Genomic DNA, 56,457 nt, shown 5'->3' with positions numbered 1-56,457 from the left:
TACGCGATCGACGACAACGAGCAGGAGATCGGCGTCCGCTGCCTGGCCGTCTCGGTGCCGGACTCCCCCACCGCCGCGGCCATCTCGATCTCCGGCCCCGCGGGCCGCGTCACCGAGGCCGCGACCGACCGGATCGTGCCCCTGCTCCAGCAGGTGGCGGCGGAGCTGTCCCAGTCCCTGCTGAACTCGAACGGCTCCAACGGCACCCCCGCCGCCTGAGGCATTTTGCCGGGCAGGGGACTCAGCGGCGCGGCGGGTCCCCGAACAGTTCCACCGCGTGCCGGACCTCCGTCAGCCCCGGCCCCAGGGCGCTGACGGAGCCGATCGCGCCGGCTATCAGCAGCAGGGAGCGGCGCAGCCGTGGCGCCTCGGGCACGCCGTGGCCCGCCATGGCGGCGAGATCGGCCAGCTCGTCCTCCGCGATCGCGCGGTCCGGGAAGTCGGCGGGCAGCAGGGCGAGTTGACGGCGCAGCCGGGACACGGCGGTCCGCAGTGCCACCACCCTGACGTCCTCGTCGCCGACGGTCACGTGCCTTTGCCCCAAGCTCCGCAACACAGCCCCTCCCCCTCGCACCCCGTTGTGCGCGGGCCAGTAAACGCCACCCCGCGCCACGCGCGCCACCGCACAGACCGAAATTCAGTCTTCGGAAAGTGTCCGGAAACCCCGCGCACGCCCAAGTGTTTGGCGGGCGGTCAGGTATGCAGGGGGCATGAGAGACCACGAGGGACCGGCAGAAGACCAGGTGGGCGGCCGGGTGGCGGGGCTGCTGCTGGCCGCCGGGGGCGGCCGACGGCTCGGCGGCCGCCCCAAGGCGCTGCTCGAAAATCACGGACACCCACTCGTCGAACACGCGGTCGACACATTGCGCGCGGCCGGCTGCACCCGCGTACACGTCGTCCTGGGGGCGCGCGCCGACGACGTACGCGCGCGAGCGGCACTCGACGGCTGCGTTCTCGTGGACAACCCCGACTGGGAGCAGGGCATGGGGTCGTCGCTGCGGGCCGGGCTCGGCTCACTGGCGGGGACCGGGGCCCGGGCCGCGCTGGTCTGCCTGGTGGACCAGCCCGGCATCGGCGCGGAGGCGGTGGCCCGGGTGCGCGCCGGATACCGGGACGAGACGTCACTGGCCTCGGCGGCGTACGCGGGCGTGCGCGGGCATCCCGTGCTGCTCGGCGCCGCGCATTGGGCGGGGATCACGGCGACCGCCACCGGCGACCGGGGTGCCCGCGCCTATCTGAGGGAACACGAGACGCAGATCGCGCTCGTCGAGTGCGGGGACGTGGCGCGGCCGTACGACATCGACACCCCGGCGGACCTGGTCCACCTTGAGTGAGGGAGGTGGCACCGAGCGCCACCTTCCCTCGACCCGGAGAATCTCGACATCAACAAACCATTGAAGTTCCACGATGAGGAAACTACTATCCACTGACCAGAAGCACTCCGCTGCACGGCGAGTGCGTAATGCCCCCTACGCACCCTCTGGCACCCGGTGCCACCGCTGAAGGAAGTGACAGCTCATGTCCGCACCAGCGCCGTCCACGCTGGCCATCGTCGACGCCGAGCCCCTGCCCCGGCAGGAGGAGGTCCTCACCGATGCGGCGCTCGCCTTCGTGGCCGAGCTGCACCGGCGGTTCACGCCCCGGCGTGACGAGCTCCTCGCCCGCCGTGCGGAGCGCCGCGCCGAGATCGCCCGCACCTCCACGCTCGACTTCCTCCCCGAGACCGCCGCGATCCGCGCGGACGACTCCTGGAAGGTGGCTCCCGCTCCGGCCGCGCTGAACGACCGCCGCGTCGAGATCACCGGGCCCACCGACCGCAAGATGACCATCAACGCGCTCAACTCGGGCGCGAAGGTGTGGCTCGCGGACTTCGAGGACGCCTCCGCGCCGACCTGGGAGAACGTGGTCCTCGGCCAGCTCAACCTGACCTCGGCCTACACCCGCACCATCGACTTCACGGACGAGCGCACGGGCAAGTCCTACGCCCTGCGTCCGGACGGCGAACTGGCGACGGTCGTCATGCGCCCGCGCGGCTGGCACCTCGACGAGCGCCACCTCCAGGTGGACGGCCGTCCGGTCCCCGGCGCCCTGGTCGACTTCGGCCTGTACTTCTTCCACAACGCGCAGCGCCTCGTCGACCTCGGCAAGGGCCCGTACTTCTACCTCCCGAAGACAGAGTCCCACCTGGAGGCCCGCCTCTGGAACGAGGTGTTCGTCTTCGCGCAGGACTACGTCGGCATCCCGCAGGGCACGGTGCGCGCCACCGTCCTGATCGAGACGATCACCGCCGCGTACGAGATGGAGGAGATCCTCTACGAGCTGCGCGACCACGCCTCCGGGCTGAACGCCGGGCGCTGGGACTACCTGTTCTCCATCGTCAAGAACTTCCGTGACGGCGGCGCCAAGTTCGTCCTGCCCGACCGCAACGCGGTGACGATGACCGCCCCGTTCATGCGGGCGTACACCGAACTCCTCGTGCGCACCTGCCACAAGCGGGGCGCGCACGCGATCGGCGGCATGGCGGCCTTCATCCCCTCGCGCCGGGACGCCGAGGTCAACAAGGTCGCCTTCGAGAAGGTCCGGGCCGACAAGGACCGCGAGGCCGGCGACGGCTTCGACGGCTCCTGGGTCGCCCACCCGGACCTGGTCCCGATCGCCATGGAGTCCTTCGACAAGGTCCTCGGCGACAGGCCCAACCAGAAGGACCGCCTGCGCGAGGACGTCGACGTCAAGGCGGCCGACCTGATCGCGATCGACTCCCTGGACGCCAAGCCGACGTACGCCGGCCTCGTCAACGCCGTGCAGGTCGGCATCCGTTACATCGAGGCGTGGCTGCGGGGCCTGGGCGCCGTCGCCATCTTCAACCTGATGGAGGACGCGGCCACCGCCGAGATCTCCCGCTCGCAGATCTGGCAGTGGATCAACGCGGAGGTCGTCCTCGACAACGGCGAGCAGGTCACCGCCGACCTGGCCCGCAAGGTCGCCGCCGAGGAGCTGGCCAGCATCCGCGCCGAGATCGGCGACGAGGCCTTCGCGGCCGGCAACTGGCAGCAGGCGCACGACCTGCTGCTCACGGTGTCGCTCGACGAGGACTACGCCGACTTCCTGACGCTGCCGGCGTACGAGCAGTTGAAGGGCTGACGCCGCACCCGCTCGACGAGTCCGCGCCCCCGGAGCCGAAGCACGGCACCGGGGGCGCGGGCGTGGGTCAGCCCAGGTGCACGGACCAGTCCTGCTCGGCGGGCGGCTTGCCGTGCAGGTCCGGGACCCGCTTGAGCCAGTCGGGGCGGCCCCGCTGCGTGCGCGCCGCGCGGGCGGCGTTCTCGGCGGCCAGCTCCTCGCGGCTCGGGAAGCCGGTGGGCAGCCACTGCCGGGAGGCCCGTACGCGCGCGTGGAGGTAGTCCACGTAGGCGGCGCGCACCTTCTCCGCCGTGTCGAGGTCGCCCTCGCAGGTCAGCCACGCCTCGGGCACCCGGCCCACCACCTCGCGCAGCAGCTCCTCCGTCACCTTCGGCGCCAGCTCGGCGTCGGCGGCCGGGACGTCGGGCGTGTAATGGCCGAGGGCGTGGTGGCGGAAGTCGTACGCCTTCTCGGGCGGGGAGGCGCCCCAGCGGTGGTGGAAGACGAGGGCCGCGCCGTGGTCGATCAGCCACAGGCGCGGGGGTGCGGTGCCCAGGGTGGGCCAGACCATGAGGTTGGAGCTGTGCACCGTCCGGTCGACGTTCACCGTGAGGGCGTCCAGCCACACCACGCGCCCCGCCTCCCGCGCGTCCACCGGGAACACCTCGGCCAGCTCGGGCGTGAAGTCGGCGCCGCCCGACAGGTAGTCCATGCCGAGGTTGAGCCCCGCGCTGGCGTGCAGCAGGTCCCGCACCTCCTGGTGCGGCTCGGCTTCGGCGATCGCCGGATCGAAGTGCGCGAGCACCAGCTCCGGCACCCGCAGCCCCAGCTCCCGGGCCAGCTCCCCGACGACCACCTCGGCTACCAGCGCCTTGCGGCCCTGCGCGGAGCCGGTGAACTTCAGGACGTAGGTGCCGAGATCGTCGGCCTCGACCACGGCGGGCACGGAGCCGCCGGAGCGCAGGGGCTCGACGTAGCGGGTGGCGGTGACTTCGGTGAGCATGGGACGAGCATATGGACGCGCCCGAGCGTGGAGAAACGACGGCGCCTCGGCCGGCCCGGCGGACCTCACGCCGTCCCGCAGCGGCCGCGGAGAGTTTCCACCCCGTCCCCTTCCAGATCGTCGCAGTACGTCGCGCGTCCGGTCATGGCCATCACCAGGGCCACGGTGGGGCCTGACACCAGGGGCCCGGAACCGGTCGCGAAGGGGCCGTCGTCCGCGACGAGCCTCAGTCCCACGATGCGCTTCCTGGCGACGACCACGAGGTCCGAGCCCTGGTAGTACTCGGCCACCCGTGTGACGACGTCGACCGGGTAGTCGTGCCGGATGCCCAGCGGACGCCGTATGTCCTCGCCGTGCACCAGGGTCTCGCCCAGCACGGCGACGACGGGCAGGGCCGGCTTGGTCGTGCTCGGCACGACGCCCCTGAATCGCGCGAGGGTCTCGGCCGGGTCCGTGCCCAGCTGCTCGGCCAGCCGTACGGCGACCTGCTTGTCGAAGTCGAACCGGCAGCGGATCACCCCCGCCAGCCAGCGCACGGTGTTGAGACTCGCCCCCGCGGTGAGGTGCGCCAGTACCTCGCGCACCGTCAGCCCGGCGCACAGCGACGGCGTCGCCCACTGCTCGTCGGTCAGATCCGCGAGGTCGGAAGCCAGCGCCGCTCGCTCCGTACGGATCAGGGGCCAGACGCCTGCCTGGCGGCGGCGTTCCGCGGTCAACTCCGGATCAGTCATGCGGGAAGGTCTCCTGTCGTCGGCGTAGGGCGGGAAGGTTCGTGAAGGAGACTCTCATCCCCGCGCGAAGTCATCGCCCGCGAGCGATCTTTTTCCACGCGGCGGCAGAGCCGGTTCCGCGCGGACCGTTGTGCCGACGGGTACGCGGCCGAACACGCCCCACCGGTCCGCCGGCGCGTCCACGAGCGGCAGTCCGCGTCCGTGCTCGGCCTCCGAAGCCCCCGTGACCGTCGGACGGCGCTCACCCCCGGCTGTCGGAGACGTCGGTCCGCAGCGTGTACGCGTCCAGCCGCAGCAGCACCTCGCACCCCGCGCCACTGTTTCGGATCTCCCCGGCTCGTCGGCCGGGGGCCGGCTCAGCTCGACGCGTCGCCCCGTCGCCGCTCGTCGCCGGCCGCGGCGGGGACGGCGTTGTCGATGAGGACCGCGGCGATGGCGGCGGCGGTGGGGAAGGCGTCGGCGTCGAGGACCCGGGTGCGGGCCGCGGCGCCGTCGAGGAGCAGCGCGAGCTGCTCGCCGAGCTGTTCGGGGTCGGCGGCGCCGGCTTCGCGGGCGGTGTCGGCGAGCCGCGCGGCGACGGCCCTCTTGTACTCGCGTGCGTACCGGGATGCGGGATGCTCGGGGTCGTGCAGTTCGACCGCGGCGCCGATGTAGGGGCACAGCGGGGTGGTGGGGGGGACGTCGAAGGCGGCGAGGAGCCGTTCGCGGGGTGTGAGGTCGGTGCGGTCGAACACGCCGGACAGAACGGTGGGGTCGAACCGGCGCAGGTACTCGGCGACGAGCTCGTCCTTGCCGGCGAAGTGCTGGTAGGCCGTGCGCTTGGACACCTCTGCCGCCGCGCAGAGCTGATCCATGCCCGTGCGGTTGATGCCCTGCTCGCGGAACAGCCGCTGGGACGCGCCGAGGATGCGCTCGCGAGCGCCCCGGCCGCGGCGGCGGCCCGTGGGGCCCTTCTCCAACTCCGTCATGGGAGTCATCGTACCCGAATCCGGTAACGACCGGTGTACATAACTTGCGCCCCGGCCACCCGCCCCGTACGTTAAGGACACGGGTCGGTGTACTTAACGCTGCCGCCCCGGCCACACTCGGCACCACCGACCCAAGGGAACGACCATGGGAAAGCTCGACGGCAAGGTCGCGGTCATCACCGGCGGCACCACCGGCATGGCGCTGGCAGGCGCGAAGCTGTTCGTCGAAGAGGGAGCGCACGTCTTCATCACGGGCCGCCGCCAGGACGCCCTGGACGAGGCCGTGAAGCAGATCGGCCGCAACGTCACCGGCGTCCAGGGCGACGCCGCCGACCTGGACGACCTCGACCGCCTCTACGACACCGTCAAGCGGGAGAAGGGCAGCCTCGACGTACTGTGGGCCAGTGCGGGCGGCGGCGAACCCGCCCCGCTCGGCGAGATCACCGAGGCACAGTTCGACACCTGGTTCGGACTCAATGCCCGCGGCACCCTGTTCACCGTCCAGAAGGCGCTCCCGCTGTTCAACGACGGCGGCTCCATCCTCATGACCGGCTCCAACGCCTCTCTCGGCGCCTTCCCCGGCTGGAGCGTCTACGCCGGCAGCAAGGCCGTCCAGCAGGCCTGGGCCCGCGTCTGGCTCAACGAACTCAAGGACCGCCGCATCCGCGTCAACGTCCTCACCCCCGGCCAGGTCGCCACCGCCAAGCAGGCGGAACTCTTCGACGAGGCCACCAAGCGCCAGTTCGAGTCCCTCATCCCCCGCGGCCGGATGGGCCACCCCGACGAAATCGCCACCGCCGCCCTCTTCCTCGCCTCCGACGACTCCAGCTACGTCAACGGCATGGAACTCGTCGCCGACGGCGGCACCACCGCCGTCTGAACCGGACAACACACGACCAGGGCAGGACATCTCATGAGCAGCATCAGCATCATCGGCACCGGGAACATGGCCCGTACCCTCGGCGCGCGGGCGACAGCGGGCGGCAACACCGTCGAGGTCATGGGCCGCGACCGGGCCAAGGCCGCCGCCCTGGCCAGGAGTCTCGGCGGCGGCGCCACGACCGGAGAGTGGGGCACCGCCCCGGCCGGGGACATCGTCGTCCTGGCCCTGCTGCACAACGGCGTCGTGCCGGCCGTCACCCAGTACGGAGACGCCCTCGCGGGCAAGATCGTCGTCGACATCAGCAACCCCTTCAACTCCACCTTCGACGGACTGGCCCACCACGAGGAGACCTCGATCGCGCAGGAAGTCGCCAGGGCGGCCCCGGCGGGCACCAGCGTGGTGAAGGCGTTCAACACCGTCTTCCGCCACGTCCTGGAGAAGGGCCGGCCCGACGTGTTCATCGCCGGCGACGACGTTCCGGCCAAGGCAACCGTGGCGGCGTTCGTCGAGAGCCTCGGGCTGCGCCCGCTGGACGTCGGCGGCCTGAAGATGGCGCACTGGCTGGAAGGAGTGGGCGTGGTCACGGTGGGCCTCGCCAACCACGGGGTGGGGAACCTGGACTTCTCCCTCGGCATCACCGCACTTCCCGCCTGACGAGACGGGGTGGTGCCACCGCACGACGGAACGCTCCGCCTCGGAGGTCCTCCCGGGCGGAGCGTTCCGTCGTGCTCCCCGGTCAGCCGTCCGCCGCGCTGCCCCGGACGACACAGGACCGGCTGTTCTCCCAGCCCCACCCGTCACCGTCGGGGTCCGAGGCGCTGCCGTTCACGCAGTACGGGTACCCGTTGGGCGCCGTACCCCCAGTGCTGCCACCGTCGCCGCCGCCGTAGACCGTCGCCCTCTTGGACGTGGCCGCGATGCCGTTGCTGCCGTTGAAGAAGCGGTCGCCCCAGCTGGTCAGCGCGTTCGGGTCGAAGCCGTTGACCATGTCGAGGTACTCGACACCGCCGCCGTTGCCGCTCCAGGACCAGCCGATGTAGCCGACGCCGAGGGACTGGGCGGTCGCCATGATGGCGTCCTCGTCGGGGTTGCCGTCGCTGTGCTGGTTGCCGAACTCGCCCACGACGATGGGCAGTTTGTTGCCGACGAAGGCGTCGAGGTAGTCCCGCACCTCGGCGGCGGTGTCGTAGACCCCGTACATGTGGATGGAGAAGACGGTGTTGCGGTCGGGGTCGGAGGCGAAGACCGAGGCGGCGTTGGAGCGCATCGTGCCGGACCAGTCCTGACCCCAGTTGGGCGCGTCGACCATCAGGGCGTGGTCGATGCCGGCACCCCGGATCCTGGCGATGGCCGACTTGGTCGCGTCGGTCCACGCGGCGTAGTTCGTGTTGCCGAAGGGCTCGTTGCCGATGTTGACGACGACGTAGTCCTCCTGGCCCGCCAGCGCGCTCTTCACGCTGATCCAGTAGTCGGCCGCCTGGTCCAGGCTGGTCGCGGCGCCGTCCTCGCCGTACCCGGTGGTGTCGTGCACCTCCAGGACGCAGATGACCTTGTTGGCCTTGCACTGGCCGATGAGCGCGGAGACCTGGGTCGCGCTCGTCTTCGTCCAGCGGCCGCCGCTGCCGAGTACGACGCGGACGGTGTTGGCGCCCTTGGCCGCGATGTCGGCGATGGAGCTGGTGCGGTCGGGGTACCAGGTGTACGCGTGGTTGACCCCGCGCATGACGAACGCGTTGCCGTTGCCCTCGACGACGCGTCCGTCGCTGACGTGGATTCCGCCGGCCGCGGCCTGCGCCCTGCCGGTGGAAGGACCGGCGAGGGACAGGAGCAGTCCGAGGACGGCGGCGAACGCCAGCCCCGCGGTCGTGATCAGCGTGCTTCTCGACTGCCGCATGAGTCTCCTTCTGCGATGGATATAGGCATGAACCTGACAACGTTGTCCCGCTGCAAGCCGCCTTGACCGGTTAACCGATACGGAACGTAGAGGGGGCCGAGACACCTGTCAATTGTCTCGTCAGGGTGAACTGCACAGGTGGACGCCGTGAATGGAAGGCTTGTCTGTGCTGGTCAGCCAGTTTAGCGGTTTAGTGAACGAGGGGGCGCGGCATCACGCCGCGCCCCCTCGACCGACCGCGTCCCGCCGCCCCTACGCCGGAGGCGGGGCGGTCGACGCCCGCGGCACCAGGGACGGCGTCGCGACGGGCTGGGACGTCACTTCGTGGCCCGCCAGCACCTCGAACAGCACCCGCGCGACCTGTGCGCCGAAGCCGTGCACGTCGTGGCTCATCGCCGACAGGGTCGGATGCGTCAGGCGGCACAACTGGGAGTCGTCCCACGCCAGCAGCGACAGGTCGTCCGGCACGGAGACGCCCATCTCGGCGGCGACACCGAGACCGGCGACCGCCATGATGTCGTTGTCGTAGAGGATCGCCGTGGGCCGCTCGGCGGACAGCAGCAGGGAGCGGGTGGCGCGCGCGCCGTCCTCGCCGGAGAACCCCGTCTCGACGTGCGGCCCGCGCTCCAGGCCGACCGCGGCCATGGTCTGCTCGAACGCGGTCGTCCGGATGGCGCTGTGACCGAGCCCCCGGGGGCCGCCCACGTGGGCGATGCGCCGGTGCCCCAGCACCGCCAGGTACCGCACCGCCTCGGCGACTGCGGCGGCGTCGTCGGTCCACACCGACGGGAACCCGCCGGTGAGGGACGGGTGACCGACCGCCACGGCCGGGAGGCCGATGCGCCGCAGCGGGGCGATCCGCGGATCCTCGCGATGGAAGTCGACCAGGATCGAACCCCCTATCTGCCGCTCCCGCCACCAGCGTTCCTGCAACCCGATCTCCTCGTCCAGCGAACCGACGAGGCGCAGCAGCAGGGAGCAGTCGCGCTCGGCCAGCACACTCTCGATGCCGGAGACGAACTCCATGTAGAACGGCTCCAGGCCCAGCAGCCTGGCCGGCCTGCAGATCGCCAGCCCCACGGTGTCGACGGACCGGCGCGACAGGCTGCGCGCCGAGGAGTTCGGGGCCCAGCCCAGTTGCCGGGCCGCCGCGAAGATCCGCTCACGGGTGGCGTCGGAGACCCCGGGTTTGTCGTTGAAGGCGAGGGACACCGCGCCCTTGGACACACCGGCGGCCGCGGCGACGTCCTTGATGGTGACCCGCACGGAGGGTGCGCTCACGCCGGTTCCACGCAGAACAGTGCCGCGCGCACGGCGTTGGCCCCGGTCTCTGCCGCGCCCGTGACCCGCAGCCGGAGCTGCTCGCCGGGCAGCAGGGTGCGCAGTCCGGTGTCGCAGACAGCGTCCGGTCCGAGCCGGTCGGCCTGCAGGAGGAGGTCACGGACGAGGGTGTGTGCGGTTACCACGACCTCGACATTACCCGTCCCGGCACCCACCGGGGACTCCACGGCCACGTCGTAGCGCGGTACCGGGTAGGCGAAGTCCCGGTCCGTGACGGAGAAGTGCACGCTCCGCAGGTCCTCGCTGTCGGCGACGAGGAACTCCTTGGCCGACCGCGGTGCGGGGGCCAGGTCCTGCGGCACGGCCCGCCGGTGCACGGAGCGGGCGGCGACGGTCACGTCGAGCACGTGCTCGGCCACCTCGACGCCGTCCGCCCGCAGCCGCCGCAGGGTCACGCGCGTCTGCCAGGGCTCGGCCGCCTGGTTGACGACGGCGAGTACGGGGCCGTCGTCGCCGTCGCCCGGCTGGAGCGTGAGGAGCCGGTCGGCGTAGACCCGGCGCAGCTCGTGGTAGAGCGGCTTGAGCCGGCCGTCGCCGTCGATGGCCGCCCAGGAGCTGACCGGCCAGCAGTCGTTGATCTGCCAGACGACGGTGCCGGCGCACACGGGCCAGTGGGAGCGCCAGTGCTCGATCCCGGTGGCGATCGCGCGGGCCTGCACGACCTGGGTGAGGTAGTGCCAGCGGTCGAAGTCGTCCTCGGGCAGCACGAAGTGGCGTTCCAGGCCCCGGTTCAGCTTGCCGTTGCCGTCTTCGGCCTTCTGGTGGTGCAGCATGCCGGGCGAGTCGGGCGCGAGACGCTCGCCGGGCAGCGCACGTCGCAGGGTCGCCATCGCGGGCGGTGCCTGCCAGCCGAACTCCGACACGAAGCGGGGCACCGAGTCGCGGTACTCGGCGTAGTCCCGGCGGTTCCAGACCTCCCAGGAGTGATACGTGCCGTGGGCCGGGTCGTTGGGGTGGTGGTCCCAGGAGCCGGACCAGGGACTGCCCGCGCTGTAGGGGCGGGTGGGGTCGAGTTCGGCGACGATCCGCGGGAGCAGGTCCAGGTAGTAGCCGCCGCCCCAGGAGTCGCCGCCGAGTTCGGGCTCCCAGTCCCAGTCACGGAAGCCCCAGAGGTTCTCGTTGTTGCCGTTCCACAGGACGAGCGAGGGGTGCGGCATGAGCCGGACAACGTTGTCGCGAGCCTCGGCCTCCACCTCGCCGCGCAGCGGCTGCTCCTCGGGGTAGGCGGCGCAGGCGAAGAGGAAGTCCTGCCAGACCATGAGGCCCAGCTCGTCGCACGCGTCGTAGAAGGCGTCGTCCTCGTAGATGCCGCCGCCCCAGATCCGCACCAGGTCCACGCCCGCGTCGGCGGTCTGGCGCAGCCGGGTGCGGTAGCGCTCCGGGGTGATCCGGGACGGGAAGACGTCGTCGGGGATCCAGTTGACCCCGCGCGCGAAGATCCGTTCGCCGTTGACGACGAGGGTGAAGCCGGTGCCGTGCCGGTCCGCCGAGCGGTCCAGTTCCACGGTCCGGAAGCCGATGCGCCGGTGCCAGGAGTCCAGGGGCCGCTCCTCGGAACCGGGGCCGGCCTCGACGAGTGCGAGTTCCAGGTCGTACAGAGGCTGGTCGCCGTAGCCGCGGGGCCACCACAGGGCGGCGTCCGGCACCTCCAGCGTCAGTACGGCGTGCGTCCCCTCCACCTCGCCGCGCGCCACGGCGAGGCCGTCCCCGACGGTGGCCCGCACGGCGAGCGAGCGGGCCGTCCCCTGCGCGGTCCGCTCGACCTCCACGCGTACCTCGACGCGGCCGGTGCCGCGGTGGACCGTCACCAGCGGGCGTACGTCCGCCAGCCGGGCCGTCGACCACCGCTCCAGCCGGACCGGGCGCCAGATGCCCGCGGTCACCAGGGTCGGTCCCCAGTCCCAGCCGAAGCTGCACGCCATCTTGCGGATGTACTGGAACGGCTCCGGGTAGACGTTGGGGCGCTCCCCCGTCAGTGCCCGCACCGAGGCCGCCTCGTCGTAGGCGGAGGCGAAGTCCACCGCCAGGAGCCCGTGGTGGCCGGTGACGTCGAAGCGGTGGCGCCGGTGCATGTTCCGGGTGCGGCCCAGCTCCCGCCCGTCCAGGGTGATGGTCGCGGCGGTGTCCAGGCCGTCGAAGACCAGGTCGGTCCGCTCGAACCGCTCACCGGCGGTGTCGGCGGCCCCCAGGTCGCGGACGTAGGTCCAGGCCCGCCGCCCCACCCAGGCCACGTCGGGTTCGTTGACGCCGAGGAAGGGGTCCGGGATCAGCCCGGCCGCGAGCAGATCGGTGTGGACGCAGCCCGGGACCTGGGCGGGCAACAGGTTCTCGCTGTGGCAAAGGCTCCAGCCCTCGGCGAGCGGGACGACTTCCTTCATGTACGGCTCCTTCGGCGGGACGGGCCCGGTGTCGTAGGCAACGCGGCTCAACCTAACCCCACAGAAGTGAACCGGTCTAGCCCTCTTTGATCGACAGAAGCCCTCGCGCGGGCGCAGTCACCGCACGGATATCTTCGCGCCACCTCTCACCTCAGGTAACGATTGAGTATCGCGGAGGATGAGGAAGCTTTACCGGTTCACGAGCGGCTGACATAGTCGCCGTCAGCCACCACCGGAGCCCGAGCCGTAATCCTTGGAAAGGAGCTGGGCACATGGGGAAGAGGACGCTGAGCGTCGCACTGCTCGCCACCGCGATGCTGACCGTCGCGGGGTGCAGCGGAGGGGGAAGCGCGGACGCCGGCGAGACCGCCGCCGCGCCGGTGAACCCGGACGGCGTCTCGGGGGACATCACCGTGCTCACCAATCGCACCGACCTCGTCGAGGACGGGACGATGAAGAAGTACGCCGCCGAGTTCAACAAGACCTACCCCGAGGTGAAGGTGAAGTTCGAGGGCCTCACCGACTACGAGGGGGAGGTGAAGATCCGCATGAACACGGAGGACTACGGCGACGTCCTGCTGATCCCGTCGGCGGTCGCCAAGGGTGACTACCCCAAGTTCTTCGCTCCGCTGGGCGAGACCTCGTCGATGAAGAGCACCTACCGCTTCACCGACAAGACCGAGGTCGCGGGCAAGACGTACGGCATCGCCACCTTCGGTACCGCCAACGGCCTGGTCTACAACAAGGCACTGTTCAAGAAGGCCGGCATCACCGACTGGCCGACGACGAGCGAGCAGTTCCTCGACGACCTCCAGGCCGTCGAGGACAAGACCGGGGCGACCCCGTACTACACCAACTTCAAGGACGGCTGGCCGCTCGAAAGCCCCTGGACCAACGGCGTCGGCTCGATCAGCTGCGACACCCAGGCCTCCGACAAGCTGGCCTCGATGGACAAGCCCTGGGCCGAGGGCAACGACCTCAGCACCCTCGACACCCTGCTCTACGACATCGTCCACCACAAGCTGTCGGAGAAGGACCCGGCCACCACCAACTGGGAGAGCTCGAAGACCCTCCTGGCCAAGGGCAAGGTGGGCAGCATGATGCTCGGCTCCTGGGCCGTCAACCAGATGCGGGACGCGGCCGAGACGGCCGGGCGGAACCCCGACGACATCGGCTTCATGCCGGTCCCGTCACAGAAGGACGGCGCCTTCTGCGCCACCCTGGTCTCCGACTACCAGCAGGCCGTCAACATCCACTCGGACCACAAGGAGGCCGCCCGGGCGTGGATCGACTGGTTCACCGAGAAGTCCGGCTACGCGGCCAAGGAGGGCGCCGTCTCCGCCCTGAAGGCCGAGGGCATGCCGGCGACACTCAAGGATTACGTTGACAACGATGTCAAGCTGATCGAGCGTTCCGAGGCGAAGACGGCCGACGTCAACGCCATCGACAACGCCTCGGAGATCGGACTCAACAAGCCCGACTACCGCAAGAAGCTCATCGACATCGCCCGCGGCGCCACGGACGGATCACTCGAGGACTACTTCGACGACCTGAACAAGCGCTGGTCCGAGGCCAGGCAGACCGTCGGCTCCTGACCCGGCACCCGTCTGAACCCAGCACCCGCCGGGTCCCCTCCCCCGCCTCCGCGGCGAACGGGACCCGGCACCCAGTGCCCTCAGCGGACGACGAAAGGCCCTGGCTCCGCAATGACCCGAACCGCATCCACCGCTTCACCACCCGCTCCGGCCGCCGGGCCGGAGGGGGTCGGCGAACGACCCTCCCGGCACCGCGCACGGACCGGCTCCTCCTGGCACGACCGGCCGCTGCGCAAGCTCACCCCGTGGCTGTTCCTGCTGGCGCCCCTGGCCCTGCTGATCACGTTCACGTACGTGCCGGTGGGCAACATGATCTACTACAGCTTCACCGACTGGGACGGTGTCAGCCCCGCCCGCAACTACGTCGGCACGGAGAACTACACCGAGATCTTCACCCGCCCCGAGCTGCTCCGGGTGTTCGCGGTGAGCTTCTACTACCTGGCGGCGTCCGTCGTACAGATCGTCATCGCCCTGTACTTCGCCGCCGTCCTCAGCTTCGACCTGCGCTTCAGGAACCTGTTCAAGGGCATCCTGTTCTTCCCGTACCTGATCAACGGCGTCGCGATCGGCTTCGTCTTCCTCTACTTCTTCCAGGACGGCGGCACGCTCGACTCGGTCCTGTCCTGGTTCGGCGTCGGCACCGACCACGCCTGGCTGGGGACTCCGGAGTCGGCCAACGCCTCCATGGCGGGGGTGTCCGTGTGGCGCTTCACCGGTCTGAACTTCGTGCTGTTCCTCGGCGCGATCCAGTCGATCCCCGGCGAGCTGTACGAGGCCGCCCAGCTGGACGGCGCCGGCCGCTGGAAGCAGTTCCGGCACATCATCGCGCCGAGCATCCGGCCGGTGCTGAGCCTGAGCGTCATCCTGGCGATCTCCGGCTCCCTCTCCGTGTTCGAAATCCCGTACATCATGACCGGCGGCGCGACGGAGACCTCGACGTTCGTCATCCAGACGGTGAAGTTCGCCTTCCAGTTCAACAAGACCGGCCTGGCCTCGGCCTGCGCGGTGGTGCTGCTGGCGATCATCCTGCTGATCACCTGGATCCAGCGCCGCCTCGTGCCCGACGAGAAGGTGGATCTCGTATGACCCTCACGGCCCCCGCCCGCCCGCAGGAACGGCCGCGCCGCCGTCCGCGCGTCAGCACGGCGCTGACGTACGTGTCACTGGTCGTCGCCTCCGCCGTGGTGCTGCTGCCGCTGCTCGTGATCTTCCTGACCTCGCTGAAGTCCTACGGGGAGATCTCCGACGGCCAGGGCGCCCTGGCGCTGCCCGACGACTGGCTCAACTTCTCCAACTACGCCACGGCCTTCACCGACGGCCACCTGCTCCAGGCCTTCGGCAACACGGCCTTCATCCTGCTGTTCTCCATCACCGGCACCGTGATCATCGGCTCGATGACGGCGTACGCCATCGACCGCTTCGACTTCCGCTTCAAGAAGCTCGTCATGGCGCTGTTCCTGATCGCCACGCTGGTGCCGGCCGTGACGACGCAGGTCGCCACCTTCCAGGTCGTCAACAGCTTCGGGCTGTTCAACACCCGCTGGGCCCCGGTCCTGCTGTACATGGGCACCGACATCGTGGCCATCTACATCTTCCTTCAGTTCATCCGCGGCATCCCGAGGTCCCTCGACGAGGCCGCGCGGCTCGACGGCGCCAACTCCTTCACCATCTACCGGAAGATCATCTTTCCGCTGCTGAAGCCCGCCGTCGCGACCGTGGTCATCATCAAGGGCATCACGACGTACAACGACTTCTACATCCCCTTCCTCTACATGCCCTCCGAGGACCTCGGGACCATGTCGACGGCCCTGTTCCGGTTCAAGGGGCCCTTCGGCGCGCACTGGGAGAACATCTCCGCCGGGGCCGTCCTCGTCATCGTGCCGACCCTGGTGATCTTCCTGTTCCTCCAGCGCTACATCTACAACGGCTTCGCCCAGGGGGCCACGAAGTAGCCCGCCGGTCACAGCCCCGCGAGGAGGTCCGCGAGCGGGGCCGGTGGCCGTCCGGTGCCGAGGGCCTCCACCAGGAGGCCGCCGTAGCGGATCTTGCGGCCCTTCTTGGTGCTGAGGAAGCGGCGCAACTGCTGCTGCCGGGTGCGGTCGTGCTGCGCGGGCTGGCCCAGGAAGGTCTGCCAGGGGCGCAGTTCGCCCTCGGCCCGTATGACCTCCTCGACCCGCGCCGTGCCGAGGGCGCGGATCATCTCGTCCTCCAGGTCGGCCACGCAGACGTGGAAGTCCCGCGGGGCACCGGCCCGCTGCCAGCCCCGGTCGTAGAAGGGCTCCTCGCGGGCGTCGCAGAGGCCGGTCAGGCGCAGGCCGAGGCCGGGCGGGCCGAGCAGACCGGCGAAGCGGCCGACGCTCATCGCGCCGCCCATCGACACCACGGCCACGCCTTCGGCGGTCAGGTCGCGGTCCTCGCGGGCCGCCAGCGCCTCGACGGCGGCGAGGTCGCTGGGGCCCTCCAGCAGCACCGCCGTCCGCAGTCCGAGGTCCGCCGCCAGCTGTGCCGCCGTGTCCCCGGCGCCGCCCGCCGCCCAGCGGGCCAGCTCGTCCCGGAACGCGTCCATGTCCGCCATGCGGTGAGTGTGCACCACCGGGGTGCGCTGCGGCACGGGATTTCCGGGCGTCGTGAAGGGCCGCCGCTCACGCCCCGCGCAGCGGGTTGGGCAGGGGGCGGTAGCGGGCGTCGGCGCCGTCCGCGCCGGTCCAGCGCAGCAGGAGGTTGGTCTTGGCGGGGAGGGTGGGAGCGGTGAGCAGGGCGGGGATCTCGGGGAGGTCGTGGCGGGCCAGTTCGCGGCGGACGGCGGGCCAGGGGTCGAGGCCGGGGTGGTGTTCGGCGAGGGCGGCGGCGATCTCGTACAGGTGGTTGACGACCAGGCAGTAGACCAGGCGCTCCCAGCCGGCCGCCCGTGGGGTGTCCGGCAGGAGCTTGACGCCCTCCGCGTCCCGGAACAGGGCCTGCACGGGGGTGCCGGCCGGGTCCACGGCGACCAGGGTGTTCTGCAGGTGCGCCTCCAGGACGACGCCGTCGTCGGCGAAGGCGGTCAGGACCGGCGGGACGACGACGGCGAGGTACGCCTGCCACCAGGCCGCCGGGTCCGCGGTGGCCGTGAGCGGGCTGCCGGGAAAGCCCTCCACGAGCGCGGCGGCCAGGAGCGGGGTCGCGCCGGGCAGGAGGTGGTCCCGCACGCCGTCGCGGACGACGACGGCCAGTTCCTCGAAGGCGAAGTCGGCGGTGCGGTGGCCGCGGTCGCCGAGCCAGGCGGCGGGGGGCCCGACGGAGGCGAAGGCCTCGCTGACCGCCGTGTCGGTGCGGCGCAGTCTCATCAGGTCGTGGCGCCACAGACGGCGGATGTCGTTGGTGACCCGCACGTCGAGGCTGAACTTCAGGAACAGGTCCCGTCCGGGCAGGTACTCGGGCGCGTAGACCGTGCGGATCGCGGCCGTCGGCCAGGCGAAGAAGCCGGTCGTGCCCACCCGGACGAGCCGGCCGTCGGCGAAGGCGGGGGCGAGGGCCGGTGCCGTCAGCTCCAGCTGCCAGGGGTGGGCGGGCAGCAGCCGGTAGCCGGGCGGGGCCTTGCCGAGGGCGTCCAGAGCGGCGGTGTCGCCCTCGTCGACGACGGTGTCCTCGCGCGCGGCGAGCAGTGTCAGCGGGAAGCGGGCGTGCGCCTCGGGCGCGTACGGCAGCCACCCGGCGTGCGGACCGCCGCCGCGGGCCTTGGGGGCGGGGTGGTGGGTGTGGCCGGTGAGCAGGCCCTGCTCGGAGCGGAGGTACGGGTCCGCGGGCGGGGTGGCACGCGCGCGTGCCGTCAGCAGCGCGGCCACCGCGTCCCGGCTGTCGGTCATCTCGGTGGGCAGTTCGTGATTGCTCACACCGGTGTGCCGGCGCAGGGCCTCGGCGACCAGCTTCACCAGCTCGGCGTGGTCGACGCGGTGCCACCCGTGCGCCGTGCGGACCTCGGGTTCGGCGGGCCGGCGGCCCCCGCGCACCCGCAGCAGCCTGCCGCCGGGCAGCCGGTAGACGGGGCGGGCGCCGGGGCCCGGCAGGGGTTCGGCCACCTCGCGCAGCAGGCAGTTCAGCAGCGGTACGGCCGCGTGGGCGTCGGCGCGGCGCGCGATGTCGTCCCGGGAGTCGGCGCCGGTGGGCGGGGGCAGGAGATCCACGCGTTCCACTCGTTCCCTACGGTCGGTCCATGGCGGAGAGGACGGAGACGATCAGTATGTCTCTCGTCGGGTGCGTCGTACGTCGCTCGTCATGCCCCTGTCGGCCCTGAGCCGTGCCGCCGTGCCCGCACTCGTACCCGTACCCGAGGAGCCAGCCCGTGCATCGTCCCCCCAGCGCAGCGGCCGCGGTCGCCGACGAGGTGGCGGCCGTCCGTCCCGCTCTGGCCGCCCGGTTCTCTGCCGAGCGGCCGGGGGCCCGCGCGGCCGTGCTGTCCCGGCTCTGGCGTGCGCTCGCCTTCGAACCGCTGCCGTGGATCGAGGGGCGCGAGCGGTCCGGGGACGGACTCGTCCTGCGGCTGCGGGACGGCCGCCGGCTGACCGGACCGGCCGCAGACCCGTACCGCACGGACGCGTACGTCACGGTCGTCCGGCTGGACGAGGCCGCTTACGAGGACCCGGAGCGGCTGATGACCGACCTCGCCGTACCGCGGTCGGCGGAGTTCGCCGCCGAACTCGGGCACAGCGCCGCGTCGTTGGCGCTGTCACGGGCGGCGCAGTCCCGGACCGTGCGGGAGGGGGCGCGGGAGAATCACCCGGACGAGTGGCCGGACAGCGACTGGGGCTGGGAGCGCCGGGTGGTCGACGGTCACCCGTACCACCCGGGCTGCCGTGCGCGGCCGGGTTTCTCCGTCGCGGAGCAGCTGGCGTACGGGCCCGAGCACGGGCCGGTGGTGGAGCTGGGGCTCGTGCCGGTCCCGGCGGCGGAGTGCCTGGTGACGGGGGTGTGGCCGCGGGAACTGCGGGACGGGGCGCGGCTGCTGGTCCCGGTGCATCCGTGGCAGGCCGCGCATGTGCTCAAGCGCTCGTGCGAGGCCGGGCCCGCCGCCCGTCCGCTGATGTCCCTGCGGACCCTCGCCGTGCCCGGCTCACTGCACGTGAAGACCGCGCTGAGTGCCCGGCTGACGTCCTCGGTGCGGGACATCTCGGTGGCCTCGGTCGCCGCCTCGGCGGACCTGTCGGCGTTCGGGGAGCGGCTGGCGGCGCGCCTGGACGGCCTGCTCCACGTGACCCGCACACCGGGTGCGGCCACCGCCCACTCCCCCGACCTGGCCGCCGTACTGCGCGAGTCGCCCCGGGTGTACGCCGCGCCCGGCGAGCACGTCGTCCCGGTGGCGGCGCTGGCGACCACCGGGCTGCCGCGCTCCGCCGCGTGGCTCGCCGCCTTCGCCCGTCTCGCGCTCACCGTCGGGCTGCGCGCGCTGGAGCTGGGCGTGGCGCTGGAGGCCCACGGCCAGAACCTCCTGGTCGTGCTGTCCGCGACGGGCGACCCGCTGCGCCTGGTCTACCGCGACCTGGCCGACATCCGCGTCTCCCCGGCCCGCCTGGCCCGGCACGGGATCGCCGCCGCCGGTCTGCCCGCCCGGATCCTCACCGACGAACCGGTCGCGCTGCGGCGGAAGTCGTTCGGTTCGCTGGTGGGCGGCGCGCTGGCCGCGACGGCCGGTTCGGGCCCGGCGCTGCGCGAGGCCCTGGAGACGGTGGCAGCCGAACTGCCCCGCACGCAGGACACCGTGGCCCTGCGCGAGGAGCCACTGCCGGTGAAGGCGCTGACGGCGATGCGGACTTCGCCGGCAAGGACCGGGGATCTGTGGACGGAGCTGCCCAATCCGCTGCGGTGGGGGTGAAGTCGGGGCGTCGGCGCGGTTCGTCGGCGCGGTCTCGTTTTGGAGCCCGGCACCACTGATCAATAAGATCCGCCGATGATCACAAGAACACGGCTGGCGGCGGGTGCCTGTGCCCTGCTCGCCGCGCTGGCGGCCGGGACGGCGTTCCCGGCCGGGGCGAGCGCCGGTGAACCCACGGGTGAGGACGCGCCGAAGGTCGACCTCGTGCTCGACGTCAGCGGTTCGATGCGGACGCGGGACATCGACGGCGGTACGCGCATGGCGGCGGCGAAGCAGGCGTTCAACGAGGTGCTCGACGCGACGCCGGAAGAGGTGCAGTTGGGCATCCGGACGCTCGGCGCGGACTACCCGGGCGACGACCGCAAGACCGGCTGCAAGGACACCGCGCAGCTCTACCCGGTCGGCCCGCTGGACCGCACCGAGGCGAAGACGGCGGTGGCGACCCTGTCGCCGACGGGCTGGACGCCGATCGGGCCCGCGCTGCTCAAGGCGGCCGACGACCTCGACGGCGGCGACGGTTCCAAGCGGATCGTGCTGATCAGCGACGGCGAGGACACCTGCGCCCCGCTGGACCCGTGCGAGGTGGCCCGCGAGATCGCGGCCAAGGGCATCGGGCTGACCATCGACACGCTGGGCCTGGTCCCCAACACCAAGATGCGGCAGCAGCTCAGCTGCATCGCCGAGGCGACCGGCGGCACGTACACCTCGGTCGAGCACACCGAGGAACTGACCGACAAGGTCAACCAGTTGGTGGACCGGGCGGCCGACCCGGTGGTGACGCCGGTGGCCACCGAGGGCGCGGACGCGTGCGCGAAGGCGCCGACGCTCGAGTCGGGGCTGTACACCGACCGCGAGGAGTTCGGACAGCAGCGCTGGTACCGGGTGGACGTCGAGCCGGGGCAGGAGCTGCGCGCCTCGGTGAGCGTGGGCGCCGACCGGGCCGTGAACCCGTCCTACGGGGTGCTGCTGCGGGCGGTGACCGTGCACGGCCGGGAGATCGTGCGCGGTGAGGCGGCGGGCAACGGCCGCACCGACGTGCTCTCGACAGGCCTGCGGTACCCGAAGGCGGAGAGCGACGACGACGATGACGCGACGGCCGAGGCCGTGTGTCTTCAGGTGACCAACTCCTTCTCCGTCGCCTCCGGTGTGAAGACCACGCCCGGTCTGCCGCTGGAGCTGACCGTCGACGTCGTGGACGGTCCGGGCGACTCCGACGACGTGGCCGCCTTCGGCCTCGGCCGCGGCTGGTGGCTGCTCGGACTGCTGGTGCTGGTCGGCTTCGTCGCCGGTCTGCTGTGGGGCTGGCTCTCGCGCTGGCGGTTCGCGATCTGGAGGACCAACTGATGCGATTCACCCGAGCGTTGAGCGCGGCCGTGGTGCTGCTCGGCCTCGCCGCGGCTCCCGCGGCGGCCGACTCCTCGCCCTCCGCGAGCCCTTCGGGGGACGGTGACGCGCCGACCGCGGCGGGCACGTCCTTCCGTACGGCGGCCGAGTTCGAGCAGGGGGAGGTGGCCACGGCGCACGGCGCCGCGGGCGACTACCTGTACTGGTCGTTCCCGGCCGACGCCGGGCAGCGGCCCACCGTGAAGGCCACGGTGAAGCTGCCCGAGACGCACGCCGCCCAGACCTGGCGGGTGGACGTGTACGACGGTCTGCGCCGCCGCCAGGCCTGCCAGTGGGGCGCCCAGGCCCGCACCGCGCGGTCCGGCACCTCCTCCGTCGAGCTGGCCTGCGTCCTGCGCACCGTGCGCGCCTGGACCGAGCCGTGGGCCAACGACCCGCTGCCGGGCACCTATTACGTCCGGCTGACGGCGGTGAACGTGCCGACCTCCGACCTCGGCGTGCCGGTCTCCGCCGAGGTCCGGGTGGACTCCAAGGACATCGGCGGCGCCGCGGCGGTGGACGGTTCGCTGGCCGAGCCGCTGGTGCCGGGCATCGCGGTGACGTCCGGCGCGGGCGAGGACGGCGAGGAGGAGCGCGGTGCCGTGCTGTCGGCCATCGAGCCGGACGACGGCTGGTCGTCGGGCTGGTGGTCGGACCGCTGGGTGTGGAGCGGGATCGGGGCCGTGCTGGCCGCGCTCGCGGGCATCGGCGGTTACGCGCTGACCCGGGGTTCGGGACGGCCGTCCCGGGTGCCGCCGGGCGCCTGACCGGTTCCCGCGGGGCCCGCCCGTCCCGCCGGGCGGGCCCCGCGGCGTTTCAGCCCTCCCGCAGCGCCTTGGCCGCCGTGCCGTCACCGGTCACCTCGACGCGGCCGGCGCGCACCGCCTCCCGCAGGCCGATCTCGCCGCGCCCGAGGGCCGCGCACGTCGCGGCGTCCAGCACGAGCCGGGCGTCGGGCTCCCCGGGCGCGGCCCCCTCGCCGTACACGGGCCCCTCCGCCGGGCCGTCCGCCGGGCCCGCCGCCGCGGCGGCGTACAGGTGGAACTCCCCCTCCTCCAGCCTGACTTCGACCAGCCCCTGCCCCGCCCCCGCCTCCCGCAGGGCCCGCAGCAGGGGCAGGGCGAACCAGTGCGCGCGTACGGCGTCCGTGGGCCGCCGCTCCTCCAGCTCGCCGGCGCCCCACGCGCCCAGCGCCTCCAGCACGGGCAGCAGACCGCGTCCCCGCGCGGTGAGTTCGTAGACGTACGCGGCGCCGGGCGGGGGCAGCCGGCGCCTGGTCGTCAGTCCCTCGCGCTCCATGTCCTTGAGCCGCGAGGCGAGTACGTCCGTGCTGACGCCGGGCAGGTCGGCGTGCAGGTCGGTGTAGCGCCGCGGACCGGCGAGCAGCTCCCGGACGATCAGCAGGGTCCAGCGGTCGCCGACGGCGTCGAGCGCGCGGGCGGCGGAACAGTACTGGTCGTAGCTACGGCGAGGGCGAGGTGACATGCGACGCAGTGTAGACAAGTTGTTGGACTTTCCAAGCTGCTACTTGGTAAAACCAAGCAACACCAGATTCCGGAGGGGAAGCCGCGCATGGAGTTCCGGCAGTCGAACAAGCTCAGCGAGGTCTGTTACGAGATCCGCGGCCCGGTCATCGAGCACGCCAACGCGCTGGAGGAGGCGGGGCACAGCGTGCTGCGCCTGAACACCGGCAACCCCGCCCTCTTCGGGTTCGAGGCGCCGGAGGAGATCGTCCAGGACATGATCCGCATGCTGCCGCGGGCGCACGGCTACACGGACTCGCGCGGCGTCCTCTCCGCCCGCCGCGCCGTCGCCCAGCGCTACCAGGCCCTCGGCCTGGAGGTGGACGTGGACGACGTCTTCCTCGGCAACGGCGTCTCGGAGCTGATCTCCATGGCCGTACAGGCCCTGCTGGAGGACGGCGACGAGGTCCTGATCCCCGCCCCCGACTTCCCCCTCTGGACGGCGGTGACCACCCTCGCGGGCGGCAAGGCGGTGCACTACCTCTGCGACGAGCAGGCGGAGTGGTACCCCGACCTGGCCGACATGGAGGCGAAGATCACCGACCGCACCAAGGCGGTCGTCATCATCAACCCCAACAACCCCACCGGCGCCGTCTACCCCAAGGAGATCGTCGAGGGCATCCTCGACCTCGCCCGCCGGCACGGCCTGATGGTCTTCGCCGACGAGATCTACGACCAGATCCTGTACGACGACGCCGTGCACCACTCGGCCGCGTCCCTCGCCCCCGACCTGGTGGTGCTGACCTTCTGCGGCCTGTCCAAGACGTACCGGGTGGCGGGCTTCCGCTCCGGCTGGCTGGTGGTGACCGGGCCGAAGCAGCACGCGAGGGACTACCTGGAGGGCCTGACCATGCTGGCCTCCATGCGCCTGTGCGCCAACGCGCCCGCCCAGTACGCCATCCAGGCCGCGCTCGGCGGCCGCCAGTCCATCCGCGAACTGACGGCCCCCGGCGGACGGCTGCACGAACAGCGGGACGTGGCCTGGGAGAAGCTGAACGAGATCCCCGGCGTCTCCTGCGTCAAGCCCAAGGGCGCGCTCTACGCGTTCCCGCGCATCGACCCGGCCGTCCACAGGATCCACGACGACGAGCGGTTCGTCCTGGACCTGCTGCTGCGGGAGAAGATCCAGGTCGTCCAGGGCACCGGCTTCAACTGGCCGAGCCCGGACCACTTCCGCATCCTGACGCTGCCCCACGCGGAGGACCTGGAGGCGGCGATCGGCCGCATCGGGCGCTTCCTGAGCGGCTACCGGCAGTAGCCGGGCCCTCGGTCGTAGCCTGGGGGCATGGGTGATCTTTTTCTGGTCCGGCACGGTGAGACCGAGTGGTCGCGCTCCGGGCGGCACACCGGGCTGACGGACGTCCCGCTGACCGAGAAGGGGCGGGAGCAGGCTCGGAGCCTGGTGCCCCTGATCCGGTCGCACCGGATCGGGGCCGCCTTCGTCAGCCCCTTCCAGCGGGCCCGGGAGACGGCCGAGCTGATCGGGCTGCACGAGGTGCGTATCGAGCCGGACCTGCACGAGTGGGACTACGGCGGCTACGAGGGGATCACGACCGTCGAGATCCACCGCAGCCGGCCGGACTGGTTCCTGTTCACGGACGGGGTCGCGCCCGGACCGCCGGACCACCCCGGGGAGACCCCCGAGCAGGTGGGTGAGCGGGCCGACCGGGTGCTGGCCACGGTGGAGGCCGCGTTCGCCAACACCGAGGGGTGCGTGGTGCTGGTGGCGCACGGGCACTTCCTGCGGGTGCTGACCGCCCGGCACCTGGGCCTTCCGCCGTCGCAGGGGGCACTGTTCCAGCTGGGCACGGGCACGCTGTGCCGGCTGGGCACGGAACACGGGCGGCCGGTGATCGCCGCCTGGAATGTCAGACCCCCGTCGTAGTCTTCGGAGGTGGCCTTCGAAGCGGCCGCGCGGGAGAGCGCCGGGGGAAGGAGGGACGCCGTGGCACTGTCGCCCACCGCCGCGCAACGGCGTGTCATCGACGCCGCCGATCCCGTCACCGGACGGCTGCGGGGTACGCCGGCCCAGCTCGCGGCGCTGGTGAAGCGGGGGCTCGCCTTCCGGCATCCGCGCCCGCCGCACGACCACTTCCTGACCCCGGCGGGGCACCGGATCCGGGAGGCGGCCGACGCGCCGGAGGAGCCGAAGGCACCGGAGCCCGCCGGAGCCCCGGCCGCCGAGGGTGTGTTCGCCGCGCGGGTCGGCGGGGAGGACACCGCCCCGGGCGACGCGGGCCCCGCGCGGCTGCGGGAGGTGCGCGGCGCCTGGCAGGGGCTGCTGGAGCTGCGCCGGATGACCCACCCCGACGGGAGCACGGACCGGCCGTGCGCGTGGGAGCGGTCGCATCTCGTGCGGGCCGCCGCGCTCGCCCTGGAGGCGGCCGGGCACCGTCCGGCCGGACCGGACGGCGACGACGGATACCGGGTGCGGGCGACGCCGCAGCCCGAGGCGGTCGCCGTGTACGAAGGCGACGGCGCCGCGCTGCGGGAGTGCGCGGCCACGCTGGAGCGGGCGGGCTGGCAGACCGGGGAGCACACCGAGCCGCGCACGCGGGCCCGTTACCTGCTGGCCTCCCCGCGGAAGGTGTGACGCCCGCATGCCAGGATCGGTCCGTCCGTACGTGTGCGAGGAGAGGCAGCAGCCGTGAGCGAACCGTTCTCCGTTCCCGTGACCGTCCGCGGGTACGAGACCGACACCCAGGGCCACCTGAACCAGTCCGTGTACCTGAACTACGCGGAGCACGCCCGCTGGTCGCTGCTCCAGGCGGCCGGTATCCGGCAGGCGGACCTGGTGGCCCGCGGGCTCGGACCGGTGGCCCTGGAGACGACCATCCGGTTCCGGCGGGAGCTGCTCGCCGGTGACGAGACCACGGTGACCTGCGCGTTCGAGTGGGGTACGGGCAAGACCTTCCGGATCCGGCAGCTCATCACCAAGACGGACGGCACGCTCGCCGCCGAGGTCGAGGGCGTCGGCGGGCTGATGGACCTGACGGAGCGCAGGCTGGTGCCGGACCCGAGGCAGCGCTTCAAGGAACTGGCGGCGCGGCCCGAGCTGTTCGGGCTGTAGCCCCGGTACGGCCGCGTCAGGCGTCGGTCAGCTCCGGGGCTGGCGCCCGGTGTCAAAGGCCGCGCGCGCATCGGCGATGTAGTGCCGGTTTGCGCTCGGCCCAGTCCGTCAGCTGTTGTGGCCCCGACCGGGACCGCGCCGGCAGGGCCGAAGCACGGTGCCCGGCGAGACCGCGGCGCACCGGACCGGGGGCGCGGGCAGGGGGCCGGTGTCTCTGTTCGGAGGTGCCGGCCCCCTGCCCGCGGTGGCGCGTCGGACGCGTGGGTCACGGCATCGCGGCGGCCCGGGAGGACTCGGTGATCTCGTCGCCCGCCTCCATCGGGTGGGTGACGTCCTCGGCGTCGCGTTCGCGGCCGCCGATGTGGTTGAAGACGAGGTTGAGCAGGACCGCGGCCACGCAGCCGGTCGAGATGCCCGAGTCGAGGATGATCCTCGCGTTCTCCGGGAACGAGTGGTAGAACTCCGGCGCCGCGATCGGGATGATGCCGACGGCCAGGGAGACCGCCACGATCAGTACGTTGTTGTCCTTGTCCAGGCTCGCCCGGACCAGGGTCTGGATGCCGCTGGCCGCGACCGAGCCGAAGAGGACCACGCCGGCGCCGCCCAGGACCGGGCGCGGGACGACGGCGATCAGCGACGCCGCCATCGGGCACAGGCCCATCAGGACCAGGAAGCCGCCGCCGACCGCGACGACGTAGCGACTGCGGATCTTCGTCATCGCGACCAGCCCGATGTTCTGGGCGAAGGCGCTGCACATGAAGCCGTTGAAGACCGGGCTGAGGGCCGAGCCCAGGGTGTCGGCGCGCAGTCCGGCCGCGATGGTCTTCTCGTCGGCCGGGCGGTCCACGATCTCGCCGAGGGCGAGCATGTCGGCCGTGGACTCGGTCATCGAGACCACCATCACCACGCACATGGAGACGATCGCGGCGATCTGGAACTGCGGGGCGCCGAAGTGGAACGGCGTCGGGAAGCCGACGACGTCCGCGTCCGCGACCGGACCGAAGTCCGTGACGCCGAACGGGATGGCGACCAGCGTGCCCGCGATCAGGCCGAGCAGCACGGCGATCTGCTTGACGAAGCCGCGGGTGAAGCGGCGCAGGAGCAGGACGATGACGAGCGTGATGGCGGCCAGGCCCAGGTTGGTCGACGAGCCGTAGTCGTCGGCCGTGGGGCTCGGGCCCTGTGCCCAGCCGAAGGCGACGGGCAGCAGGGATATGCCTATCAGGGTGATGACGGTGCCGGTGACGACCGGCGGGAAGAAGCGGATCGCCTTGCTGAAGAAGGGGGCCGCTATGAAACCGAGAAGTCCGGCGACGATGACGGCGCCGAAGATGATCGGCAGCGCGTCGGACTTGTCGTCGGTGGAGGCGACGACGGCGGTCATGGGGGCGACACCGGCGAAGGTGACGCCGTTGACGAAGGGCAGCCGGGCGCCGATCTTCCAGATGCCCAGCGTCTGGAGGAAGGTCGCCAGGCCCGCGGTGAACAGGCAGGCGCCGGTGAGGAAGGTCAGCTCGGTGGCGCTCAGGCCGATGGCCGCGCCGACGATCAGGGGCGGGGCGACGACCCCGGCGTACATGGCGGCCACGTGTTGCAGGCCGGTCGTCGCCATCTTGAGTGGCGGGAGTTTCTCGTCAACAGGGTGGTCGGCCACGGCGGCGTTCCTCCGGTCGTTTACACGTCGACTCTGACGTGGGTGTCAGGGAGGTGGTGCAGGTGCTGGTCGTGCGGGACCGGGACGGTCCGTTCGGGGGAACGGGCGACCGCTCCGGGGCGTGCGCGCAGGGGCGCACGCCCCGGAGTAGGCCACCGTGGACCCCGCTCGGGTCCACGGTTACCGGCCGGGAGCCGTCCCTCCCGGCCGGAGATCAAGTGGTGTTCTGTTGTACGGGTGTGGCGCGGCGCTCAGCCCGTCGCGGCGATCCGCGCCAGCCGCCGGGCCTCGTCCCGGGTGGAGCGGGCGAGGGCGTCCTCGTCGACCGTGAGCAGCCTGCCGTCCTCGACGATCTGCCGTCCGTTCACGAACGACGCCGTGACCGGGGCGGGGGCGCCGAAGACCAGGGCGGTCACCGGGTCGGCGATCGAGGAGTGGGCGAGGGTGTCCATCCGCCACAGCACCAGGTCGGCGAGCTTGCCCGGCTCCAGCGAGCCGGTCTCGGCGGCCCGGCCCAGGACCCGGGCGCCGCCGTGGGTGCCCAGGCGCAGCGTCTTGCGGGCGTCCAGCGCGGCCTCGCGGTGGGCGCCGAGACGGTTGATCAGCAGGGCGCCCCGCAGCTCGGTGTGGAGTTCGCCGGACTCGTTGGAGGCGGTGCCGTCGACGCCGAGGCCGACCGGGACGCCGGCGGCGAGCAGGTCGGGGACCCGGGCGATGCCCGCGGCCAGGCGGGCGTTGGAGGAGGGGCAGTGGGCTACGCCGGTGCCGGTACGGGCGAAGGCGGCGATGTCGGAGTCGTTCATGTGGACGCAGTGCGCCATCCACACGTCCTCGCCGAGCCAGCCGGTGGACTCGAAGTAGTCGGTCGGGCCCATGCCGAACAGCTCGTGGCAGAACTTCTCCTCCTCCACGGTCTCCGAACCGTGGGTGTGCAGCCGCACCCCGAGCCGGCGGCCCAGCTCGGCGCCCTGGCGCATCAGTTCGGTGGAGACGGAGAAGGGCGAGCAGGGCGCGACGGCGACCTGGGTCATCGCGTCGAAGGAGGAGTCGTGGTGCTCCCTGACGGTGGACTCGGTGGCGGCGAGCGCGTCGTCGAGGCTCTCCACCGCGAAGTCCGGCGGCAGCCCGCCGTCGGACTCGCCGCGGTCCATGGAGCCGCGGGCGAGGGTGAAACGGACGCCCGTCTCGCGGGCGGCGCGGATGATCGCACCGGACAGGTCGCCGGCGCCGCGCGGGTGGATGTAGTGGTGGTCCGCGGCGGTGGTGACGCCGCCGCGGGCCATCATGGCGAGGGAGCCCTGGGCCGCCGTGTACGCCATCGGCTCGTCGATGCGCGCCCAGGTCGGGTACAGGGCGACCAGCCAGTCGAACAGGTTGTGGTCGGTGGCCAGGCCCCGGGTGAGCCACTGGTAGAAGTGGTGGTGGGTGTTGATCAGTCCGGGGGTGACCAGGTGTCCGGTCCCGTCGATCCGGCGTACGACGTTCTCCAGGTCCGCGGGTGCCCCGCCCGCGCCGACGGACTCGATGCGGTTGCCGGCGAGCACGACGTGGCCGGAGGCGTACTCGGTGCCGTCCGCGTCCACGGTGGCGATCGCACAGTTCTCGATGACGGTGCGTCCGTCTGCCGATGCTGCTGCCATGCTGCTTCCTTGCCTTTCGGTGGGGCCCGTGGGCGGGGAGTCGGGTACCCACGGGGAGGGCACGGCAGGACCCTAGGAGGATTTGAGTGCCGGAACCGTGCCGCGGCTCCGGGTGCCGAGGTGGTGGAAGAACAGGTTGAGGGCGACCGCGACGATCGCTCCGGCGCTGATGCCGGAGCCCAGTACGGTCTGCGCCCAGGCGGGGAACTCGGCGTAGAAGGTCGGCGCCGCCAGCGGGATGATGCCCGCGCCGAGCGCCACGGCGACCAGGATGATGTTGGAGCTGTCGTCGAGTCCGGCCTCGGAGAGCGTACGGATGCCGCTGACGGCGATCGAGCCGAAGAGCACGATGCCCGCGCCGCCCAGGACCGGCATCGGGACCAGTGAGACGACCGCGCCGAGGACCGGGAAGGCGCCGAGGACGAGCAGGGTGGCGCCGGCGACGGCGACGACGTAGCGGCTGCGTACCCGGGTGAGGGAGACGACGCCGACGTTCTGGGCGAAGGCGGAGGTGGGGAAGCCGCCGAAGACGGGGCCGACCAGCGTGGCGAGGCCGTCGGTGCGCAGCCCGCGGGTGATGACCTTGGCGTCGGCGCGGCGGTCGCAGATCTCGCCGAGGGCGAGCATGCCGGCGCTGGACTCGGTCATCAGGACCAGCATCACGATGCACAGCGACAGGATGGCCGCGGGCTGGAACTCGGGGGCGCCGAAGGCGAAGGGCGTGGGCAGCGCGGCGACCGGCGCCGACTTCAGGGCGCCGAAGTCGGCCATGCCGAAGGGGATGGCGGCCAGGGTGCCGATCAACAGGCCGAAGAGCAGAGCGACTTGCTTGACGAAGCCCTTGCCGAAGCGCTGGATGACCAGGATGACTGCGAGGGTGAAGGCGGCGAGCGCGAGGTTGCGCATCGAGCCGAAGTCGGCGGCGGTCTTGTCGCCGCCCTGGGCCCAGCCGACCGGGACTGGCATCAGCGTGACGCCGATGAGGGTGATGACGACGCCCGTGACCAGCGGCGGGAAGAAGCGCAGGAGTCTGCCGAAGAACGGGCCGACGGCGAGGCAGAAGACACCGGCGACCATCACCGCGCCGTAGACGGCGGGGAGTTGGCTGCCCTTGGCGTTGGTCTCGACGATGGCGAGGATGGGCGCGATGCCGGCCGAGGAGGCGGCGTTGACGAACGGCAGGCGGTTGCCGACGAAGCCCTTGACGCCGAGGGTCTGGAGCAGGGTGGCGACGCCCGCGATGAGCAGCGAGGCCGCGATCAGCCGGGTGCGGCCCTCCAGGTCGAGTCCGCAGGCCTGGCCGATGATGAGCGGAGGAGTGACGACGCCCGCGTACATGGCGGCGATGTGCTGGAGCGCGGCGGGGACGAGCCGCGAGGGGTGGAGCTTCTCGTCCACCGGATGCACGGACGTGACGGCGTCCTCGGTGTGCACGGGTGGGGTGGAACGCGGGCCTGTGGCGGGCCCTTTCGCAGGCAGTGCCATGGTGTTTCCTCCGGTGTGGCGCGCCACCGGCCCCGGGGGGACCGGTGGCGCGCGTCCCGCGTCAGAGGTTGGTCATGTCGACCGGGATGAGTTGCTCGGCGCCGTCGCGCAGGATGGTGGCCTCGATCAGGCCGTAGGGGCGGTCGGCGGCGTAGTACACGGCGCCGTCCTTGGCCTCGTTGTCGATCCCGAAGGGCGACAGGTCCGAGCGGAAGTGGTGCTTGTTGGGCATCGAGAAGCGGATCTCGTCGACCTCGTCGCGGGAGTTGAGCACCCGCACACCCATCTCGAAGAGGGTCTGCTGGAGCGAGTACGAGTAGGTCTCGGCGAACGCCTGGAGCGCGTGCTTGCGCACCCCGCCGTAGGAGCGGTCCCAGTCGGGGGCGTGCGAGTCGATGCCGTCCCAGTTGTGCCGCCACCAGGTGGAGACGGTGGTGGCCAGGATGCGGTCGTGGTCCTCCGGCAGGGTCGTGTACTTGTCCTTGAGGAAGCCGAAGAACTCGGAGTTGGTCGAGTTCAGGACGGTCAGGTCCTTGAAGCCGGAGAGCACCTGGATGCCGTGGCCGTCGTAGGTGATCTGCGCGACGCGGGTCTCCTGGCCGGTGCGGACGAAGGAGTGCGCGATCTCGTCCGCGCCGACGAAGCGGGCGCCGCCCTTCGACGTCTCGATCCGCTCCCAGCCGTACTCCTCGATGCGGATGCGGGCCCGGTGGATCGGCTCGTTGTTGTCCACGAAGTGGCGGGCGAGCTTGACGCCGAGGTCCTCGGCGCTCTCGATCCCGTGCTCCTTGGCGAAGGCGAACACCGTGTTCTTGGTGGTGTCGGTCGGCAGGACGTTGGCGTTGGAACCGCTGCGGTGGACCTCCTCCATGTCGCCGGACAGGGCGACGGAGACGTTCAGGTCCTTGATGTGGTGCGTGTCGCCGTCACGCGTGATCTTGACGACGCGGTTCTCTGCCTTGCCGTACTGGTTCTGTCCCAGGACGAAACGGGTCATGGTGTCGGTCAGCTCCCTCGGTAAACGGAGTAGCCGAACGGGTTGAGCAGCAGCGGAACGTGGTAGTGCTCGCCGGGCACCACCGCGAAGGTGATGGTGACCTCGGGGAAGAACACGGGCCGGCCGTTCTCGCTGTCCCGGAGCGCGGGGGCGTCCTGCTGGGCCGCGGCTTGTTTCTTGGCGAAGTACGTCTCGGTGTCGAAGTCGAGCCGTACGTGGGTGGTGCCCTCCGGCAGGGCCGGGAGGTCCTTGCACCGGCCGTCGGCGTCGGTCGCGGAGCCGCCGAGCGTCTGCCATTCCCCCTCGCGGCCCGTACGGGCGGCGAGCTGGACGGAGACGTCCCCGGCGGGGCGGCCGGCGCTGGTGTCCAGGATGTGCGTGGACACGGAGGCGGTGGTGCTGGTGCTCATGGTCGGGCGTCCTGTTCGACGAGTCGGGTCAGGCGGATGCGGTTGATCTTCCCCAGTTCGGTGCGGACGATCTCCCGCTCCTGCTCGGGCGAGTTCCCGATCCGCTCCTTGACCGCGTCGCGCATCTGCTCCCCGGTCCGGCCGGTGGCGCAGATGAGGAAGACGTGGCCGAACTTCTCCTGGTAGGCCAGGTTCAGTTCGAGCATCTCCGCCTTGAGTTCCTCGGCGGCGCCGGCCATGCCCGCCTGTTCGCGGGACGAGGTCGGGTCGCCCGGCTTGGGGCGGCCGATCGGCGGGTGTCCGGCCATCGCCTCGGCGAGGTCCTCGGCGCTCAGCCCGGCCATGGCGGCGTCGCTGGCGGCGTACAGGTCCTCGGGGGTGGCGAAGGGGCGGGCGGCGAGCAGTTGCCGGGCCCACGCCGTGGAGGCGCACGCCTCGTGGAGTTCGGCGCGTGCCGAGGACTCCTCGAGGGCGTTGAAGCGGGCCAGGCCCGACGCGGAAGTGGACGTCACGGGAGCCTCCGTGGCCTTGTGCTGAGCGGGCGTGCCGATAGCTAACGCGCTCGGAAACAAGCCGTCAACACTTTGTTGAAAATTCGGGGTCAGAAAAGCCGCCGCCCGGTTACCGGACGGCGGCTTCACACGCGAAGGAACCGTGCAGGTCAGGTGCCCTTCTCGCGGTTGAGGTAGTTGTACACCGTGAAGCGGCTGACGCCGAGGGCACTCGCGACGGTCTCCACGCCGTGTCGCACGGCGAAGGCGCCGCGCGCCTCCAGGGCCCGGACGACCTCCTGCTTGGTACGGCGGTCCAGCTCGGCCAGCGGCCTGCCCCGCCGGCGCTCCATGGCGGCCAGGATGTGGTCCAGGGAGTCGGCGAGCTGGGGCAGGCGTACGGCGACGACGTCGACGCCCTCCCAGGAGAGCACGACGTCCTCCACACCGGCCTCGTCCGGCGGCAGCATCTCGCCGCCCATGGCGTCGACCAGCGGCTTGACGGCGGCGATGAACGGCTCCTCGGCCGGGCCGGTCACCGGCCGCCCGTCCCTTCGGCGTCTTCCCCTCCGGCACCGTCCCCGACCACGTTGACCTGGAGCGAGATCCGGGTGGCGCCGGCCTCCAGGGAGCGGCGCAGCAGCGCGTCCACGGCGGTGAGCACCCGGTCGGCACCGCCCTCGGCGGTGTTGCCGAACGGGCCGACGTCGACCGCGTCCAGCTCGGCGGCCTCGACGACCTCCCGGGCCACCACCGCGTGGGCGGGCGCCTCGTCCAGGTCGAAGGGCTCGGTCGTGAACTCCACTCTCAATCGCACGCGGTCAACCTAACGCGGGGTGACCGCATTGCGCCGCCCCCTCTTGACAAGGCCCGCACTCCCCCGGCAATCTTCCATTAAGCAGAAAAAAACTTCCGTAATACGGAAACACCTTCGAGCGGAAGGGAGCGCGGCACCCGATGGGATTCGCAGACCAGCGCTTCAACGTCAACCTGTCGATCCTCTACACGGAACTCCCGCTCCTGGAGCGTCCCGCGGCCGCCGCCGCGGCCGGCTTCACCGCGGTCGAGCTGTGGTGGCCGTGGATCGACTCGCCCACCCCCGAGCAGTCCGAGCTCGACGCCCTGAAGTCGGCCATCGAGGACGCGGGCGTCCGGCTCACCGGCCTGAACTTCTACGCCGGGCGGCTGCCCGGACCCGACCGCGGCGCGCTGTCGATCCCCGGCGAGGAGTCGGACCGCTTCCGCGCCAACATCGACGTGGCCGCCGACTTCGCGCAGTCACTGGGCTGCACGGCCCTCAACGCCCTCTACGGCAACCGCGTCGAGGGTGTGGACCCGGCCGACCAGGACCGGCTCGCGCTGGAGAACCTGGTCCTGGCGGCCCGCGCGGCCGACCGGATCGGCGCGATCCTCCTGATCGAGGCGCTCAACGAACCCGAGTCGCCGCTGTACCCGCTGGTGTCGGCGCCGGCCGCGATCGCGGTCGTGGACAAGGTCAACGAGGCCACCGGGCTCGGCAACGCCAAGTTCCTCATGGACCTCTACCACCTGTCCATGAACGGCGAGGACCTGCCGCAGGTGATCGACGCGTACGCCGCGAAGACCGGCCACGTGCAGATCGCCGACAACCCCGGCCGCGGCGCCCCGGGCACGGGCTCCCTCCCGCTGGAGGACCTGCTCGACCGCCTGGGGAAGGCCGGCTACGACGGCTGGGTCGGCCTGGAGTACAAGCCCGGCGACGACCCCAGCGGCCAGTCCTTCTCCTGGCTGCCGGCCGAGGCCCGCGCGGCCCGCTGAGCGCCACCCCGCAGGAATTCTTCACAGATTTTCAGAGAGGCACCCATCATGAGCACGCTCCCCAAGGTCGCCTGGGTCGGTCTCGGCATCATGGGCTCCCCCATGTCCGAGAACCTGATCAAGGCGGGATACCAGGTCACCGGCTTCACCCTGGAGCAGGAGAAGCTGGACCGCCTGTCCGCCGCCGGCGGCACCGCGGCCGGCTCGATCGCCGAGGCCGTGCGCGACGCCGACGTGATCGTCACCATGGTGCCCGCGTCGCCGCAGGTCGAGGCCATCGCCTACGGCCCCGACGGCATCCTGGAGAACGCCAGGTCCGGCGCGCTGCTGATCGACATGTCCTCGATCACCCCGCAGACCTCGGTGGACCTCGCGAAGGCCGCCGAGGACAAGGGCGTCCGCGTCCTGGACGCCCCCGTCTCCGGCGGCGAGGCCGGCGCCATCGAGGCCGTGCTGTCCATCATGGTCGGCGGTGAGCAGGCCGACTTCGACGAGGCCAAGCCGCTCCTGGAGGCGCTCGGAAAGACCATCGTGCTGTGCGGTCCGCACGGCTCGGGCCAGACCGTGAAGGCCGCCAACCAGCTGATCGTCGCCGTGAACATCCAGGCGTGCGCCGAGGCCGTGGTCTTCCTGGAGAAGTCCGGCGTGGACCTGAAGGCCGCGCTGGACGTCCTCAACGGCGGCCTGGCCGGCTCGACCGTGCTGACGCGGAAGAAGGACAACTTCCTGGCCCGCGACTTCAAGCCGGGCTTCCGCATCGACCTGCACCACAAGGACATGGGCATCGTCACCGACGCCGCCCGCAACGTCGGCGCCGCACTGCCGGTGGGCGCCGTGGTGGCCCAGCTGGTCGCGTCGCTGCGCGCCCAGGGCGACGGCGGCCTGGACCACTCGGCGCTGCTGCGGGCCGTGGAGCGCCTCTCCGGCGCCCAGGTCTGAAGCACCGCCCCTGGACCTCCGGGTGGCGCCGCCGCTGACACCTGTCCTGTCGCGCCCGAGCGGCGGCGCCACCCGGAACCACGTCAACCCGCTTCAACAAACTGTTGACGTGCCACTGTCTCAAATCTAGGCTCCACGAAGCGGAAACAAGTTTCCGCTGAACCCTCGCTCAGCAGGTCACGGAAGGTCCACGATGTCGCAGCGCGTGCTCACCACCGAGTCCGGTGCCCCGGTCGCCGACAACCAGAACTCCGCTTCCGCCGGCATCGGCGGCCCGCTCCTGATCCAGGACCAGCACCTCATCGAGAAGCTCGCCCGCTTCAACCGGGAGCGCATCCCGGAGCGCGTGGTGCACGCCCGCGGCTCCGGCGCCTACGGCCACTTCGAGGTGACCGACGACGTCAGCGGCTTCACGCACGCCGACTTCCTGAACACGGTCGGCAAGCACACCGAGGTCTTCCTGCGCTTCTCCACGGTGGCCGACTCCCTCGGCGGCGCGGACGCGGTCCGCGACCCGCGCGGCTTCGCGGTGAAGTTCTACACCGAGGAGGGCAACTACGACCTCGTCGGCAACAACACCCCGGTGTTCTTCATCAAGGACCCGATCAAGTTCCCCGACTTCATCCACTCGCAGAAGCGCGACCCGTTCACGGGCCGTCAGGAGCCGGACAACGTCTTCGACTTCTGGGCGCACTCGCCCGAGGCCACGCACCAGGTGACCTGGCTGATGGGCGACCGCGGCATCCCGGCGTCCTACCGCCACATGGACGGCTTCGGCTCGCACACCTACCAGTGGACGAATGCCAAGGGCGAGTCCTTCTTCGTCAAGTACCACTTCAAGACCGACCAGGGCATCCGCTGCCTGACCGCGGACGAGGCCGCGAAGCTCGCGGGCGAGGACCCGACCTCGCACCAGACGGACCTGGTGCAGGCGATCGAGCGGGGCGTGTACCCGTCCTGGACGCTGCACGTGCAGCTGATGCCGGTGGCCGAGGCGGCGAACTACCGCTTCAACCCGTTCGACGTGACCAAGGTGTGGCCGCACGCCGACTACCCGCTCAAGCGGGTGGGCCGGCTGGTGCTCGACCGCAACCCGGACAACGTCTTCGCGGAGGTCGAGCAGGCCGCCTTCTCCCCGAACAACTTCGTCCCGGGCATCGGACCCTCGCCCGACAAGATGCTCCAGGGCCGTCTGTTCGCCTACGCGGACGCCCACCGCTACCGCCTGGGCGTCAACCACACCCAGCTCGCGGTGAACGCCCCGAAGGCCGTGCCCGGCGGCGCCGCCAACTACGGCCGCGACGGCCTGATGGCGTCCAACGCGCAGGGCCGGCACGCCAAGAACTACGAGCCGAACTCCTACGACGGCCCGGTCGAGACCGGCCGTCCGCTGGCGGCCCCGCTCCCCGTGTCCGGCCACACCGGCACCCACGAGGCGCCGCTGCACACCAAGGACGACCCCTTCGTACAGGCCGGTGCGCTGTACCGGCTGATGAGCGAGGACGAGAAGCAGCGGCTGGTCGCCAACCTCGCCGGCGGCCTGTCCCAGGTGTCCCGCAACGACGTCGTAGAGAAGAACCTCGCGCACTTCCACGCCGCCGACCCCGAGTACGGCAAGCGCGTGGAGGAGGCGGTCCGCGCCCTGCGCGAGGACTGATCCACCGGCTCGCGCACGGAACCCGGCGGGGAGGCCGGGGCCGTGTGCGCGGCCCGCGCAGGCACCGGAGCGGCCCGGATGAGGGGTGACCGCCAGGTGCCGGCGCGGACAGGGCGAGGACCGCGGCGGCCTGCGAGCCAGTGCGGTGGTGAAGGGCACGGACGCTCCTCCTACGACCTGAGGGGAGGAGCCGTTCCGGCCCGTCGCACCGCCGCGGTCCCAGCCACCCGCCTCTTCGTGGAAGAGGCCCCCAAGACCCCGTCCGGCGGCGCGAACGACCTGTCGCGCCCAGCCTCGCGCCGCCGGACGGACACCACGTGAGGTGCTCCCACCGAGAACCTTCACCGGCCGAGCAGCGCCGGATGCGGACGGTCCCGCATCCGGCGCTGCTCGGCGTTCACCGGGTGCGGATTCCGCTCCCGCGCAGCAGCCTGGAGGCATGGCAACGGCACACCCACCCGAGCGTCCGCACATCGTGGTCCACTCCCCCGCCCTGGACGGCTCCCGCCGGGTCACCTCCGGCGAGGAGACCCTGGGCGTCGCCTCGCACATCGAGGACGTCGCCGAACTGCTGCGGCTGGCCGACCTGTACGTCACCGACGTGGAGGACAGCGACCTGGTCGAGTGGCAGGGCGGCGGCCCGGAGGACTGGCCGGGCCTGCACGAGCACCACGAGCACCGCGGCGACTGAACGCGCGTAGGAGTCCCCCGCAGCGGGCACAACCCCGGCACAACACGGGGCGCACGGGGGGTGGTGTCGTGGACGGTGGCACGGACATCGAGTGGGAGCCGCACCAGATCGCGCTGCTGGGCGGCGGGCCACCGGCGGCCGTCACGGTGGCGGTGGTGGCCCTGCACCTGCTGGGCGCCGTCGAGAACGGGCCGCGCAGGACGCTGATCGCGTCCGGGCCGGAGCCGGAGGACCTGGGGCCGTTCGAGGGGACCGTGCTGGACTGCCTGCACGAACCGCTCACCGCCCGGGAACTGGTCCGGCACCCGGACGTGCGCCTCGCCGTTGCCCTGACGCGCATCCCGCTCGCGGAGGGCGGGCTGCTGGGGCACCCCTGGCTGAGACCGACCCGCGGCGCCCGTCGGCGCGTGGAGCTGTGGCGGGAACGGCACCCGCTGCCCGCCGCCAGGCACGGGCTGACGGACGACGACACCCTGCTCGCGGTCGCCCTGCACGGCGACGCCGCCCTGCGCCTGCTCCTGCCGCGCTTCGCGCTGCGCACCGGGCTGGCGGCCCCGGACGGCGCGCCGTCCGGGGGAGTCCGCTTCTCCCTGGGCCGCGGCAGGTTCCCGAGATGGCGCGACGAGTACGAGGACTCGGTCTCGGGCGCCTGGGGCGGCGGCACGGACCACGGCGACCACGTCGGCGGCGGCTCGGGCGGTGGCGGCGGCACCGACTGAGCCCACGCACACGAGAGCGGCCCGCCCCGTGGAGGGGCGGGCCGCTCTCGACGCTCAGCGAGCCGAAGGGGTCAGACCTTCAGCGGCTTGATCGCGGTGGGGGCGTGGCCCGGTTCGGTCGCCACCTCCTCGAACTCCACCACGTTGGAGATGTCGTTCGTGCCCGACATCGAGATGTTGGTGACGCGCTCCAGGATCGCCTCGACGACGACCGGCACCCGGTGCTCGGCGGCCAGCTTCTTGGCCTGCTCCAGGGCCGCGCCCAGCTCGTTCGGGTCGGTCACCCGGATCGCCTTGCAGCCCAGGCCCTCGGCGACCTTGACGTGGTCGACGCCGTAGACGCCCAGCTCGGGCGAGTTGATGTTCTCGAACTCCAGGTTGACCTGGAAGTCGATCTCGAACGCCCGCTGCGCCTGGCGGATCAGGCCCAGGTAGGAGTTGTTGACCAGCACGTGCACGTACGGGATCTTGTGCTGCGCGCCGACGGCCAGTTCCTCCAGCATGAACTGGAAGTCGTAGTCGCCGGAGAGCGCCACGACCTGGGCGTCCGGGTCGGCCTTGGCGACGCCGAGGGCGGCCGGGACGGTCCAGCCGAGCGGTCCTGCCTGGCCGCAGTTGATCCAGTGCCGCGGCCGGTAGACGTGCAGCATCTGGGCGCCGGCGATCTGGGAGAGGCCGATGGTGGAGACGTACCGGGTCTCCGGTCCGAAGGCCTTGTTCATCTCCTCGTAGACGCGCTGCGGCTTGATCGGGATGTCGTCGAAGTGCGTACGGCGCTGGAGGGTGGCCTTGCGCTCCTGGGCGGAGGCGGCCCACTGGGAGCGGTCGGGCAGCTCGCCGGCCGCCTTCAGCTCGCGCGCGACCTCGACGAACAGCTCCAGGGCCGCCTTGGCGTCGGAGGCGATGCCGTAGTCCGGGGCGAAGATCTTGCCGATCTGGGTCGGCTCGACGTCGACGTGGACGAACTTGCGGCCGGCCGTGTAGACGTCCAGCTTGCCGGTGTGGCGGTTGGCCCAGCGGTTGCCGATGCCGAGGACGAAGTCGGACTCCAGGAAGGTCGCGTTGCCGTAGCGGTGCGAGGTCTGCAGGCCGACCATGCCGGCGTTCAGCTCGTGGTCGTCGGGCAGGATGCCCCAGCCCATCAGGGTCGGCACGACCGGGGTGCCGGTCAGCTCGGCGAACTCCACGAGCAGGTCGGCGGCGTCGGCGTTGATGACGCCGCCGCCGGCCACGATCAGCGGGCGCTCGGCCGCGTTGAGCAGGCCGATCGCCTTCTCGATCTGGGCGCGGCTGGCGACCGGCCGGTAGACCGGGAGCGGCTCGTAGGTCTCCGGGTCGAACTCGATCTCCGTCGTCTGGACGTCGATCGGCAGGTCGATCAGGACCGGGCCGGGGCGGCCGGAGCGCATCAGGTGGAAGGCCTGCTGGAAGACGCCGGGGACCTGCGCGGCCTCCAGGACGGTGACCGCCATCTTGGTCACCGGCTTGGCGATCGAGGCGATGTCGACGGCCTGGAAGTCCTCCTTGTGGATCACCGCGGTCGGCGCCTGGCCGGTGATGCACAGGATCGGGATCGAGTCGCCGGTCGCCGAGTACAGACCGGTGATCATGTCGGTGCCGGCCGGGCCGGAGGTGCCGATGCACACGCCGATGTTGCCGGGGTGGGTGCGGGTGTAGCCCTCGGCCATGTGCGAGGCGCCCTCGACGTGCCGGGCGAGGGTGTGCTGGACGCCGCCGGATGCCTTGAGCGCCGCGTAGAAGGGGTTGATCGCCGCACCGGGCACACCGAACGCGTCGGTGACGCCCTCGCGCTTGAGGATCTCAACTGCCGCTCGGGCAGCGGTCATACGAGCCATCGAGTACTCCTGATCCGGCTGTCGGATTCGCACTCCCGTCGCGCCCCGCGGTGAGCTTCGTCCGTAGCAACTTCCGTATAGCGAAATTTGTTTTCTACGATCTGGAAGTAATGTAAGTGGGCGGCCGGGGACCGTCAAGAGAGGACGATGGGGGTCATGTCCGAGACCATCTCGGTGTGCTGCACCGCCTGCGGGCGCCGGCACCGCTACACGGCACCGTCGTATCCCTGCGCGTGCGGGGCGCCCGTCGCCCCGGAGCTGGATCCGCGCGGGGACGCGACCGCGGTCACCCACCGGGCGTGGGACGAGGAGTGGATCGGGGTGCGCTGCGCGGCCTGCGGGACCGAGAGCCGGTGGCCGCGGCCGGAGCTGGGCTGCCCCTGCGGGACGGTGCTGTGCGTGCCGGTGGACCCCGCCGCCACCGGCCGGTCCGGGCGCACCCCGGGCTCACGGGTCCCGGCGCACCGGGCCGTCGTGATCCGCACCGCCCGCGACGCGGTCACCGCCGCCGTCCTGTATCTGCGCGGCCTCGGCCACCGGGACGTGCGCCGCGCCGACCAGCGTCCCCTGTCCGGCATCGGACTGGCCGCGCCCGGCATCGTCGTCCAGGTCGACCCGACGGTGGGCCCGGCCTCGGTGCGGGACGTGGAGTGCCTGTGGCTGACGGCCATGGCGGAGTCGGCGCGGGCCGTGTACTTCTCGCTCGCCGGGTACGGCGAGGCGGCCCGGGGCCGTGCCGACCTGCTGCACGTCGCGCTCTTCGTGCTCGAACCGTCGGGCGTGCCGCGCCCGGCAAACGCGCCGGCCGTGGCGCTGGACGCCACGGCCGGCTGGGAGGAATCAGGCTGAGCGACTACCTCGCCGCGTGCCCGAAGGCCGTACCGGCGGCCGGGAGGCCGCCCTGACCCGGCTGGTACACGGTGGGCGCGGCATTCGGCTCACCGAGGGTCACGTTGGACATCGGCAGGGCGTACAGCGCGCCGGTGGCGGTCGGACCGTAGGGCATGCCGACGTACAGGTGGGTGCCGGTGAAGTGGATGCTCGAACCGAGGCGCTGGTTGGCGCCCGGTGCGCCGGGAATGCCGTCTCCGTCGCCGGACTCGATCCACTTGTCGTTGGCGCCGGGCGAGCCCAGCATCGAGAAGACGTGCACCGCGCCCGCCTTGGCCGCCGAACCCAGGGCCTCGTCCGGGATGCCGACGGCCATCTTCATGGTCGCCGCGGTGCTCACCGCACGCGGCGCGGTGTTGACGGCGGTCAGCGTGGACCCGAAGTGGTCACCGGCCTCGGAGGCGCCGGAGACGTCGTCCTCACCGGTACCCGAGGAGTATCCGTCGAGCTGCGTGTAGGTGCCGGCCGCGGTGACCCGGAAGGTGGTGACGCCGCCCGTCTCCGCCTTGCTGACGCCGTCCACGTTCAGGGCCTCGCCCGGAGAACCGACCGCGAGGATCGACTCGTCGGCACGCGCCGCGCCCGACGGGCGGTACGGGGCGAGGGCCAGGGCGGCGCCGAAGCGGTCCCCGGCCTCGGCACCGCCGGAGACGGTGTCCAGGTCCTGGTCGAGACCGAACAGCGGGGTGGGCCGCTTCTCGCTGTTCAGCGTGTGCGAGAAGACCACGAGGTTGCCGGCGGCCGCGTCGGTTCCGATGGCCTCGTCGGGCGCTCCGATGGCGAGGTGGTTGGCGTCGGCGGCCAGCACGGCGCCGAAGCCGTCGTTCGCCTCCACCGCGCCGGGGACGTCCAGCTTGTCCTGGTGCACGGAGACGTTGGTGCCGCCTCGCACATAGAACGCCTCGCCGGCCCCGGCAGCACCGCTCAGGCCCTCACCGGGCACGCCGATGACGACGAAGGGCTCGCCGGCGGCCGTGGTGCCGGCGACCATCGCCTGCCCCATCAGGTCACCGTTCTCCGGCGTGGAGGCACTGATGGAGCCGTTGCCCGTGGCCTGCTGGAAGTGGGCGTTCTTGACGGCGCCGGTGCCGATGCCGCCGGGTGCGCCGTACAGGACGTCGGCCATGCCCGCGTCCGCGGCGTCACCGAGGTCCTCCCCCGGGGTGCCGACGGCCAGGTCCGTGCAGCCGTCCTCGTCGTAGTCGACGGTGTCGATGGACTGCCCGAAGAGGTCGTTGGCCTCGGCGCCGCCCGGCACCCAGTCGAGGTCCTGGTCGATCTGGGCCGTGCCCCTGCCCCCGCCGTAGACGACGCGGACCAGGCCCGCCTTGGCGTCGCCACCGACGGTGGCCTCCGGGTCGGCGACGGCTATGTCCTCCACGCCGTCGCAGTTGAAGTCGGTGATCCGGTTGGCCCCGGCCTTGGACACCACCCAGGAGCCGAGGTCGTCGACGCGGGAGACCACGCCTCCGGTACGCGTCTCGGCGGCGTCGATGCCGAAGCAACCGCCCTGGTATGAGCGACTGCTCAGGGCGGCCAGCTGCTGGGCGCCGTTCACGGTGCGCACCAGCGGACCACCGGTGTCGCCCATGCACGCGGCCGCACCGTCCTTGCCGGTGACCGTCGCGGTGGTGGCGGAGGAGGCGTCCACCGAGAAGACCCCGGTGTGCAGGTTCAGCGGAGCCCACTCGGTCTTGCTGCGGCCGTAGCCGGCCAGCGTCAGTTCCTCACCCGTGGTGGGCGCGGCGGTGGCCAGTGCGACCGGCGTGACGTTGGTGACCGGGCGGTTCAGCCGGGCCAGGACCACGTCGCGGTCGGTGCGGGGCACCAGCTCGACGACCGTACGGACGGCGCCGCCGGTGCCGGTGAGGTCGGCGCGGCCGATGGTCGCCGTGGTGGTCAGGGCGGGCTTGCCGGCCGGCACGGTAAGGCTCTCGGCGGGGTTCTCGGCGAAGCAACTGGCGGCGGTGAGCAGCCAGTCGCTGTCGACCAGGACGCCGGAGCAGCCGCGGTCGTGGTCGCCGACGATGATCTGGGCGGCGTAGGCGTGGGTCGTGTCGGAGTCGGAGGCCGCCGGGCCGGTCACGGCAGCCGCGGGGCCGGCGGTCAGCGCGATCGGTCCGGCGGCCAGGACGGCGGCGAGTGCGGTGAGACGCAAGGGTCTGGGATGCGGCATGGGTCGGCTCCTTGCTCGAGTAGCTGCGGGGCAGGGGGGCTGATCGCTCGTCACTGCTGGGGTTTCGCAGGTCACTACTTGGACGTCCTGATCTCCACCAGCATGTGCGGGCGTCCCTGCTCGTCGGCGCTCTCGCCCACTGCCTTCCACGAGTTGGCCGGGACGTCGACGGACTTCTCCTCCTCGCCGACGGTCAGGTCGACCTGGGTCGCGTACTCGTTCGTCTTCACGCCGTAGACGGACGGGATCTCCATCGTCAGCCAGCCGCTGTCACCGGTGACTTCGAAGCAGACGCTCGACGCCTCGCGCGAGTAGACCTCCAGCTGACCGGTGCCCGGCGCGCAGGAGGCCAGCACGATGTGCCCGTCGCCCCGCTTGAGGACGATGCCCTGCTCCTCGAGGACCTTGTCAGCCTGCGGATAGGCGAAGTCCTCGACGGCGTAGCCCGGAGCCTCGTCGGCGACCGCGCGCACGGAGGCCCCGCCCCGCTCGGCCGAGTCTCCCCCGCCGACCACCACCACCGCCGCCAGTGTCCCCGCGGCGACCGCGACGGCCGCGGTTCGCGCCAGGAAACGCCCCTTGGACCATGAGGCCCCAATTCGTGATCTGCTCTTCATTACCGTCCTACGGGTCGATGCGAACGCAATGTCCGGTACGCGTGGCGGAAAGGGCGGCACGGGACGGCTTCAACTCGCCCTCAGAACCCCCTGATGATTCCGCCACCGGACCGCTTGAAGGGGTTCCGGGACGCACCCGCACCCCTGCGGCCCCCCGATGGAAGTCGGCCCGAATAGTTTTGTCCAACCCTTCAACCACCACAAAAAGGTCACCCCGAACAACCCCATCGTGACCTGCATCACCCAAGAAAAGGTTGCCTTCTCAATTATGAAGATCCTGTGACCTTCTCATGGAGCAGAGGTGGCTATCCCTCAATCTGTACGCCGAACCGCTATCTCGGAATTACAATCCGTCAATTTTTTCCCGACGGAATAAGGGTGGCGATCCGGTGACGGACAGGTAATGTTTCGCCGCGCAACATGTGAAGCTGACGAGAAGTCAGTTTTGCTCTCCTGTATCAGCGTTGAGCGTTTCGTCCGCCAACACACTCGCGTATCCCGTACGGGAAGGATGCTCACTTTGTCAGCGTCACTGTGGAGCAGACGCCGCATACTCACCACCATCGCCGCGACGAGCGCCGTACCCGCCCTGCCCGGCGTGACGTTGCTCGCCGCCGGCCCCGCCGGGGCCGCCGAAGGCGACTCCGGAGACACCGACACCGATCTGCCGGACACCGATCGGGGCAGGGCGGTGTGGCAGTACAAGATCGGTGGTGTCGCCGTCCGCGAGGCGGCAGCCGCCGCCCTGACCGGGTCCCAGGCCGCCGTCTCCGCCTTCCTCACCAGTGAACTCCCCGTCGCCCAGGCGGAGGACAACCGCTTCGCCGTGCTCACGGGTCTCCCGCACGCGGGCAAGTCCGCCCAGCAGTCCGCCGAGGCCGCGCTGACGGCCGGCGACGCCGCCGTCACCGCCTACCTGACCGACGGATACGTCGAGCCGGTGACGACCGACCTACGGGTCTCGGTGCTCACCATCCTGAACAACAGCGGCCCCGCAGTGGCCCGCGAGGCCACCAAGGCCCTGGACGCGGGCACCTCCCAGGCCATGCGCACCTTCCTGGACGAGACCCAGTACACGGCCCAGGCCGAGGACGAGAGGGTCGAAGTCTTCACGATCCTCAACACCGCCTCCCCCGAGGTGAAGAAGTACGCCGAGCAGGCCCTGGCCGACGGGACGCCCGAAGCCATCCACCGCTTCCTGGTCTCCGGTCAGTTCATCGCACGCGCCCGCGACGAGGAGAGCGCGACCATCGAGCAGCTGGTCGCCGTGGTCGAGCGCGAGGGCAAGCAGGCGAGCCTGAAGTCGGAGCAGGCCGTGGCCGCTTCGGACCGGGCCAAGAAGGCCGCCGAGGAGGCGAAAGCCGCTGCTCAGAAGGCGGCCCAGGAGGCCCTGGCCGCCAAGGAAGACGTCCGCAAGTCGGCGCGCGCGGCCAACAACGCCGCCAATGCCGCACGGGGCGCGGCCAACGCCGCCAACACCGCGATCGCCGCCTCCCGCACGGCTCAGGCCGCCTCGGGCCGGGCCGCGCGGGCCGCCCAGGCCGCCGCCGCTGCCGCCGCCGCCGCCGGCAACGCGGCCTCCCGCGCCTACGGTGCGGCCATCGCCGCGTCCAAGGACGCGTCCAAGGCCTCCGCCGCGCGCAGTGCGGCCGAGGGCGCCCGGAACGCCGCTCGCCGCGCGCGCAGCGCCGCGACGGCCGCCGACCACGCCGCGGCGGCTTCGCGTCAGTCCTACGCCGCCGGAGCCGCCGCCGCGGGCGCGGCGCAGAACGCCGCCGTCGCTGCGAACGAGGCCGCGAACGCCGCCGCTTCGGCAGGCGTGGCCACGTCCCAGGCCGCCGCCGCCCGGCAGGCAGCCGCCGAGGCCAACGCCGCCGCCGCGCGCGCCACTCGGGCCGCCGGTACCGCCCGAAACCTCTCCGACCGGGCCGCAGCCGCGGCGGCGGTCGCACGGGACGCCGCCAACAGCGCCGCCGACCACGCCGACGCGGCCGCGGACGCGGCCGACGAGGCGGCCGAGCACGCCGGTGAGGCGGTCGAGTACGCCAAGCGTTCCACCGCCTACGCCGAGGCCGCGGTCAAGGCCGCGACCACGGCCGCCGACGCGGTCGAGGAGGCCAAGGCCGTAGAGGCCGCCGCGCGTGAGGCGGAGACCGCCCGCATCACCCAGGACACGGAACTCGGCGTCCTGGAGGCCAGACTGAGGGCGCAGGCCGAGATCGACGACGCCAAGCAGGCCGACAACCGGCGCACCCTGGCGGACCAGACGGCCACGGAGACGAAGAACGCGATCGCGGCGGCGGAGGCGGCGCTTCTGGCCGGCGACACCGCCCAGGCCGTTGCCGAGGGCCGCAGGGCCGCCGTACGGCTCCTGGACTCCGCCGGCAGCTGGACGCGTGCCGCAGCCGAGTTCGCCCTCGCCGGCGCCGACCAGGACGTTCTCAACTGGGTCGGCGCCGACCGGCTGCTCGCCCAGCGCCAGGACGACCGCGAGACGGTGCTGACCGTCGCGGAATCGGCGAAGCCCGCCGTCGCCGAAGCAGCCCACCGGGCGCTGGCCGACGAGAACGAGGACGCCCCCACCGAGTTCCTCGCGACCGGCGTCCTCGAGGCCGCGGCCACGGACAACCGCGTCACCGTGTTCTCCGTCCTGAACGAGGACCCGGGCCAGGCGGTCAAGGCGAAGGCCGAGGCGGCCCTCGCAGACGGCAGCGCCCTGGCGCTGCACCGCTTCCTCAACGTGGAGCTGGCGGAGGCCGTCAAGCAGGACGACCAGGTCGAGATCTTCCGCCTCCTCGACTCCGGCGGCCCCTACATGAAGTCTGCCGCGGAGATCGTGCTGGAGGGCTCCGCGCGCATGCGGCGGTACTTCGTCGCCCGTGACAAGTTCTACATCGCCCGGCTCGACGAGGACCACGCCACCCACGTGGCCGCCATCCGCGCCGCCATCGCCCACGCCGCGAAGGTCGCGGCGAAGGCGCTGGAGGACGCGGCGCTGGCGTCGAAGGCGGCCGCCGAGGCCCGGCAGGCCGCCGAGGAGGCCTCCGACTGGGCGGCGAAGGCGAAGGACCACGCCGCCGACGCCGCCGACGCCGCCGCCGAGGCCAAGGCCAACGCGGACGCCGCCGACCAGTCCGCGTCCGACGCGGCCAAGTCCGCCGCCAGCGCGTCGCAGGCGGCGACCGTGGCCCGCGGAGCGGCCCGGACGGCGAACTACTCCATGCGACAGGCTGCGGCGTCCGCCCGGGCGGCCGTCGCGTCCGCCGCCGAGGCGCAGGCCTCCGCCGCCAGCGCCCGGGCCGCGAAGCTGCAGGCCGGTGCCGACGCGGCGGCAGCCGCGGACGCCGCCAGCGAGGCGAAGGCTGTCGTGGCGGCGAAGCGGAAGGCGGAGGCCGCCGAGAAGGCGCGCCAGGCCGCGGAGAAGGCGGCGCAGGACCAGGAGAACGGGTCGAACCCCTCCCAGACCTCCGACCAGGACAAGCCCTGGTACTACGACTGGGAGCTGTGGCCGGAGGACATCGGTTCGGCCAAGCAGTGGGCGACGGTCACCGGGCACTGGAGCACCATCGCGGGCGGCGCCGGCGTCGTCCTCGGTGTGGGCGCCCTGCTCTTCCCGCCCGCCGCACCGGCCCTGCTGGCGGCGGCCGGCGCGGTCGGTCTCGTGTCCTGGGGACTGCAGGGGACGAGCGCCCTGCTCCACGGCATCGCCGACAACTGGCAGGGCAGCGACTTCCACAGCGCGCTCGGCATGTTCGCGGTGGGCGGCATCTTCCTCGGCAAGGGGAAACTGCTCAGCAAGTTCGGCGGCCTGGACGACGTAGCGGAGAACGTCGGCGCGAAGGTCTCCGGGGCCGTGAGTGACGCCACGACCACGGTCGTCGGCTGGCTGACCTGGTAGCGGACGCACGCAGCCGGCAGGGGTGGGACGGGATATGATCCCGTCCCACCCGAATGCCGCCGTCCCAGCGGTCCGCGGCGGCCCGGAAGAGGGAAGTGCCCATGCTGACGCCCGACATGTCCGTCACCCAGTGGTGGATCATGGCTGTCGTGTCCGGCATCGCCCTCGCCCTGGCCGCGCAGTCGCTGGCCACGAAGAGGTGGCAGCGCATCGCCGCGGTACTGCCGCCACTGGCCGGCGCCGCGGTCATCGGCGGGCAGACCCTGGCCCGGGACGGCGATGTGAAGCAGGCGCTCTTCCTGTTCACTCTGGTCGCTCTCGTCCTGGTGGTGCTGAGGCTGGTCTACGCCAAGTACTTCGCCCGCCAGCTCGCCCTCCACCGCGCGGGCCGGCCGGCGGACGAGGTGACGAAGGGTCAACTGGCCGTCTTCCTGCTCGCCTTCGTGGCGACGACGGCGCTGGTGGCCCTTCTCATCGGCTGAGCCGCCCTGCCCGGCCGTGTGACGGCCTCCCCCGCCTTCCCGACAGCTGAGGACCGCCCGTGCTCCTTCCGCTCGCCGTGTTCGCACTCCTGGTCTGCGACCTCGTCCTCACCTGCGTGCTCCTGCGGTGGCTGCCCGAGCGCCGGGAGCGGTGGATCGCCCTCGTGACGCTCCCCTGCGCGGCCGTGCTGACACTCGTCCTGTGGGCCGGTGCACGGCTGCCGTGGCAGGCGGCGTGCACGGCGTGCGCGGGTTTCCTGTGCGGGACGGTTCTGGCGCTGCTGCCGTTCCGGGGATGGGTGTCGTCGTGGACGCTGCCCGTGGCGGGGCCGGCACGCCTGCGCTGGTCCGAAGTGCTGCTGGTGCTGCTGGGTTCGCTGACCCCGCTGTCGACGAGGCGCACGGACGCGGCCCAGCGCAAGGCGTTCGCGGTCCGCGCGGTGGCGCGGGAGCGCGGCCCGTTCCCCCTTCCGATGGGCGCCGCCCTCCTCGTCCTGCCGGTGCTCTGCGCCGTGGGCGCCGGGTGGGCGGCCGGCTGATGCCGGCGGTGGACGGGCGACGGGTACGCGGGCGACGGACCCGGACTGCGGCTCCCCGGCCGCCGGGACGGCCGGACGTCCGTCTCCCGACCGCCCCGGTGAGGCGGATCAGTGGTTTCGCGGGGGCTCGGCGGTGCCGTACCGCTCCCTCAGCTCCACCTTGCGCACCTTCCCGGAGACGGTCATCGGGAAGGAGTCGAGGAGCTGGAGGCGGCTGGGCACCTTGTAGTGGGCCAGCCGCCCCTCGCAGTAGGCGCGCAGTTCCTCCAGGGTGAGCGGTTCGGCGGCGTCGCGCGGGACGACGCAGGCCAGCACCTCCTCGCCGTAGCGCTCGTGCGGCACTCCGACGACCTGGACGTCCGCGATCTTCGGGTGGGCGTACAGGAACTCCTCGACCTCGCGCGGGTAGATGTTCTCGCCACCCCGGATGATCATGTCCTTGATCCGGCCGACGATCTCCACGTACCCGTCCTCGCGCATCACCGCGAGGTCCCCGGTGTGCATCCAGCGGCCCGGGTCGATGGCCTCGGCGGTCTTCTCCGGCTCCTCCCAGTAGCCGAGCATCACGCTGTAGCCGCGGGTGCGCAGTTCGCCCGCCTCGCCGCGCGGCAGGGTCACGCCGGTGACCGGGTCGACGACCTTGACCTCGATGTGCGGCAGGACGCGGCCGACGGTGCCGGTGCGGTGTTCGAGGTCGTCGTCCATGCGGGTCTGCAGGGAGACCGGGGAGGTCTCGGTCATGCCGTAGCAGATGGAGACCTGCTCCATGTGCATTTCGGCGACCACCCGTTTCATCACCTCCACCGGGCAGGGCGAGCCGGCCATGATGCCGGTGCGCAGGGAGGTGAGGTCGTAGGAGGCGAAGTCCGGCAGGTTCAGCTCCGCGATGAACATGGTCGGCACGCCGTACAGGGACGTGCACCGCTCCCGCTGCACCGCCTCCAGCGTCGCCGCGGGCTCGAAGGACGGGGCGGGGATGACGATGCAGGCGCCGTGGGAGGTGGCGCCCAGGTTGCCCATGACCATGCCGAAGCAGTGATAGAAGGGGACCGGCAGGCACACCCGGTCCTGCTCCGTGTAGCCGACCGTACGGCCCACCCAGTAACCGTTGTTGAGGATGTTGTGGTGGGAGAGGGTGGCGCCCTTGGGGAAGCCGGTGGTGCCGGAGGTGTACTGGATGTTGACCGGGTCGTCGCAGCTCAGCTCGGCGGCGAGGGCGTCCACCCGCTCCTGCGGCACCGACGCGGCGGCCGCGGTGAGCGCGTCCCAGGACGGGTCGCCGATGTAGACGGTCTCGCGCAGCGCGGGGCACCGGCCGCGGACCTGCTCCACGATCGCCCGGTAGTCGCTGCTCTTGTGGGCGAGCGAGGCGACCAGCAGGGTGATGCCGGACTGCTTGAGGACGTACTCCAACTCATGGGCGCGGTAGGCCGGGTTGACGTTCACCATGATGACGCCGATGCGGGCGGTGGCGTACTGGACGAGGACCCACTCGGGGCAGTTGACCGCCCAGATGCCGACCCGGTCGCCCTTGGTGACGCCCTTGGCGAGCAGTCCCCGCGCCACCTCGTCGACGGCGGCGCCGAACTCGGCGTAGGTCCAGCGCCGGCCGGACGGGACGTCGACCAGGGCCTCGCGGTCCGGGTGGGCGGCGATCGCGCGGCCGAGGTCGGCGCCGATGGTGTCGCCCAGCAGCGGGGTGGTGCTGGTGCCGTGGGCGTAGGACGGTCCGGTCACCGGAAGTCCTCCTCGCGGTACTCGCTGACGGAACCGGCCGCCGTGGCCTCGCGCAGCTCGATGCGGCGGATCTTGCCGGAGACGGTCTTGGGCAGCTCGCCGAACTCCAGGCGGCGCACCCGCTTGTAGGGGGCGAGGGTCTGCCGGGAGTGCTCGAAGAGCACCTTCGCGGTGTCGGGCCCCGGCTCCCAGCCGGCCGCCAGCACGATGTACGCCTTCGGCACCGCGAGGCGCAGCTCGTCCGGGGCGGGCACGACCGCGGCCTCGGCGACCGCCTCGTGCTCCAGCAGGGCGCTCTCCAGCTCGAAGGGGCTGATCTTGTAGTCGGAGGCCTTGAACACGTCGTCGGCCCGGCCGACGTAGGTCAGGTAGCCGTCCTCGTCCCGCGCGCCGATGTCGCCGGTGCGGTAGTAGCCGCCGGCCATCGCCTCGGCCGTGCGGTCCGGGTCGCCGTGGTAGCCGGTCATCAGGCCGACGGGACGCTCGGACAGGTCCAGGGCGATCTCGCCCTCGTCGGCGCCGGGCGCGCCGGACACCGGGTCGAGCAGCTCGACGCGGTAGCCGGGGCTGGGGCGGCCCATCGAGCCGGTCTTCAGCACCTGGCCGGGGCTGTTGGAGACCTGGACGGCGGTCTCGGTCTGGCCGAAGCCGTCCCTGATGGTCCTCCCCCACAGGCGGCGGACCCGCTCGATCACCTCGGGGTTGAGCGGCTCACCGGCGGCGACGACCTCGCGCGGCGGGGCGGCGAGCCGGGTGAGGTCGGCCTGGATGAGCATGCGCCACACGGTGGGCGGGGCGCAGAAGGTGGTCACCCCGGCCCGGTCCATCTCGGCCATGAGCCGGGGCGCGTCGAACCGCGTGTAGTTGTACAGGAACACGGTCGCCTCCGCGTTCCACGGCGCGAACAGGTTCGACCAGGCGTGCTTGGCCCAGCCGGGCGAGGAGATGTTCAGGTGCACGTCCCCGGGCTTCAGGCCGATCCAGTACATGGTCGCCAGGTGCCCCACGGGGTAGGACACGTGGGTGTGCTCGACCAGTTTGGGGCGGGCGGTGGTGCCGGAGGTGAAGTACAGCATCAGCGGGTCGTCGGCGGCGGTGGGGCCGTCCGGGGTGAAGGCGTCCAGGGCCCCGTACACGTCCTCGTAGGGCCGCCAGCCGGGTGCCGTGGCGCCGCCGCCGACCGCGACGCGCGTGTAGTCGCCGGGCACCTCGTCGAACTTGCCGGTGTCCTCGGCCCGCGCGATCACGTGCTTGACCCGGCCGCGGTCGACGCGGTCGCGCAGATCGGCCGGGCCGAGCAGGGTCGTGGCCGGGATGACGACCGCGCGCAGCTTCATCGCGGCCAGCGCGGTCTCCCACAGCTCGGCCTGGTTGCCGAGCATCACGAGGATGCGGTCCTCCGGGCCGACGCCCCACTCGCGCAGGCGGTTCGCCACGCGGTTGGAGCGGGCGGACATCTCGGCGAAGGAGACCCGGACCTCGCGGCCGTCCTCCTCGACGATGTGCAGGGCGGTGCGACCGTTGCCGTCGGCGATGACGTCGAACCAGTCCAGCGCCCAGTTGAAGGCGTCGGGGCGGGGCCACCGGAACCCCTGGTAGGCGGCGGTGTAGTCCTCGCGGTGTTCCAGCAGGAAGTCCCGTGCGCTGCGGAACAGCTCCGTGGCCGTCGTCATCTGTCCTCCTCGGTGCCGGACCTTGCCGGGCGGCTCGGTGCCATCGTCTAATCCGTGATGTGGGTCTCACTACCCCCGAACGGGGGTGTGCGTCCCGGACGGCGGTCGCGAGGGAGGACGGGACGAGTGGCGGTGGACGCGGCGGACGCGGCTCAGATCCGCAGCGCGCTGGCGCGGCTGCGGCGCACGACCGGGCTGCCCGTCGCCTTCGGCGGGCTCGTGGAGTCCGGTCGGCGCCAGGTGCGCATCAGCGAGCTGAGCGGCACGGCCACGACGGCGCTCAGCGCGCTGGCGGTGACGGCCGGCAACGGGCTCGGCGGCCGGGCGGTGGCACTGTCGCGGCCGTGCGCGGTGACGGACTACTCCGTCTCCCGGCAGATCAGCCACGAGTACGACCTGCCCGTCGCCGCCGAGGGCCTGCGCTCGGTCCTGGCGGTGCCGGTGGTCGTACGGCGCCGGGTGCGCGGCGTGCTGTACGGCGCGCTGCGCACGGCCCAGCCGCTGGGCGACCGCACACTGAGCGCGGCCGTGGCGGCGGCGCGGGACGCGGAGCAGGCGCTGGTGCTGCGGGACGAGGCGGACGAGCTGCTGGCGGCGGCCGCGCCGCCCGCGCCCGGTCCGGCGGGCGGCGCGGGTGGCGCGGGTGGCGCGGCCTGGGAGCAGGTGCGGGAGGCGCACGCGGCGCTGCGGGCGCTGGCGCCGAGGATCACGGACCCGGCGCTGCGGGACGAGCTGCTGCGCGCGTGCGGCCTGCTGGTGGCGGGGGACGGTCCCGCCCCGGGGCCCCGGCTGGCACCGCGCGAGGTGGACGTGCTGGCCTGCGTGGCCGCGGGGGCGACGAACGGGGAGGCGGCCGGGCGGCTCGGGGTGGGTCCGGAGACCGTCAAGAGCTACTTGCGCTCGGCCATGCGCAAACTGGGCGCCCGCACCCGCACGGAGGCCGTCGCCGCCGCCCGCCGGACGGGGTGGCTGCCGTAGTCCGCGGTCCGGGTGCCCCGGGGCACCGGCCGGGCGTTTCTCACCCGATCTTGGTCTTGGGTGGGCTCGGCTTTGTTGTTCGGGTCACCTCGCCGTCCCCCGTCACGCGATGCGCGGTTGCCTAATATTGGCCCGGACACGACACACGGAGGGGAGCGGTCACCGTGCCACGGGACTTCGCGGACGCTGCCGGATGCCGCTCCGACCTGGTCATCGGGCGGGAGGAGTCGTTCGCCGCGGCGCGTGAGCAGCTCTCCCGGGGCGGCAGCGTGCTGCTGCACGGGCCCGCCGGAATCGGGAAGTCGACGGTCCTGCGCACCCTGGCCGCGGAGTACGCCCGCACGGCGCACACCGTGTTGCGCTGCTCGGCCACCGAGTCCGAATCCCATCTCCCCTTCCTCGCCCTCGCCGACCTCCTGGGCCAGGTCCTCGACGAGGTCTCCCCCGCGCTGCCGGCCGCCCAGCACACCGCACTGGAGTCCGCGCTGACCGGCCGCGGCGAGTCCACCCTCCAGCGCGACGGCCTCGCGCTGCGGCTGGCCGTGCTGTCCGCGCTGCGGGCCCTCGCCGCCGCGGGGCCCGTCCTGGTCGTCGCCGACGACCTCCAGTGGCTCGATCCGGCCAGCACGGAACTCCTCGGCTTCGCCGCCCGCCGCCTGGGCGACACCCCGGTGCGGCTGCTGTGCGCGGTGCGCACCGAGGGGCCCGAGACCCAGGACGCGGAGTACGACCGTCATCTGCGCACCTCGCCCCCGGACACCCGCGCGGTGCGCCTCGGTCCGCTGACCCGCGCCCAGGTCTCGACGCTGCTGGACCAACGCGGCTACTCGGGCCTGCACCGTTCCACCGTCCGCGACATCCACCGCACCAGCGGCGGCAATCCGCTGTTCGCCCTGGAGCTGGGCCGGGCCCTGGCCGAGAGCCCCGCCGCACCGCGTCCGGGCGAGCCGCTGCCGGTGCCGACCTCGCTGCGCGCCCTGGTCCTGTCCCGTCTGGAGATGCTGTCGGACGAGGCCCGCCGCACCCTGCTGGTCGCCAGCGCGGGCGCCCGCCCCACCCCGGCGCTGCTGCACGCGGCCGGCCGGGAGAACGCCGAGGCGGAGACGGCGCAGGCGGCGGCGCTCGGGCTGCTGGCACCCGACCCGGAGGGTCCGACCGTACGGTTCGCGCATCCGCTGATCTCGGCCGCGCTGTACGCCGAGGCCCCCGCGCCGGAGCGGCGGGCCGCGCACGCCGCGCTGTCCACGGCAGCCTCCGACCCGATCGAGCGCGCCCGGCATCTTGCGCTGGCCACCATCGGCACCGACCCGCAGGTGGCGGCCCGGCTGGCTCAGGCCGCGGCGCTGGCCCGGGACCGCGGGGCGCCTTCGGTGGCCGCCTCGCTGGGGCTGCTCGCCGCCCACCACACCCCGGCGGACAGCACTCCGGGCCCGGACGAGCGCCGGCTGACGGCCGCCGAGGACGCGATCACCGCGGGCGAGCAGGACCTCGCCCGCGACGTCGCCCGCGAGGTGCTGACCGGGGCCACCGCGCCCGGCGAGCGGGTCCGGGCCTGGATGGCGGTGATCGAGGCGGCCGGGCAGGCCATCGGCGAGGTGGACGCCGTCTTCCCGCAGGCCCTGGCCGACGCGGGCGACGACCCGCGGCTGCTCGCCCTGGTCCACTACCAGCTGGCCTGGCGCTCCCTGGTGGTGCAGGGCGACTTCGCCCAGGGCCGCGAGGAGGCCGCGCACGCGGCCCGGCTGGCGGCGCGGGCCGGGGACCGCCGCACCGAGCTGCTCGCGCTCGCCTTCCAGGCGCAGTCGGAGACGCTGATGGGCCACCCCGACGCCCCGGCGACCATCCAGCGGGCGCTCCAGGAGCCGCAGGACCCGCGGGTGGCGTGCCACCACAACGGGGCGGGCTCCTCCCGGTTCCGGTGGCTGGTGATGAGCGACCGGCTGGCGGAGGCACGGAGCACCGTCACCGCGCTGCTGCGCGAGGTGCGCCGGCGCGGCATGGCCGAGAGCGAGGTCCACTACCTGCGTTTCCTCGCGGAGACCGAGCTGCACTCCGGCCACTGCGGCCGGGCCCTGGAGCTGTCCCGGGAGAGCCTGACCCTGGCGCGCGACGCGGGCATCGGGGAGGGCGCGGGCGCGATGCAGGCCGCGCTCGCCGAGGCCGCGGGCGGCGACCCCGGCCGGGCCCTGGAGCTGGCCCGGGAGGCGGTGCGGCTGGCGGAGGGGGACGGCGACGCCGTGTACCTGCCGCGGGCGCTGGCCGCGCTCGGTCACGCGCACCTGGCGGCGGGCGACGCGGCGGCGGCCGTACGGGTGCTGCGCCGGGTGCGGGAGCTGGAGGCCGGCGCGGGCATCACCGACCCGGCGCGCGGCCGGTGGCAGGGCGACCTCGCGGAGGCCCTGGTGCGCACCGGGGAACCGGCCGAGGCCATGGACGTCATCGAGGTCACCCGGGCGCACGCCCTGCGGCTCGGACGCCAGAGCGTGCTCGCCGTCCTCGACCGGTCCGAGGCACTGGTGCGGGCGGCGCGGGGCGAACACCGGGCGGCGTTGGCGCGGTTGACGTCGGCGCGGGAGCGGCTGGCCGGGCTGGGGTTCGGCCTGGAGGAGGCCCGGGCGGTCTTCGCGCTGGCCGAGCTGCACGCCGAACGGCCGGGCCGGGCACCGGAGCCGGCGTCGTACGACGAGGCGGCGCGGCTGTTCCGGCGGTGCCGGGCGCTGCCCTGGCTGGGGCGGGTGGAGGCGGCCGTCGCGGCGCGGGCGGCCGGGGCACCCCCGGTGCCGGCCGCCGAGCCGGACGGTCTGGCGGGGCTCGCCGCGATGGAGCGTCAGGTGGCCGCGCTGGTGATGGAGGGCGCGACCAACCGGGAGATCGCCGCCCGGCTGTTCGTCAGCGTCAAGACCGTCGAGGCGACCCTGACCCGGGTCTACCGCAAACTGGGGATCAGGTCCCGGGTCGACATCGTCCGGCTGGCGGCGGGCCGGCGAGCCGACTGAGGACGGGCGTCCGGCGACGGCCGGGTTTACCGGCGGTGAACCGAGGGTTTTCCCTGCCCGGCGCCCCCTAGGGGGTTCCCTCATTGGGTGGCCCGGACCACCGGTTCTAGCGTGAGCACGTGCCGCTCGCCCGGGCATACGGGGATCTGTCCCGAGATCCCCGTGCAACCCCCCACGCCCGTGCGACCCCCCACCGGCAACCGCCTGAGGAGACTCATGTCCGTGCTCACCCGTTCCGGGCCGGCCGCCGTTTGACCCCTGAGGACCTCTCAGGCGCAAGACCAGGGGGCGGGGGGGGGGGGGCCCCCGCCGCCCCCCCCCCCCCCCCCCCACCCACGCCACGCCCCCCCCCCCCCCCCGGGGAGAGCACGCCGGCGCGAGCAACCGCGGCGGGAAC

At 72.3% G+C, this 56,457-nt stretch carries 49 protein-coding genes (1 of these 49 only partly in view); 26 read left to right on the top strand and 23 right to left on the bottom strand.

Features of this window, described 5'->3' with window-relative positions:
- Positions 1–219 carry the final stretch of an allantoin degradation transcriptional regulator AllR gene (gene allR, locus ACZ6IM_RS10295; protein WP_052837584.1) on the top strand. The gene continues 594 nt to the left of window position 1, outside the view, so only the last 219 of its 813 coding nucleotides appear in the window; its start codon lies off the left edge, out of view; the stop codon is at positions 217–219.
- Positions 220–241: 22 nt separating this feature from the next.
- Here the strand turns inward: allR and ACZ6IM_RS10290 are convergent, their stop codons facing one another.
- Positions 242–556: a DUF5955 family protein gene (locus ACZ6IM_RS10290; protein WP_469555758.1), complete on the bottom strand. Its 315-nt coding sequence runs from the start codon at positions 554–556 to the stop codon at positions 242–244.
- A gap of 154 nt (positions 557–710) precedes the next feature.
- On the opposite strand from ACZ6IM_RS10290, the gene ACZ6IM_RS10285 reads away from it, so the two are divergent.
- Together ACZ6IM_RS10285 and aceB are read left to right on the top strand one after the other, a co-directional pair.
- Positions 711–1,334 (top strand): nucleotidyltransferase family protein, encoded by a 624-nt coding sequence (locus ACZ6IM_RS10285; protein WP_469555755.1) that lies wholly within the window; start codon positions 711–713, stop codon positions 1,332–1,334.
- A gap of 184 nt (positions 1,335–1,518) precedes the next feature.
- On the top strand, positions 1,519–3,141 hold the full coding sequence (gene aceB / locus ACZ6IM_RS10280) for a malate synthase A (RefSeq protein ID WP_469555752.1): 1,623 nt from the start codon (positions 1,519–1,521) through the stop codon (positions 3,139–3,141).
- 67 nt (positions 3,142–3,208) lie between these two features.
- On the opposite strand, the gene ACZ6IM_RS10275 is transcribed toward aceB, so the two are convergent.
- The 3 genes from ACZ6IM_RS10275 to ACZ6IM_RS10265 form a co-directional block, all read right to left on the bottom strand.
- Complete coding sequence (locus ACZ6IM_RS10275) at positions 3,209–4,123, bottom strand: HipA family kinase (protein WP_052837580.1); 915 nt, start codon at positions 4,121–4,123, stop codon at positions 3,209–3,211.
- Between the two features lie 65 nt (positions 4,124–4,188).
- Positions 4,189–4,854, bottom strand: a complete 666-nt coding sequence (locus ACZ6IM_RS10270) for a maleylpyruvate isomerase family mycothiol-dependent enzyme (protein WP_469555749.1) — start codon at positions 4,852–4,854, stop codon at positions 4,189–4,191.
- Between the two features lie 356 nt (positions 4,855–5,210).
- Positions 5,211–5,822: a helix-turn-helix domain-containing protein gene (locus ACZ6IM_RS10265; protein WP_052837578.1), complete on the bottom strand. Its 612-nt coding sequence runs from the start codon at positions 5,820–5,822 to the stop codon at positions 5,211–5,213.
- A 145-nt stretch (positions 5,823–5,967) separates the two neighbouring features.
- Here ACZ6IM_RS10265 and ACZ6IM_RS10260 point away from each other — a divergent pair, with 145 nt between their 5' ends.
- Together ACZ6IM_RS10260 and ACZ6IM_RS10255 are read left to right on the top strand one after the other, a co-directional pair.
- On the top strand, positions 5,968–6,702 hold the full coding sequence (locus ACZ6IM_RS10260) for an SDR family NAD(P)-dependent oxidoreductase (RefSeq protein WP_052837577.1): 735 nt from the start codon (positions 5,968–5,970) through the stop codon (positions 6,700–6,702).
- Positions 6,703–6,735: 33 nt separating this feature from the next.
- Positions 6,736–7,359, top strand: a complete 624-nt coding sequence (locus ACZ6IM_RS10255) for an NADPH-dependent F420 reductase (protein WP_469555744.1) — start codon at positions 6,736–6,738, stop codon at positions 7,357–7,359.
- Between the two features lie 82 nt (positions 7,360–7,441).
- On the opposite strand, the gene ACZ6IM_RS10250 is transcribed toward ACZ6IM_RS10255, so the two are convergent.
- The 3 genes from ACZ6IM_RS10250 to ACZ6IM_RS10240 all read right to left on the bottom strand — a co-directional run bounded on the left by ACZ6IM_RS10250 (position 7,442) and on the right by ACZ6IM_RS10240 (position 12,318).
- Positions 7,442–8,599, bottom strand: coding sequence for a cellulase family glycosylhydrolase (locus tag ACZ6IM_RS10250; RefSeq protein WP_052837575.1), 1,158 nt, complete (start codon positions 8,597–8,599; stop codon positions 7,442–7,444).
- Between the two features lie 252 nt (positions 8,600–8,851).
- A complete protein-coding gene (locus tag ACZ6IM_RS10245) occupies positions 8,852–9,880 on the bottom strand; it encodes a LacI family DNA-binding transcriptional regulator (protein ID WP_469555742.1) in 1,029 nt (342 codons plus the stop codon).
- On the bottom strand, positions 9,877–12,318 hold the full coding sequence (locus ACZ6IM_RS10240) for a glycoside hydrolase family 2 protein (RefSeq protein WP_469555739.1): 2,442 nt from the start codon (positions 12,316–12,318) through the stop codon (positions 9,877–9,879). Before ACZ6IM_RS10240 ends, ACZ6IM_RS10245 begins: the two co-directional genes overlap by 4 nt.
- A gap of 272 nt (positions 12,319–12,590) precedes the next feature.
- Between ACZ6IM_RS10240 and ACZ6IM_RS10235 the strand changes: the two genes are divergently transcribed.
- The 3 genes from ACZ6IM_RS10235 (at position 12,591) to ACZ6IM_RS10225 (ending at position 15,865) form a co-directional block, all read left to right on the top strand.
- The gene (locus ACZ6IM_RS10235; protein ID WP_469555737.1) at positions 12,591–13,913 is read left to right on the top strand and encodes an ABC transporter substrate-binding protein; all 1,323 of its coding nucleotides are present in this window, start codon (positions 12,591–12,593) and stop codon (positions 13,911–13,913) included.
- Positions 13,914–14,024: 111 nt separating this feature from the next.
- Positions 14,025–14,999 (top strand): carbohydrate ABC transporter permease, encoded by a 975-nt coding sequence (locus tag ACZ6IM_RS10230; RefSeq protein ID WP_052837571.1) that lies wholly within the window; start codon positions 14,025–14,027, stop codon positions 14,997–14,999.
- The gene (locus ACZ6IM_RS10225; protein ID WP_052837570.1) at positions 14,996–15,865 is read left to right on the top strand and encodes a carbohydrate ABC transporter permease; all 870 of its coding nucleotides are present in this window, start codon (positions 14,996–14,998) and stop codon (positions 15,863–15,865) included. Before ACZ6IM_RS10230 ends, ACZ6IM_RS10225 begins: the two co-directional genes overlap by 4 nt.
- A gap of 8 nt (positions 15,866–15,873) precedes the next feature.
- Here the strand turns inward: ACZ6IM_RS10225 and ACZ6IM_RS10220 are convergent, their stop codons facing one another.
- Both ACZ6IM_RS10220 and ACZ6IM_RS10215 read right to left on the bottom strand, forming a co-directional pair.
- Positions 15,874–16,488 (bottom strand): TOPRIM nucleotidyl transferase/hydrolase domain-containing protein, encoded by a 615-nt coding sequence (locus tag ACZ6IM_RS10220; protein ID WP_469555733.1) that lies wholly within the window; start codon positions 16,486–16,488, stop codon positions 15,874–15,876.
- 67 nt (positions 16,489–16,555) lie between these two features.
- Positions 16,556–18,085: an IucA/IucC family protein gene (locus ACZ6IM_RS10215; RefSeq protein ID WP_469555731.1), complete on the bottom strand. Its 1,530-nt coding sequence runs from the start codon at positions 18,083–18,085 to the stop codon at positions 16,556–16,558.
- Between the two features lie 149 nt (positions 18,086–18,234).
- Between ACZ6IM_RS10215 and ACZ6IM_RS10210 the strand changes: the two genes are divergently transcribed.
- The 3 genes from ACZ6IM_RS10210 to ACZ6IM_RS10200 all read left to right on the top strand — a co-directional run bounded on the left by ACZ6IM_RS10210 (position 18,235) and on the right by ACZ6IM_RS10200 (position 21,911).
- On the top strand, positions 18,235–19,761 hold the full coding sequence (locus tag ACZ6IM_RS10210; RefSeq protein WP_052837568.1) for an IucA/IucC family protein: 1,527 nt from the start codon (positions 18,235–18,237) through the stop codon (positions 19,759–19,761).
- Between the two features lie 75 nt (positions 19,762–19,836).
- Positions 19,837–21,105 carry a VWA domain-containing protein gene (locus ACZ6IM_RS10205; RefSeq protein ID WP_052837567.1) on the top strand — a complete coding sequence of 423 codons (1,269 nt, stop codon included), beginning with the start codon at positions 19,837–19,839 and terminating at the stop codon, positions 21,103–21,105.
- On the top strand, positions 21,105–21,911 hold the full coding sequence (locus tag ACZ6IM_RS10200; RefSeq protein ID WP_052837566.1) for a hypothetical protein: 807 nt from the start codon (positions 21,105–21,107) through the stop codon (positions 21,909–21,911). Before ACZ6IM_RS10205 ends, ACZ6IM_RS10200 begins: the two co-directional genes overlap by 1 nt.
- A 49-nt stretch (positions 21,912–21,960) precedes the next feature.
- Here the strand turns inward: ACZ6IM_RS10200 and ACZ6IM_RS10195 are convergent, their stop codons facing one another.
- Positions 21,961–22,629, bottom strand: coding sequence for a winged helix-turn-helix transcriptional regulator (locus ACZ6IM_RS10195; RefSeq protein ID WP_052837565.1), 669 nt, complete (start codon positions 22,627–22,629; stop codon positions 21,961–21,963).
- Between the two features lie 87 nt (positions 22,630–22,716).
- Here ACZ6IM_RS10195 and ACZ6IM_RS10190 point away from each other — a divergent pair, with 87 nt between their 5' ends.
- The 4 genes from ACZ6IM_RS10190 to ACZ6IM_RS10175 are packed head-to-tail and all read left to right on the top strand — an operon-like array spanning position 22,717 to position 25,737.
- Entirely contained in the window at positions 22,717–23,925 is a 1,209-nt protein-coding gene (locus ACZ6IM_RS10190; protein ID WP_052837564.1) for a pyridoxal phosphate-dependent aminotransferase, read from the top strand.
- 27 nt (positions 23,926–23,952) lie between these two features.
- Positions 23,953–24,552, top strand: a complete 600-nt coding sequence (locus ACZ6IM_RS10185; protein ID WP_052837563.1) for a histidine phosphatase family protein — start codon at positions 23,953–23,955, stop codon at positions 24,550–24,552.
- Between the two features lie 60 nt (positions 24,553–24,612).
- Positions 24,613–25,260, top strand: a complete 648-nt coding sequence (locus ACZ6IM_RS10180; RefSeq protein ID WP_469555725.1) for a hypothetical protein — start codon at positions 24,613–24,615, stop codon at positions 25,258–25,260.
- Between the two features lie 54 nt (positions 25,261–25,314).
- Positions 25,315–25,737, top strand: a complete 423-nt coding sequence (locus tag ACZ6IM_RS10175) for an acyl-CoA thioesterase (protein WP_052837561.1) — start codon at positions 25,315–25,317, stop codon at positions 25,735–25,737.
- A gap of 265 nt (positions 25,738–26,002) precedes the next feature.
- Here the strand turns inward: ACZ6IM_RS10175 and ACZ6IM_RS10170 are convergent, their stop codons facing one another.
- The 8 genes from ACZ6IM_RS10170 to ACZ6IM_RS10135 form a co-directional block, all read right to left on the bottom strand.
- Positions 26,003–27,391: a nucleobase:cation symporter-2 family protein gene (locus tag ACZ6IM_RS10170; protein WP_052837560.1), complete on the bottom strand. Its 1,389-nt coding sequence runs from the start codon at positions 27,389–27,391 to the stop codon at positions 26,003–26,005.
- A 251-nt stretch (positions 27,392–27,642) separates the two neighbouring features.
- Positions 27,643–29,031 (bottom strand): 8-oxoguanine deaminase, encoded by a 1,389-nt coding sequence (locus ACZ6IM_RS10165; RefSeq protein WP_469555722.1) that lies wholly within the window; start codon positions 29,029–29,031, stop codon positions 27,643–27,645.
- 72 nt (positions 29,032–29,103) lie between these two features.
- On the bottom strand, positions 29,104–30,516 hold the full coding sequence (locus ACZ6IM_RS10160) for a nucleobase:cation symporter-2 family protein (protein ID WP_052837558.1): 1,413 nt from the start codon (positions 30,514–30,516) through the stop codon (positions 29,104–29,106).
- Between the two features lie 61 nt (positions 30,517–30,577).
- On the bottom strand, positions 30,578–31,513 hold the full coding sequence (pucL, locus tag ACZ6IM_RS10155) for a factor-independent urate hydroxylase (RefSeq protein ID WP_052837557.1): 936 nt from the start codon (positions 31,511–31,513) through the stop codon (positions 30,578–30,580).
- Positions 31,514–31,521: 8 nt separating this feature from the next.
- Positions 31,522–31,923 carry a hydroxyisourate hydrolase gene (gene uraH, locus ACZ6IM_RS10150; protein WP_052837556.1) on the bottom strand — a complete coding sequence of 134 codons (402 nt, stop codon included), beginning with the start codon at positions 31,921–31,923 and terminating at the stop codon, positions 31,522–31,524.
- Positions 31,920–32,435: a 2-oxo-4-hydroxy-4-carboxy-5-ureidoimidazoline decarboxylase gene (gene uraD, locus ACZ6IM_RS10145; protein WP_052837555.1), complete on the bottom strand. Its 516-nt coding sequence runs from the start codon at positions 32,433–32,435 to the stop codon at positions 31,920–31,922. Before uraD ends, uraH begins: the two co-directional genes overlap by 4 nt.
- Positions 32,436–32,584: 149 nt before the next feature.
- Entirely contained in the window at positions 32,585–32,953 is a 369-nt protein-coding gene (locus ACZ6IM_RS10140; protein WP_052837554.1) for a helix-turn-helix domain-containing protein, read from the bottom strand.
- Positions 32,950–33,231, bottom strand: coding sequence for a YkoF family thiamine-binding protein (locus ACZ6IM_RS10135; RefSeq protein ID WP_469555716.1), 282 nt, complete (start codon positions 33,229–33,231; stop codon positions 32,950–32,952). Before ACZ6IM_RS10135 ends, ACZ6IM_RS10140 begins: the two co-directional genes overlap by 4 nt.
- Before the next feature lie 140 nt (positions 33,232–33,371).
- On the opposite strand from ACZ6IM_RS10135, the gene ACZ6IM_RS10130 reads away from it, so the two are divergent.
- The 5 genes from ACZ6IM_RS10130 (at position 33,372) to ACZ6IM_RS10110 (ending at position 38,217) form a co-directional block, all read left to right on the top strand.
- Positions 33,372–34,211 carry a TIM barrel protein gene (locus ACZ6IM_RS10130; protein ID WP_469555713.1) on the top strand — a complete coding sequence of 280 codons (840 nt, stop codon included), beginning with the start codon at positions 33,372–33,374 and terminating at the stop codon, positions 34,209–34,211.
- A gap of 48 nt (positions 34,212–34,259) precedes the next feature.
- The gene (locus tag ACZ6IM_RS10125; RefSeq protein WP_052837551.1) at positions 34,260–35,150 is read left to right on the top strand and encodes a 2-hydroxy-3-oxopropionate reductase; all 891 of its coding nucleotides are present in this window, start codon (positions 34,260–34,262) and stop codon (positions 35,148–35,150) included.
- 193 nt (positions 35,151–35,343) lie between these two features.
- On the top strand, positions 35,344–36,807 hold the full coding sequence (locus ACZ6IM_RS10120) for a catalase (RefSeq protein WP_469555709.1): 1,464 nt from the start codon (positions 35,344–35,346) through the stop codon (positions 36,805–36,807).
- A 439-nt stretch (positions 36,808–37,246) separates the two neighbouring features.
- The gene (locus tag ACZ6IM_RS10115) at positions 37,247–37,498 is read left to right on the top strand and encodes a hypothetical protein (protein WP_469555706.1); all 252 of its coding nucleotides are present in this window, start codon (positions 37,247–37,249) and stop codon (positions 37,496–37,498) included.
- 68 nt (positions 37,499–37,566) lie between these two features.
- On the top strand, positions 37,567–38,217 hold the full coding sequence (locus ACZ6IM_RS10110) for a TIGR04222 domain-containing membrane protein (RefSeq protein WP_469555704.1): 651 nt from the start codon (positions 37,567–37,569) through the stop codon (positions 38,215–38,217).
- 71 nt (positions 38,218–38,288) lie between these two features.
- Here ACZ6IM_RS10110 and gcl read toward each other — a convergent pair whose 3' ends face one another.
- Positions 38,289–40,073: a glyoxylate carboligase gene (gcl, locus tag ACZ6IM_RS10105; RefSeq protein WP_052837547.1), complete on the bottom strand. Its 1,785-nt coding sequence runs from the start codon at positions 40,071–40,073 to the stop codon at positions 38,289–38,291.
- Positions 40,074–40,220: 147 nt separating this feature from the next.
- Between gcl and ACZ6IM_RS10100 the strand changes: the two genes are divergently transcribed.
- A complete protein-coding gene (locus ACZ6IM_RS10100; protein ID WP_469555701.1) occupies positions 40,221–40,922 on the top strand; it encodes a hypothetical protein in 702 nt (233 codons plus the stop codon).
- 4 nt (positions 40,923–40,926) lie between these two features.
- Here the strand turns inward: ACZ6IM_RS10100 and ACZ6IM_RS10095 are convergent, their stop codons facing one another.
- Both ACZ6IM_RS10095 and ACZ6IM_RS10090 read right to left on the bottom strand, forming a co-directional pair.
- Positions 40,927–43,140 carry a trypsin-like serine protease gene (locus ACZ6IM_RS10095; RefSeq protein WP_469555698.1) on the bottom strand — a complete coding sequence of 738 codons (2,214 nt, stop codon included), beginning with the start codon at positions 43,138–43,140 and terminating at the stop codon, positions 40,927–40,929.
- Positions 43,141–43,214: 74 nt separating this feature from the next.
- Positions 43,215–43,655 carry a hypothetical protein gene (locus ACZ6IM_RS10090; RefSeq protein WP_469555921.1) on the bottom strand — a complete coding sequence of 147 codons (441 nt, stop codon included), beginning with the start codon at positions 43,653–43,655 and terminating at the stop codon, positions 43,215–43,217.
- 622 nt (positions 43,656–44,277) lie between these two features.
- On the opposite strand from ACZ6IM_RS10090, the gene ACZ6IM_RS10085 reads away from it, so the two are divergent.
- The 3 genes from ACZ6IM_RS10085 to ACZ6IM_RS10075 all read left to right on the top strand — a co-directional run bounded on the left by ACZ6IM_RS10085 (position 44,278) and on the right by ACZ6IM_RS10075 (position 48,676).
- Positions 44,278–47,655 carry an ALF repeat-containing protein gene (locus ACZ6IM_RS10085; RefSeq protein ID WP_469555695.1) on the top strand — a complete coding sequence of 1,126 codons (3,378 nt, stop codon included), beginning with the start codon at positions 44,278–44,280 and terminating at the stop codon, positions 47,653–47,655.
- Between the two features lie 101 nt (positions 47,656–47,756).
- Positions 47,757–48,137 carry a hypothetical protein gene (locus ACZ6IM_RS10080; protein ID WP_052837544.1) on the top strand — a complete coding sequence of 127 codons (381 nt, stop codon included), beginning with the start codon at positions 47,757–47,759 and terminating at the stop codon, positions 48,135–48,137.
- 59 nt (positions 48,138–48,196) lie between these two features.
- Complete coding sequence (locus ACZ6IM_RS10075; RefSeq protein WP_469555692.1) at positions 48,197–48,676, top strand: hypothetical protein; 480 nt, start codon at positions 48,197–48,199, stop codon at positions 48,674–48,676.
- A 108-nt stretch (positions 48,677–48,784) separates the two neighbouring features.
- On the opposite strand, the gene lbuL is transcribed toward ACZ6IM_RS10075, so the two are convergent.
- Both lbuL and ibuL read right to left on the bottom strand, forming a co-directional pair.
- Positions 48,785–50,413 carry a linear/branched/unsaturated fatty acid:CoA ligase LbuL gene (gene lbuL, locus ACZ6IM_RS10070; RefSeq protein ID WP_469555689.1) on the bottom strand — a complete coding sequence of 543 codons (1,629 nt, stop codon included), beginning with the start codon at positions 50,411–50,413 and terminating at the stop codon, positions 48,785–48,787.
- Entirely contained in the window at positions 50,410–52,086 is a 1,677-nt protein-coding gene (gene ibuL / locus ACZ6IM_RS10065; RefSeq protein WP_469555687.1) for an isobutyrate:CoA ligase IbuL, read from the bottom strand. The genes lbuL and ibuL overlap by 4 nt, the downstream gene beginning before the upstream one ends.
- Before the next feature lie 126 nt (positions 52,087–52,212).
- On the opposite strand from ibuL, the gene ACZ6IM_RS10060 reads away from it, so the two are divergent.
- Positions 52,213–53,064: a helix-turn-helix transcriptional regulator gene (locus tag ACZ6IM_RS10060; protein ID WP_469555684.1), complete on the top strand. Its 852-nt coding sequence runs from the start codon at positions 52,213–52,215 to the stop codon at positions 53,062–53,064.
- Between the two features lie 164 nt (positions 53,065–53,228).
- Complete coding sequence (locus ACZ6IM_RS10055; RefSeq protein WP_052837539.1) at positions 53,229–56,060, top strand: AAA family ATPase; 2,832 nt, start codon at positions 53,229–53,231, stop codon at positions 56,058–56,060.
- Positions 56,061–56,457: the final 397 nt, after the last annotated feature.

It is taken from the genome of Streptomyces sp. NPDC042336 (assembly GCF_055581985.1).
Note: the sequence above shows the minus strand (reverse complement) of the source record. Positions and strands in the feature narration are given on the sequence as shown.

What these genes read in the sequence shown, in the direction of transcription:
- ACZ6IM_RS10265 (WP_052837578.1), bottom strand. Translation starts at nt 5,822, where the DNA reads ATGACGGAGTTGGAGAAGGGCCCCACGGGCCGCCGCCGCGGCCGGGGC.
- ACZ6IM_RS10255 (WP_469555744.1), top strand. Translation starts at nt 6,736, where the DNA reads ATGAGCAGCATCAGCATCATCGGCACCGGGAACATGGCCCGTACCCTC.
- ACZ6IM_RS10270 (WP_469555749.1), bottom strand. Translation starts at nt 4,854, where the DNA reads ATGACTGATCCGGAGTTGACCGCGGAACGCCGCCGCCAGGCAGGCGTC.
- gcl (WP_052837547.1), bottom strand. Translation starts at nt 40,073, where the DNA reads ATGGCTCGTATGACCGCTGCCCGAGCGGCAGTTGAGATCCTCAAGCGC.
- ibuL (WP_469555687.1), bottom strand. Translation starts at nt 52,086, where the DNA reads ATGACGACGGCCACGGAGCTGTTCCGCAGCGCACGGGACTTCCTGCTG.
- ACZ6IM_RS10165 (WP_469555722.1), bottom strand. Translation starts at nt 29,031, where the DNA reads ATGGCAGCAGCATCGGCAGACGGACGCACCGTCATCGAGAACTGTGCG.
- ACZ6IM_RS10200 (WP_052837566.1), top strand. Translation starts at nt 21,105, where the DNA reads ATGCGATTCACCCGAGCGTTGAGCGCGGCCGTGGTGCTGCTCGGCCTC.
- ACZ6IM_RS10185 (WP_052837563.1), top strand. Translation starts at nt 23,953, where the DNA reads ATGGGTGATCTTTTTCTGGTCCGGCACGGTGAGACCGAGTGGTCGCGC.
- pucL (WP_052837557.1), bottom strand. Translation starts at nt 31,513, where the DNA reads ATGACCCGTTTCGTCCTGGGACAGAACCAGTACGGCAAGGCAGAGAAC.
- ACZ6IM_RS10275 (WP_052837580.1), bottom strand. Translation starts at nt 4,123, where the DNA reads ATGCTCACCGAAGTCACCGCCACCCGCTACGTCGAGCCCCTGCGCTCC.
- ACZ6IM_RS10230 (WP_052837571.1), top strand. Translation starts at nt 14,025, where the DNA reads ATGACCCGAACCGCATCCACCGCTTCACCACCCGCTCCGGCCGCCGGG.
- ACZ6IM_RS10080 (WP_052837544.1), top strand. Translation starts at nt 47,757, where the DNA reads ATGCTGACGCCCGACATGTCCGTCACCCAGTGGTGGATCATGGCTGTC.
- ACZ6IM_RS10120 (WP_469555709.1), top strand. Translation starts at nt 35,344, where the DNA reads ATGTCGCAGCGCGTGCTCACCACCGAGTCCGGTGCCCCGGTCGCCGAC.
- ACZ6IM_RS10205 (WP_052837567.1), top strand. Translation starts at nt 19,837, where the DNA reads ATGATCACAAGAACACGGCTGGCGGCGGGTGCCTGTGCCCTGCTCGCC.
- ACZ6IM_RS10260 (WP_052837577.1), top strand. Translation starts at nt 5,968, where the DNA reads ATGGGAAAGCTCGACGGCAAGGTCGCGGTCATCACCGGCGGCACCACC.
- ACZ6IM_RS10195 (WP_052837565.1), bottom strand. Translation starts at nt 22,629, where the DNA reads ATGTCACCTCGCCCTCGCCGTAGCTACGACCAGTACTGTTCCGCCGCC.
- ACZ6IM_RS10285 (WP_469555755.1), top strand. Translation starts at nt 711, where the DNA reads ATGAGAGACCACGAGGGACCGGCAGAAGACCAGGTGGGCGGCCGGGTG.
- ACZ6IM_RS10220 (WP_469555733.1), bottom strand. Translation starts at nt 16,488, where the DNA reads ATGGCGGACATGGACGCGTTCCGGGACGAGCTGGCCCGCTGGGCGGCG.
- uraH (WP_052837556.1), bottom strand. Translation starts at nt 31,923, where the DNA reads ATGAGCACCAGCACCACCGCCTCCGTGTCCACGCACATCCTGGACACC.
- ACZ6IM_RS10235 (WP_469555737.1), top strand. Translation starts at nt 12,591, where the DNA reads ATGGGGAAGAGGACGCTGAGCGTCGCACTGCTCGCCACCGCGATGCTG.
- ACZ6IM_RS10100 (WP_469555701.1), top strand. Translation starts at nt 40,221, where the DNA reads ATGGGGGTCATGTCCGAGACCATCTCGGTGTGCTGCACCGCCTGCGGG.
- aceB (WP_469555752.1), top strand. Translation starts at nt 1,519, where the DNA reads ATGTCCGCACCAGCGCCGTCCACGCTGGCCATCGTCGACGCCGAGCCC.
- ACZ6IM_RS10130 (WP_469555713.1), top strand. Translation starts at nt 33,372, where the DNA reads ATGGGATTCGCAGACCAGCGCTTCAACGTCAACCTGTCGATCCTCTAC.
- ACZ6IM_RS10095 (WP_469555698.1), bottom strand. Translation starts at nt 43,140, where the DNA reads ATGCCGCATCCCAGACCCTTGCGTCTCACCGCACTCGCCGCCGTCCTG.
- ACZ6IM_RS10160 (WP_052837558.1), bottom strand. Translation starts at nt 30,516, where the DNA reads ATGGCACTGCCTGCGAAAGGGCCCGCCACAGGCCCGCGTTCCACCCCA.
- ACZ6IM_RS10125 (WP_052837551.1), top strand. Translation starts at nt 34,260, where the DNA reads ATGAGCACGCTCCCCAAGGTCGCCTGGGTCGGTCTCGGCATCATGGGC.
- ACZ6IM_RS10250 (WP_052837575.1), bottom strand. Translation starts at nt 8,599, where the DNA reads ATGCGGCAGTCGAGAAGCACGCTGATCACGACCGCGGGGCTGGCGTTC.
- ACZ6IM_RS10240 (WP_469555739.1), bottom strand. Translation starts at nt 12,318, where the DNA reads ATGAAGGAAGTCGTCCCGCTCGCCGAGGGCTGGAGCCTTTGCCACAGC.
- ACZ6IM_RS10190 (WP_052837564.1), top strand. Translation starts at nt 22,717, where the DNA reads ATGGAGTTCCGGCAGTCGAACAAGCTCAGCGAGGTCTGTTACGAGATC.
- ACZ6IM_RS10225 (WP_052837570.1), top strand. Translation starts at nt 14,996, where the DNA reads ATGACCCTCACGGCCCCCGCCCGCCCGCAGGAACGGCCGCGCCGCCGT.
- ACZ6IM_RS10115 (WP_469555706.1), top strand. Translation starts at nt 37,247, where the DNA reads ATGGCAACGGCACACCCACCCGAGCGTCCGCACATCGTGGTCCACTCC.